The sequence below is a fragment of the Rossellomorea sp. y25 genome (assembly GCF_038049935.1).
Lineage (GTDB): Bacteria > Bacillota > Bacilli > Bacillales > Bacillaceae_B > Rossellomorea.
The window spans coordinates 2,351,808-2,408,478 of sequence record NZ_CP145886.1 but is presented as its reverse complement, the minus strand read 5'-3'; the positions used below and the strand labels follow the sequence as shown (position 1 = coordinate 2,408,478).

Below are 56,671 nucleotides of genomic sequence, written 5' to 3'. Positions count from 1 at the left end.
GTGATGGGCAGCCAGTAAGTACCATGGTACCCCATATTCTTCTTGGGCAGCTTTATAGATGGGAATATATTCGGCTGGGACCTCTTCTTTACCCAATGATGACAGGTTATAAGAGACCTCTCCACTATATACAGTATAATAGATAACTAAGATGATGATGGGGATAAGGACGATCGTAAATGGTGAGGATCGTTTTTTCTTACTGGGACGCTTTTTCTTTGTGATTTTTTTGGTCATTAAGGTTCGATCCTTTACAAGAATATTGATTCCTCTTGTATTTTAATATGAGATTTAATCCATGACAATCCAATATGTATAAATAAAAAAGATGACCCCAAAAGTCAGTTCTTTCTTCACCGGATGTTGGTAGAGAAATCATCGACTATGGTCGGGGTCACCTAACCATTATTTATTGTTAACAAACAAACGCTGCTCCAACGATAATTAATAGGATGAATAATACTACGATTAACGCAAAGCCACCAGCGTAGCCACCACCGCAGCCATATCCATATCCAGGGTATCCATATCCATACATCATCAGTCACCTCCAGTTATCTTACTACGATATTAATGTATGTAGTGGACAAATTGTAGGTTAATTAAAATCTTTATTCATTTTTTGACTATGAAATGCATTTGTAGCAGATTGCCTATGAACAGTGGGTTTTGCTGTTTATGGAGGAGCGGAAAATGAGTAAAATGTCTAGATAAGAAGTCCTCGATATGCAAAAAGAGCGCCTGGGATAGCTCCAGGCGCTCAAGGATTTTACATATGCTCTTTAGGTTCTTTCGTTTTTCTTGGCTTAGGTTTGATGTATAATCCAAGCTCTTTTTTCTCTTGATTCAGTGATTTATACAGAGACAGCATCATCAGGGCCATAATGACCGAGAATGGCAGCGCTGCAACAATTAATGCATTTTGTAAAGCCTGTAATCCTCCACTATAGAGCAGGATTAATGCAACAGTAGACTGAGCAAGTCCCCAAGTTAACTTCACATAGTTTGGCGGAGTTAATGATCCATAGGTAGTTTGCATCCCCAGAACAAAGGTAGCTGAGTCAGCAGACGTAATGAAGAATGTTCCGATCAATGTGATGGCAATGACTGAAAGGATCGTTGACCATTCGAATCCATTAAATACAGCAAACAATACCTCTTCTGTATTTAGTCCTGATAAATCTGTTCCTGCTTGTTGAATTTCAATGGCAGATGTACCAAAAGTAGCGAACCAAATGAAACTGACTAAAGCGGGAAGCAATAGCACACCGATTAAGAATTCACGAATGGTTCTACCTCGTGATACACGTGCGATGAAGATTCCGACGAATGGAGACCAGGAAATCCACCATGCCCAATAGAAAATCGTCCAGCCATTGATCCAGCCGCGATGCTCTTCATTTAATGGGGCGATCCGGAAACTCATGGCAGCGATGTTTTGAATATAAGCACCAATTGTATCAGTGAACATATTCAGGATGAGCAATGTAGGCCCGATAAAGAACATTAACACGAACAGTCCAATTGCCAATACCATATTCGTATTAGATAGATATTTAATTCCCTTACTTAATCCTGACCATGCCGATATCATAAATAAGACGGTTACAACCGCAATGATAATGAATTGAACGGTGAAATTATTTGGAACTCCCAGTAAATATGAAAGTCCTCCGTTAATTTGTGCTGCACCGAACCCAAGCGTTGTGGCAACACCGACAACAGTGGCGAATACAGCCAATACATCGATGACCGTTCCCAGTGGACCGTTCACTTTATCTCCAAAGATCGGTCTCAACGTAGCTGATATTAAACCAGGTTCATCTTTACGGAATTTATAATAAGCTAGTGCTAAAGCGACAATCGCATAGATCGCCCAAGCATGTATTCCCCAGTGGAAGAACGTATAACGCATTGATTCCTTGATCGCCTGATTCGTTCCACCTTCTGCAAGTGGGGGCGTCAAATAGTGTGACAGCGGCTCTGCTGCCCCCCAGAATACTAAACCGATTCCCATCCCTGCACTAAACAACATGGCGAACCATGTTCCTTTCGTGTACTCAGGTTTCTCGTCTGGCTTTCCTAATCTAATCGTTCCAATTGGACTAAAGATCAAGAATACGCAGAAAATAACAATCACTGTTACTAAAATAAGATAATACCAACCGAATGTTGAGGTAATAAAGCTTTGCATATCAGCTGTTACATTTTCGAATGACTTTGGCGCGATGACACCATAGGCAACAGAAGCTGCAACTAATGCAACGGTAATCCAGAAAACATTTGATATCCTCTTCATAAAATTCTCCTTTCCATTTTTAATGTATTTTTGCTCTTTTCTGAATGAAGGTAACGAAAGCCGGATTAAGGGTGTTTGTCATAGTATGTACACCTGCGGCAATAATCTTCATCGTGAAAGAGTCTCAGTTAATGCAGCTGGGAATATGTGCATTCTGAGGAATGTGGAGGAATGATTACTTATTACCTATTCCCTCACGACACTCTCATAAAACCAACATTTGTTACCCTATCAGAAAAAAGTTTAACTTTGCAAGTGATAACCATTATATTTTTTTATAGTGTTTGTCATTTAAACGTTTTCATTCCTATTCTTTTTTTGAAGTTAAAGCCCATTTAGGAATTTTTCGAGCTTGAGAAACTGGAAATGAAAACGCGTTATATTCCGTTAAAATAAATCGGGTTGACAATCATGTTTTAACTGTTTTATAGGAAGAAAAAGTATTTAAGTCGATATAATTAAAGGTTTCTCTATAATACTTGAAGTAATAAATGGGAATTCTGGATGAAGTACCTGTAGTAATTTTCATGTATCGGTGAATATTAATTAAAAAATGTACGGGAGGAGGTCCAATCATGAAAAACAAGCAAAAGAATTCTCAACATGAAGCAGCAGAAAAATTAGCTCAACAACAAATGGGTGAGGAAATTGAGATGAAATCAGTAGCTCCTTCTGCTAGAAAAGGGTCTGACGTTCAAGGGAAATAGTTTTTTTATACAAAAAGGACGCCTGAATCGGCGTCCTGACTATTCGTTACTCTTCAATAATTTTCACTTTAACATCCTGTACACCATATTTAAGGGCATCTTTTTCTTTTTCCATATAGATGTCGATACGTTTTCCTTTAATGGCTCCACCTGTATCTTCTGCACGGGAATAACCGTATCCTTCTACATACACCTTAGACCCCAGTGGAATGACACTTGGATCGACGGCAATGACTCTTGCATCAGGGTTCTCGATTAAGTCAACACCTGTCTTTGTGATACCGATACAGCCTTCACAATATGCTGTGTACGCAGTGGCTGTTACATTAACCTCTTTCACCACATTATCCTGAGAATCCTCAGAAGACTTTGTATCTGCTGATTTAACCTCTTGTTGTTCTTCTGATTCGTTATTCACAGTTATACCTTCTTCTAAAAGTTGTTGGCGTGTCCCAACTTCATCTATCGAAACATGATATCGATTTGCAATCTCCCAAAGAATATCGCCTTTTTCAATATTATGATAATCATTCATTGCAGTATCGTTTGAATCTGCATAGGCAGAAGTAAGTCCGATTGTTAATAAAACTGTGAAGGAAAAAATGGAAAATAATACTTTTTTCATCTTGTGTAATTCCTCCTTTTGTGTTTTGTCTATGAAACCAACATTTGAAATAGTAACATAGACTTACCTCAGACGCATAACAAACTGGTTATAAACCGATAACAATTAGATGACAAGCGTGTAATATTTATTGTTTTCTGGCGATTCAGCTGGAAGTGTTTCTAACTCTTTCAATTGAAGGGAAATATTAGTTGGAAGAATGGAAAGATAACTAGTATCGAAGGGATTTATTTAGAAGTTTATAACATGTTCATCTTGGGTTTTTAGATTAACTCTACAAAAAAAACCACTGAGAATGATTTCTCAGTGGTTTCAATCTATTATTTAGTTTCGAGGATTTTTACGTTAACTGATTTTCTGCCCCAATCAACTGCTTGATCTTTTGACGGAATGAATACGTCGATTCGATTCCCTTTAATCGCTCCGCCAGTGTCTTCTGCAGTTGCATAGCCGTATCCTTCAACATATACTTTTGATCCTAGTGGAATTACATTCGGATCAACTGCAATCACTTTTGCATCAGGATTTTCTAAAAGGTTAACGCCAGTTGCTGTCGTACCTGAGCAACCTTCACAACTTGCTGTGTAAGCAGTTGCTTCTACTGTGATTTCCTTTACAGCTTCCTCTTGAGGAGCTGGTTCTTCTGCTGCAGCTTCTTCTTTAGCAGGTTGTGCTTCAGCTGGTTCTGCTGCAGGCGCTTCAGCTTCTGGAGCTACTTCTGCTGTTTCTTCTTGAGCAGGGGCTGCTGCTTGCTCAGAAGTATTTGCAGTAGCTGAAGGTGCTTTTTTATCTTCTAAATTGATGACTAACTCTTGTCCTGGGACAATCAGGTCACTCTCAAGTGCGTTCCAGCCTATTAAACTGTCGACGGAAACACCATATTGTGAAGAAATTCCCCAGAGTGTGTCACCTTTTTTAACTGTATAGTACTCTTTTGATGATACCTTGAGTTCTTGATCAGGGTAGATTAAGTGTGAATTTAAATTGTTCCATTTCATGAGTTGATCAACGGATGTACCGTACTCCTGCGCAATTCCCCAGAGTGTGTCACCTTTTTTAACTTCGATGTCTTGTGCTGAAGCGCTAGCTCCACCAGACACTGCAAGTGTAGTAAATGCAGCCACAGAAATAATCGATTTTTTTAGTTTCATAGAAAAATTCCTCCTTATGTAGCTAGCGGTTTATTTATTTTTGCTAACAGGGAAAATACTAACATAGTAAAATCTCAAATCAATAACAGGAACTTTAATATCGTGCGTCAAGAATATTTCACGACTGTAATAGAAAGCGATTTCCTGTATAAACTATCATATAGAGGAATACTATGGGAATTATTAATGAAAATAATAGATGTAAAGGATATTTATGGATAAAATAGCGAAAAGGTTCTATTCTGTTTGAAGGGTGAAAAAATAGATCCTGTTATCTTTTTTGTACTTAATAAATTGAAGAAGAGCATTATTTTTGTTTGATGAAGAGGGTTCAGTTTTTTAGAATAAGGCTCTTTTCGTATAGTTTGCTATTGTAGAGGAGAAAGTTCTAGTTGATTTCCGCTCCAGGATGCTCGCTTTCCGCGGGAGTCGAGCACCCTTCCGCTCCAATCAACTTTCTGAGCATATATCCTTAATGGAAATCAATAAAAACAAGAACTTTAGCAAACCATCTCATTTAAGGTAAGTAGAGATTAATCTTCCTTTTAAGTAAAAAAGAAATATTTTTTCTAGTTACTTTGTCATCTTCCACACTTTGAAGCTCTGTCATGAAAATCCTGTTAAAGATGGTGAAGGGAACTGCGCAGTCTCCGGCGGATTTTGGGCGTGCCGAGACCCCGTTCGGCTAAGCCGAGGAAGCTCAGCCGAACGCTAGCTGCAAGCGGAGCAGTTCCCCTCACCATCCAGCATAAACTGGTTGACAGAACCCTGGCAGGTTCTATGGTAAAACAACAATCTTTTCGAAAAGAGCCTAGAATAAAGAAGATTTAATCTTAACAAGGTAGAAGATTGCCTCTATACTATAAGAAGAAATGTTTAAACTAGGGGATGACAATGATGGAAAATATGGAAGAAAATATCGTACTTTATAAAGATGAGCCGGATGAACATAGCGGTCGCTGTGAATGTGGCAACAATATTTTCAAATCCCGAGTATTAGATGGAAAGTTTTATCGAAAGTGTCAAGAATGCGGTAAAACGAAAATCGTTTGATAAAAAAAGGAAACCGACTTGTATTCGGTTTCCTTTTTTATGTGTTCATTTTATGAATGTTCGCGGAACCAAACTGAACCAATCCGTCAGTGGTATGATTTAACTGCCTAAACTAATCGTTTTCCTACATATCACCCATGTTGTTATACAAAACATATACAAAAAGAGGGACGGACCATTGATCCTAGGAGCTACTCCCAGGAATCAATGGTCCGTCCCTCACTGCTTTACTGTGTTAAAATGATTGGCTCGTCTTTGGTGATGATGATGGTGTGTTCGATTTGGGCAACCAGGCTGTTGTCGGGGGTGATGTAGGTCCAGCCGTCGCCTTTTTCGATTACGTTTTGTGCTTTGGTTGAGATAAAGGGTTCAAATGCGATGACCATTCCTTCTTTTAGAAGGGCATTATCCCATGGGTCGAAGTAATTTAAGATGTGATCAGGTTTCTCATGTAGAGAGCGGCCAACGCCATGACCAGTCAAGTTCATAATCACAGTATAACCATTTTTTCTTGCTTCATTATTAACCGCTTTGCCGATTCCGTTTTGTTTAGAGCCGGCTCTTGCTTTTTGAAGTCCCGCATGGAATGCTTTTGATGCCGCTTCACATAAATCCGTAAGCTTAGGGTCCCCCTCTCCTACAACAAATGAAATTCCTGTATCGGCATAATACCCATTCTTAGAGCCAGATACGTCTATATTGATAAGGTCACCTTCGTTAATCACTCGATCCCCGGGAATCCCATGAGCCACTTCCTCATTTACACTAATACATGTGAAACCAGGAAAATCATATTCTCCTTTAGGACCTGAAATCGCTCCGTTTTCTTCAAACAGTCTTCCGGCAATCTCGTCAAGCTCTTTAGTCGTTACTCCAGGCTTTGTCTGAGATCGTAATTCATCACGTATCATAGCCACAATGCGGCCGATTTCTTTTAACGCTTTTAAATCTTCATCAGTTTTGACAATCATAATATCTTCCTTCTCTTTTTTGATATTTCACCTTCCCTTACTATACCGAAACACACTCTGTTTTTAAAGGGAAAGCTGTTGTAAGGATAGACTTCATGCGATTTCTTCAATCTTCTCAAGTCTCTTTTCGTGAACAGGGTTACTATAGATTCAAAGGAATTGCTCTGTTCAATTAATATGATGCGTGATTATAATGATTCACCTCACTATATTAAACAAAAAGGAAAAGAATAGGGATGACGAAGGACATGATCGTGGCGGTTAATGCCATAGCGGCACCACTTACTGCCCCTTCCCTTTCCCCCTCTTTAATGGCCTGTGCCGTTCCCACCCCATGGGAAATCACTCCGAATGGCAGTCCCTTTGCGATAGGATGCTTCACTCCCAACCATTTTAAAGTGGATGGGATAATCATAGCTCCGAACATCCCCGTCACAATGACCACCGTGGGAATGACTTCTATATTTGCCCCAATAACCTTCCCAATATCAACGGCTACGGGCGTTGTGATGGTTTTGATAAGCAATGAGCGATTCCATTCAGAAGGGATCCCCAGCCACATACTGAAATAATAAGAAACAAGGATAGACATTCCACTTCCTGTGATAATACCGAATAGTATAGGCTGTACGTGCTGTACTAATAACTTTCGGTGCTGATATAGGGGAAACGCCAGGGCAACAGTAGCAGGTCCAAGTAAATACGTTATGAAAGAAGTGAAGTCTGCATACTGTTCATACGAAATATCCACGAACAATAATGTGACCACAACAGCAATCGTACTAATAAATATAGGAATCGTTAAGGGGCTTGGCCAAAGACGGTGAATCTTTACACCGATGATAAAATAAAATACCGTTATGCATATTGCCAGTAGGGAACTAATGAGATGGATCATGTTTTCGTTTCTCCTTCCATCTTATTAAACGCTCTGCTGATAATGATGTAGCAATGAAACCAATCATTCCACTAATGACAAGAATGACAACCAGTTTCCAGCCAAATTCAATAAAATATGGCCCCAGAACCATGGCGCTAACCGACAGTGGAAGAAAAAAGAAAGAGAAGTGTCTAAGAAAGAACCCTGAACCGTCCAATAATAATCTTTCTTTCAACACGCCTGTAAATAATAATAGGAACAAAAAAAGCATCCCGATAATGCTGCCGGGAATCGGTAAGTGAAAGAAGTCTGTACACCACTTTCCAACTTCATAAAATAAACATAGAATGGTCATTTGAATGATTACCCTAATAACCTGCATGAGCTTCTCCTCTCGTCTTATGCTTCTCACGATTTTATCACAAATGGTTGGTGAAAAGAGAATATAGTAGAAGAGAAAAAAGAGCATGGGCTCTCATTCACCCATGCTCTTTAGAAAATATTATATGACTTCCTCATAAATAGAGCTCCATTTCAGTTTTCATTCAGCTGATATGATCTTATAATACTTTAACGAAGGCTTCCGCTGTTGATTGACTGGATTGTGGATTCTGACCTGTCACGAACTTACCGTCCGTCATAACATGGTCACTCCAAGCCTCTGATTTTTCAAATTGAGCTCCTTGCTCTCTTAATTTTGTTTCTAATAAGAAAGGCATCAATGAATCAAGGCCCGTTTGTTGTTCTTCTTCATTCGTGAATCCAGTTAAGCTTTTTCCATCGACCAACCATTTGCCATTTGATAATTTCGTTCCAACAAATCCTGCTGGACCGTGGCAGACGGCACCAATGGCTTTGTTGTTTTCAGCAAAATGAGCCAGTGCCTGTTGAAGCTCTGGACTCTCAGGCAGATCAAACATCGTCCCATGTCCTCCTGGTAAGAAGATGCCAGCATATTCGTTTACATTTAATTGTGAAAGAACCATCGTTTGGTCAAGTTCCTTAGTGACACCCTTCCACTTCTCCACTTGTTCATCATCCAGACTGTTAGGATCTAATGGAATGCGCCCGCCTTTTAAACTAGCCACATCTACACCGAATCCTTGATTCTTAAATTCTTCATATGGTTCTGCGAACTCAGATAACCAAAGACCTGTTTCGTGTTCATCATCAATTTTGCTTTCATTTGTTAAGACCATTAATATCTTTTTCAATGTATACCCTCCATTTTTAAATAGCTGATTCCCTACCCTTTTGTTTTATCCACTTCTCATGAAATTAAACTTCTGTCTTATAATTATTGGGTTTAAATAGAAGGCCATTTTGATATACATTGCTGTTAATCTGCTTTAAAACAATAACTTTTAGGAAACAGCCATAGAAATAACGACTCCCTTAAAGAGAGTCGTTTCTCTGATGAAGCGGCAGCTGGATCGTCACTTCCGTTCCAATTCCCTGTTCTGTGTGATAAGAAATACTTCCTCCATGATTCTCAATTATTTTGTGAGAAATAAGCAATCCAAGTCCAGTTCCTTTTTCCTTTGTTGAATAAAAGGGTTCTCCAAGATGAGGTATGATTTCACCTGGAATTCCTTCACCGTTATCCTTAACGATCAACTCAAGAATAGTAGATGTTTTAACGAGGTCAAATGATATATATCCATCTTGTTCAATCGCATCTACAGCATTTTGAAAGATATTAAAAAGTACCTGTTTCAATCCATTCTCACTTCCTCTAACATGAGTATCGTGCAGAGAAGGGGAGATTACTACTGTTCCACCTTTAGACTTCAACTCTGAATCTACTATTGTGACAACTTCATGTATGAGTTTAGGAAGATCAACCCATTCATTCATCCGCTCTTGCGGCTTCGCTAAATGAAGAAAATCAGTAATTATATCTTCTACCCGGCTAATTTCATTAATGACAATATGTAAGTAGTCTTCATTGTATTGTTTCTTATCATTGCATAATTGAAGGAATCCTTTAATAGGGGTGAGTGGATTTCGTATTTCATGGGCCACGGCAGCTGCCATTTGACCGAGTACGGCCAACTTTTCTGACTTTTTAATATGTTCTTCTGTTTGTAGACGTTCCTCGATATTTCGAGAAACCGAAACAACATTGACAATATCATTGGATTTTTCGTCCACGATTGCTTTTAATACACTTTCAAACCAACTGTACTCCCCGGATTTTTTCCTTGCTCTGTATGTCATTATGATGGGGTTGTTATCTTCCACCAACTTTTGAAACAATTCATCAATGATGGGAAGATCTTCAGGATGAATAATCTCATTAGGGTGGGTACCGACCAACTCATCTGGATGGAATCCGAGTGTTGAGTGGATCGAAGGCGATAAATAAATATAGTTTCCTTCATGGTCATGCAGATTGATGATATCAGAAGAATTTTCTGCAAGGAGACGATATAGTTCGTCACTTTTCTGCTTTTTCACTTCTATTTCCTTTTTTTCCGTTATATCGATAACCTGACCTAAAACGTACGGGTTTTCTTGATCTCTTATGAGTGAAACATGTAAATCGCCAGTTTTCACTGAACCATCTTTACAAATAAATCGCTTTTCTAATTGATACTCATTTCTGTCTCCACTGATAACCTGATGAAGATAGTGCATATCTTTTGGGTAATCATGGGGGTGAGAGATTTCACGTAAAGATTTACAGGTCCACTCAGCTTCTATATAGCCAAGGAACTTTTTGAAAGCCGGATTGTACATCATGTGTTTCTCATCTAATGTCATGACTAATTGAGGAATTCTTGATTGATAAAATACTTCTTTAAATAGACTCCCTGCTAACATTCCATGTACCACCTTTTAATAAATGGTTAGATATCAAATTGGAACTGAATTTTCTTTTCGTTGGGATCCCAGCTAAGGTAAGCTGAAAATTCCTTTTCGCCTTTTTTGAAGCCGTCGATGCGATCGGATTTCCCATCGGTCAACACCTTTTTTACAATCGTTTGCGTAATTCGCTTCGAGAGTATGGTTTTAGAAATAGTGAAGCTGCACTTCGTCTTTTGATAATTAGAACAGCCATAGAACTTTCCTTTATCTATGACTTTTCCACCGCATTTTAAACATGTGCCCACGCTGGTTTTTGCTGCACTCTTCCCTTTCCTTCCTTTTGCTCGCTGGATGGAAGCTGTATCGAGGTCCTCGAAATTCCACGTATTAGAATCTTGAAGGGCATTTTGAACAAGCCGTTCGCTTAATTTCTTCACTTGTTCCATGAATTCGGGTGCAGACGCTTGCCCATTGCCTATTGCTTGTAATCTCTGCTCCCATTTGGCCGTCATTTCTGCTGAGGCTAACACATTTTCCCCAATGGCCCGAATTAAAACCTTTGCCTTGTCAGTGGGATATACGATGTTCTTTTGAATATCAATATACTGTCGATCTTTAAGCATGGTGATAATTCCTGCACGAGTGGCTTCTGTTCCGAGACCTTCTGTTTGCTTTAACACCTTTTCAAGTTCATCATTATCCATATATTTTCCCGCTGTTTTCATTAATGTAATCAGCTGTCCTTCAGTGTACCGTTTAGGAGGCTGAGTTTTTCCTTCCTTCGTTTGAACACTATTTACGACACCATTGTCTTTTTCCTTTACAGGTGGCAGGAGCGGTTCATCCTCCTTCTCGTTCTGCATCAGAACCTGTCTCCAGCCCTCTTGGAGAATCTGCTTTCCTTTAGAAACAAATTCAGCCCGTCCATTCACAACGGTGGTGATGGTTGTGTAGTTAATCACAGCTTTATCGTGATGTGCAGCGATAAAGCGTTTAACCACAACATCATAAATCTTCTTCTCATCACCTGATAGAGATTGAGGATCTGTTACCTGTTCAGTCGGGATGATCGCGTAATGATCGGAAACCTTCGCTTCATTCACAAAACGCTTATTGTTTAGTAAGCTTTCTTGAGGTGCAGGGATCCAGTTATTGTAAGGGCTGAATTCCTTAAGCTTAGACAATATTTCGGGAAAGGCTTCAGCTTCGCCTTTCGTTACATATTGTGAATCTGATCTTGGATAAGATACAAGGCCCTTCTGATAAAGCTTTTGCAGAACATCCAGTGTTTTCTTAGGTGAAAGCTTATACATTTTGTTAACCGTCGCTTGAAGTGCGGAAAGATTGAATAGTAATGGCGGCGCGAACTCTTTTCGTTCTGTTTTCATTTCATCTACGCTTGCAGGTTTATTTATACAAAAAGAAGCGATTTTCTCAGCCAGCTCCCGGGATTGAATTCGCGACTCCCCATCCTTTTGCCAGATGCCCTCGTAGGTGTGGTCACCGATTTGAAAGCTTGCCTTCACTTCCCAGAAGGGTTCGCTCTTAAATCGCTCTATCTCCTCATCTCTTCTCACAATCAGAGCGAGTGTCGGGGTTTGAACCCTTCCAGCAGAAAAAACATCAGACATGCCTTGTTGCTTTAGTAGGATGCTATACGCCCTTGATGCGTTCATTCCCACAAGCCAATCGGCACAAGCACGTGAATAGGCTTCATAATAGAGGCTGCGCATTTCCGTTTCTTCTCTTAAACTAGTAAACCCTTGAAGGATCGCTTTCTCTGTTAAGGATGAAATCCATAATCTCTTCATCGGTTTCTGCACCCTGGACATGGAAATGATATTCCGGATGATTAACTCCCCTTCACGTCCCGCGTCACCTGCATGGATGATTTCCGTCACTTCGTTTTTCTTAAGAAGCTCCTTGATGACTGAGAATTGTTTCGCTTTTGCCCGTTGAAGTTCATATTGAAATCGGAGAGGTATGATGGGAAGGTCTTCTAATGTCCACTTCTTCCATTTGCTCTCGTATTTTTCAGGGGCTTGAAGCTGAAAGAGATGTCCTACAGCCCAGGTAATATATGCACCATCAGGGAACACATCGTTTGAATGTATTTCAATGTATCCTTGACGCTTTCGATGAGGAAAAGGCTTGGCAAGGGTTGCTCCTTGGTCGGGTTTCTCGGCTATTACGACTTTCATAACATTCTCCTGTCCATGTTTATGATTCCTTTATTATAGCATGTTTTTAGAACTCTTGTTCTATAGATCCGGAGAAATCACACTTGTATTTTATCGGTCAAATTTTGAATCATTTTAATACAAATGGATCGTTCGTACTTATTTTGGACCACTAAGGAATGTTACAAGAGTGAGCTGCGTCCTTTATGGTATTTTATTGTAAAAAGGTGTTACAAATAAGAAATCTCATTTGTAACACCTTCATGTTATTGTCCTAAATTTTCTAAGTTCCCTTTGATATCTTGAAGTTGATTAAATGTGTTTACGATGTCAAGGTTTTGCAATTCTGAAATCTGAACTTCTCCCTTATCTAATTCGACCAGGGCACGGTCAATTCCTTCTAACGCTTGCCCGTTATATTCTTCCACTTTTTGGTGAATGCTATCTGCCAGTTGAGGCGGAGTGAGTTCATTGATTTCCTGTATTTCTGTTTTCATGTCTTCTAATCTTGTTTCAAGTGTCGGTATGGTGGATGGGTCTGCAGCAGCATTTTCCACTAGTCCAGGGAAGTCATTGGCAAATTGTTCTGCTTCATTGAGATAATCGGTCATTTCCTCCACATAGGTTAAACTGTTATTAGCTTCTTCGAGAATCCCGCAGCCTGCCAGCATTATAAAGCTGAAAATGATTAATGTTTTCTTCAATGTAATTCATCCTCCTGTAACTTACTCCCCTTATACATACGAACGAACTCCGTAAAAGTTTCATTTCATAAAAAGAAGGCTAACACTCTTTCGTCAGCCTTCTCGTTTCGACTTATTCAATAATTTGAAGCCCTTTTGGGAAGTTGGTCAAGGTTTCGTACCCGTCTTTCGTTATAAGTACATCGTCTTCAATTCTTACTCCGCCAATTTCGGGTACGTATATACCAGGCTCTATTGTATATGTCATTCCTTCTTTTAATATCCCATTATTTAAATGACTCATTGATGGGAATTCATGTACGTTGATCCCAAGACCGTGCCCGATTCGGTGTGGGAAATAGTCTCCATACCCTGCTTCTGTAATGATATCCCGTGCGATTTGATCCAGATCCCCAATACGGTTGCCGGGCTTACTTGCATCTAGTGATGCCAGTTCTGCTTTTAAAACCGTGTTGTAGATATCTTTTTGCTTGTCTGTAACCGATTTATATGCGAATGTACGTGTAATATCTGAAGTGTAGCCTTCAAGGACAACGCCGAGATCAAACAATACGAAGTCCCCGGCTTTCAGCTTGCGATTACCCGGATTACCGTGTGGATCTCCAGCCTTTTCACCAAATAGTACCATCGTAGAAAACGACATTTCACGAATGCCTTTTTTCTTTAATTCATATTCAATCTTTGCAAGAACTTCCATTTCTGTAATGCCTTCCTGGAGGGCACTTACACCTACTTCTACCCCGAAGTCTGCCATTTTTGCCGCTCGACGCATGATTTCGATTTCTTTCTCGTCCTTCACTACGCGCATCTCGTTTAATTTGTCTTCGACATTCACTACATTTGGTGAATCAAAGATGTTTAAGAATGATTGACTGCGGCCATAGGTAACTACTTCATTCTCGAAAGCAACCTTGCTTCCATCTATGCTTCTTTTTTGAATGGCTTCCTGAATGAATTCCCATGGGTTTTCATGATCAGAGTAGCCGATCACTTCGTTGTTCCAGCCGGCGTCCTTCACTTGACGTGCTTCCATTCCAGGTACGACGACAAATGGTTCTGCATCCGGAAATACAAAAAGCCCCATTAAGCGCTCATGTGGATCTGTGTGGAAATTCGTTAAGTAAAATACATTTTCAGTTGAATTAATAAAAGCTGCTTCAATTTTCTCTTCCTTTAACCAGTTTTCTAACATTTTTATACGCTGTTTCATCGTGTATTCCTCCTCGGGTATCGTGATGTTATGTAATCGTTTAATATGAGCATATCTATGCTAACATATTTCGAGGAAAGTTTAAATAATCGTATTGTATGGGACGGTTCTCAATAGAGTTATATGTTTTTTTGATAGGGTGAAGCTTTTCCTACCTCTTGCCTATAAAGTACGGGGAGTGTTTGTGTTATAATTTGAAGCATACAGTGAATGTAGGGTGGGAGTGGCCACTTCCTTATAGAAGGAGGTGGTGCTTATAGTGACAACGTATGAGGCGTTAACGCTAATGATTACCTTTGGCTCTTTAATTGTCTCCATCATTGCCGTAGTTATTTCAAATGACAAAAAGAAATAACCCCACCCTCATGAAGCGCCTAAACTTTGAAGGGTAGAGTTATGTTCCTTTCTCTATTGGGCCACTGCTTTCCTTGCAGTTTGCTGTGTAGCAAGAGACATTGGTTGCCGCCAGTGTCTCTTGTTTTATCATTATGCTCTACTCTTAAGATAGTATAAATCCGGGAGGAAAGCAAGATGAGTACAAGCAAAATTTACGGTGAAAAGGAATTTTTCTTCTGACATAAAATACTATAGGATATCTTACTTTATTTTTTTAATATACAGGGTCTGTTTTCTTAGGTTTGCGAACAAACGCCATGATTCCTGCAATGAGAAACAGAAGTCCAGGAACGAAACCAAATCCAATCGTGCCTAGTCCGATGACAAGCGCAGCGATGATAAACATGATTCCAGATAATACTGGTTTTTTATTTTTAACAATGGACATTACAGCAATGATACCAAGAATGGATGCAATAATCCCCAAGATCACCAGATAAGATCCCATTGATTCAGCCGTTTCAATAATGGAAGATATATCACCTGCTGTCATATCTTCATTTTGCAAGTTTGGATCACTCGCCATTCCTTCTTCGATTTGGGACATGACCTCAGGATTGCTCATCCCTAAATTAAGTACGATTCCGATGATGGAAAATAATGCGGATAAGATAATTCCGATTACTCCCATCACTACTTCTCCTGTTCGTTTCACCATTCTACTCTCTCCTTTATAGATACATACTTTATAATATATTGTGCTTAAACAATACTATTCCCTTATATGGGTAGTGTCTAGCTTCTTATTCATGTAGGCTTCCAGGATGGAATGATCTTCTGGAAATCCCAGGGGCAGGTCCTTTAGCTCTTGAAGTGAAAACCATTCGATTTTATGTATTAATTGATCAGGGTCCTGTATGGTTGCCTCTCCTCCGAGGAGCTGGACTTCGTAGTAATGAATTCTTGTAGAAATACTCCCTTCATTCCCCCACTTTGTATACAAATGTTTTCCCACTTCAACATCATAGCCTGTTTCTTCCCAAACTTCACGTTTACAACATTCCTGAAGGGATTCGCCCGCTTCCAGTCCCCCTGAAGGAACCGACCATCTCTTCTCTTCTTCCTCTTTCCCCTGTAACACCATCAATAAACGACCTTCATGGATGCAAAGAGCAGATGAACCAATCCATTCATTCAATCAATCACCTCATTTCGTGTGGAAGGATTCAAACTCATTCAGTAATTCCATGAGTTTATGGAAAAGTCTCCTTAAGCATATTCTCTCTTTTGACAAAATTCTCCTTCATAAGAATAATATTCTTTATATTCAGACATTATTCTGCCTTGCTCATGGAGTTCCGCCCCTCTTTGCTCTTTTTCATACCAAGTTTTTTTAGGATTATGTTTTCCAGTATGCTCCATGGAAGGATGGTTTTGAGTAAGAGTGTTAAACGCACTCCTTTGCCTACGGGGATTCTAAAACCTTTTTTCTTGTTTAAGGCTATTTCACGTACTATAGAAGCAATCTCTCTTGGATCTCCAAGTGTATCTGCACTAGCTTGGATTTCTGAGTTGATGGCCTTCATGTAGGAATAATATGGAGAGCATTTTTGCATCGAGCGTGGAGTGACTTTCTTTCCCGATGTCCAAATGTTCGTTTGATAAGAACCGGGTTCGATAAGATGCACGGCTATGCCAAATGGCTTCAGCTCCAATCTCAGACTTTCGGTGTATCCCTCTAATGCATGCTTGGAAGATACATAAGGACTGAGTCCAGGAAACCCGATCCTGCCGCTAATGCTGCTCATATTGATGATTTTCCCTTCTCCTTGCTTTCTCATATAAGGGAGAACAACCTGAGTGATTCTCATTACACCAAAAACGTTTGTTTCAAATTGATCACGATACTCATCGATTGTCACTTCTTCTGCAAATCCTCCACTTGCAAACCCTGCATTATTAAGAAGAATGTCCACCCTGCTGATTTCTATTAGGCGAGATGAAAACGCTCTGATGGATACTTCAGACGTTACATCCAATGGTTGAATCTCAATGGATTTTTCCACCCCCAGTTTTTTCGCTTGAAGTAACAATTCTTCTCCTTTGTCCGGATCTCTCATTGTCGCAATCACTTTAAACCCAAGTTGTGCAAGTTCCAACGAAGATAGTAAACCAAATCCACTATTGGATCCCGTTACAACAGCTATTTTATGACTCATATAAGCTTCCTCCATTTAGTTTCTTTCTATTAGTATAGCAATAATGGGTCTTAATCAACTTTTTTTATCTGTAAAAAAACAGAAAAAGGCTGGCTTCATCCCATTGAAGCCAGCCTTTTTAACGAGGAAGTCGTGTCAATTTCTACTCTTAATTTACAGCAACCCCATATCTGATTCAACATCTCTAAAAAGGGATGAACAGGTCTCTCAGGAAATGGAGAGCAACGTTTAGACGATTTCGGCATAAATTCATATATTTATATAATTGTAAGCATAATTATTGAATTTTAAATCTCACGGTACGGTAGATGCAAGGATAAAAGCAAAAAACAAAAAAGGCAGAAAATAAATTCCGCCTTTTTCTTACTTATGACTGAAGGTCAACTGGTACTACTGCATTCTTCAGTTCATTGTCCAGGTCAAGAGAATAGTGTTTTTTCTGCTCAGCATTCCACTTAAGAAGCTTCGCCATCACCTCGATGACAGGTTCCTTCCACTTCTCCACCCATTCACGATCGAAGAATAAAGCTCCTGTTCGTCTAATGAAGAAATCAACAGGGGTAGCGGCCATCTCTTCCTGAATTGCATAGATCAGTTGTGCATACAAGTAAGGAGGGACGGACCTATCACCCATTGTTCCACTATAAGCGTGTGCAAGTTTATAGAGCTGATCCACGTTTGAACCGTACATGGCTGCTAGCTTTCTTCCATCTTCCTCTGTTAATCCAAATTGAACTGCCTCGGCTGCTTTCTGATCAATATACGCTTGGAAGTTTTTCGATCCGCCTACATGACCTCCAGAGATCGGCATATACTTTGTGGAAGAAGCGGGGAACTTCTTCTTGTTTTCTTCTTTTAATCGTTTTGATACAAGATCAACCACTGTTTCCCCCATTTTACGGTAACCAGTAAGCTTTCCGCCGGCAATGGTGATCAATCCACTTTCCGCTTCCCAAATTTCATCTTTTCGTGAAATTTCAGAAGGGTCCTTCCCTTTTTCAAAAATTAATGGACGAACACCCGCCCAGCTCGATTCCACGTCCTCTTTACTCACGGAGACATCGGGAAACATAAAATGGATCGCATCCAAGATATAATCCCTGTCCTCCGATGTCATATGAGGAGATGATTTTTCCTGATCAAAAAAAGTATCGGTTGTCCCGACATAAGCTTTGCCATCTCGAGGAATCGCAAATACCATTCTTTTATCAGGAGTATCAAAATAAACCGCCTGCTGGAGTGGGAATTTGCTTTGATCAATGACAAGATGAACGCCCTTTGTTAAGCGAAGCTGTTTATTATTCGTACTGTAATCCTTTCCGCGTACATCATCTACCCAAGGACCTGCGGCGTTGACGAATTTTGAACCGCGGATTTCTAACGAATCCCCCGTCAACAGGTCTTCAGCTTCAATTCCGACTACTTGCTTATTTTCATAGAGGAATCGTTGAGATTTCATATAGTTTATGACAGTGGCACCGTGTGCAACCGCTTCTTTCATGACTTCTATCGTTAAACGGGCATCGTCTGTCCGATATTCAACGTAGTAACCTCCCCCTTTAAGGCCTTCTTTCTTGACCAGAGGTTCTTTCGTCAATGTTTCTGATACAGAAAGCATGGAGCGTCGTTCACTTCTCTTTACTCCAGCAAGATAGTCATACACCTTTAATCCAATCGATGTGCTGAATTTACCGAATGTGCCCCCTTTATGGAGGGGTAGAAGCATCCATTCGGGAGTCGTAACATGAGGTCCATTTTCATAAACGATTTCACGTTCTTTTCCCACTTCCGCGACCATTTTCACTTCGAATTGCTTTAAGTAACGTAATCCGCCATGAACGAGCTTTGTGGAACGACTGGAAGTCCCGGCTGCGAAATCCTGCATTTCGACCAATGCCACCTTCATTCCACGTTTCGAAGCATCGAGGGCGATCCCTGCGCCAGTGATTCCCCCTCCGATCACAATCATATCAAAGTGGTTTGAGGCTAATGTTTCTTTCACTTCTCTTCTTGCAGTACTTGAAAATGTCATAAGTGGATCCTCCTCAGGTATCTATATATTGTCTGTACTCTCACTCTTATTGTTTAACCATAAAAAAAGAGACCAAAACTAACATTATGGTGAATGGTTCCATAATGCAGGTTTGGTCTCTCGTGGTCTCTAACCGAATTTATTAACTTGTAATCAGTATATCATACGTTCCTTTTATTTAAAAGCCATAGTTGCTTTAACAGCTTTTTTCCATCCGTTATATAGTTCTCCTTGTATTTCAACGGGCATTTGAGGTTCAAATTGCTTGTCTTTATTCCACTGCTTCGATATTTCATCCCGGTTATCCCAGAATCCTACGGCTAATCCCGCTAAATATGCGGCACCTAATGCAGTTGTTTCATTTACAACCGGTCGCTCAACAGGAACAGACAAGATATCACTTTGGAATTGCATTAAAAAGTCATTTTTAACAGCACCGCCATCGACTCTCAGTTTCTTGAGGGAGATTCCAGAGTCCGCTTCCATCGCTGTCAGTACATCTTTCGTTTGATAGGCAAGGGATTCCAGGGTGGCTCTTACAAAATGCTCCTTAGATGTTCCTCTTGTTAAACCGAACACGGCTCCGCGAACATCACTGTCCCAATAAGGAGTTCCTAATCCTACAAAGGCAGGAACAACGTAGACGCCGTCTGTAGAGTCTACCTTTTCTGCATACGCCTGACTGTCCTTCGCGTCCTTCAGCATACGAAGGCCATCTCGAAGCCACTGAATCGCAGAACCAGCTACGAAAATACTTCCTTCCAATGCATACTCTACTTTTCCATCAATTCCCCATGCCAAGGTTGTGAGTAAACCATTATCAGACTTTACGGCTTTTTCACCTGTGTTCATAAGCATAAAGCAGCCAGTCCCATACGTATTCTTTGCCATACCTTCCTCATAGCACGCCTGCCCGAACATTGCGGCTTGCTGATCCCCGGCTGCACCTGCAATCGGAATCTCCTTGCCGAAGAAATGATAAGGTACCGTTTTGGCATAAACTTCTGATGAGGGACGGACCTCAGGCAGCATACTCTTTGGAACGCCTAAAATATCGAGTAGTTCCTGATCCCATTTCAGGTCATAAATGTTATACATAAGTGTACGGGAAGCGTTCGAATAATCCGTTACGTGGGCTTTTCCACCAGACATTTTCCAGATCAACCATGTGTCGATCGTCCCAAATAGAAGCTGCCCTTTCTCCGCTTTTTCCCTTGCTCCTTCTACATTATCAAGGATCCATTTAATCTTCGTACCTGAGAAGTAGGCATCAATCAGTAGGCCTGTCTTATTTCGAAATGTATCATTAAGCCCCTGTGCTTTTAACTCATCACAAATACCGGCTGTTTGTCGAGATTGCCACACGATTGCATTGTAAACCGGGTCCCCCGTTTCTTTGTCCCAAACCACCGTTGTTTCACGTTGATTGGTAATCCCGATTCCTTCGATCTGATCTGGTTTAATACTTGATTCAGATAAAACGCTTGCAATGACGGCTAAAATGGATCCCCAAATTTCGTTCGCACTATGTTCAACCCAACCCGGCTTTGGAAAATGCTGAGTAAATTCTTTTTGTGCAGTATGGGCGACTTCGCCTTTTTTATTAAATAGTATCGCTCTTGAGCTTGTCGTTCCCTGATCCAATGATAAAATGTATTTTTCCATTTAGTATCCCTCCAAAAATTAATTATCTGTTGATAGCTGATGTACTTTTTGTGCTAAGCTGATCTTTCTGTCACTGACATAAGCAAGCCCGAGTACTGCCAGTGTAACAACTAGGACTACCCAAAAACTTGGTGTAACTTGTCCAATGAAAATCGCTTTATAAAATACGCCTCCAAACGATCCTCCCAAAACAGGACCTACTACAGGAATCCAGGAATATCCCCAATTAGATGGGCCCTTACCTGGGATCGGCAGCAAGAAATGAGCAATACGAGGCCCCAAATCACGGGCAGGATTAATGGCATAACCTGTTGTTCCACCCAGTGATATCCCGATCGCAATAATTAAGAAACCAACGATAAATGGATTCAGACCATCTGTAAATGTATTCGCTCCTATTGATAATAATCCTACTACTAATACAAAAGTTCCAATGATTTCACTTAATAAATTCGAAAAATAGTGTGGAATCGCCGGTCCTGTAGCAAATACACCTAATTTCACACCTGGATCTTTCGTTGCATGCCAGTGGGGCAAGAAGTGTAAGAATGTGATCGTTGCTCCAATGATCGCTCCAATCATTTGGGCTATGATGTACTGAGGAACATCACTCCAAGGGAAATCTCCATTAAACGCTAGTCCAAGCGTAACAGCTGGATTTAAATGGGCCCCGCTAAACTTTCCAACAGCATATACACTCATGGCGACACCCAATCCCCAACCGAATGTGATCACTATCCAGCCGGCGTTATAAGCAAATGATTTCTTAAGATTCACATTTGCACAAACTCCTGCACCGAAAATGATGAGTAAAGCTGTTCCGACCACTTCTCCTAAAAATGCAGTCATGTTCGTTCCCTCTTTTCATTATGGATTAAGATTCATTATGGATTAAAAACAAAAAGACTCACGGAAGATGCCCCTATATGTAAGGCACTTCGCGTGAGTCTCTTAATCTCTTTCACAATGTATTAACTTGTTCATTATGTTACTCCAGAATGAAAACGTTGTCAACACGTTTTTCGACAATATTATTTAGAATCAAAATGTTTCCATAAAGCGCGATCAGAGGTTGTAATAGCATTGGCTCCAGCCTCGAGGGCAGCTTCCACCTCTTCAACCGTATCAATTAGCCCTCCTGCAAAAATGGGTTTACCCGTTTTGTCCCCAATTTCCTTAATGATCTTTGGAACCACCCCAGGCAGCACTTCAATAAAGTCGGGATCTGTCTTATGTATAAGTTCAATGCTTCGATTCATTGCACTTGAATCAATCACGAACATTCGTTGAGTGGCATAAACACCTTTTTGCCGTGCTTTTTTTATGACATTTCCTTTAGTGGATATAATGCCATAGGGTTTGATTTCCTGACAGACATATTCAGTCGCATATTCATCACTGGATAGTCCGTGGATCAGGTCTAAATGCAGGAACATTTTCCGCTTTTCTTTTCGAGCGTAATCGAATACACTTTTCAGCATTCCAACATGGAGATCGAGGAACACACCGTACTGGAAAGAGGTTTCAAGCATTTTATCAAAATCCTTCATGGACCGGATGGCAGGTAATATCTTTTGACCTTCAAAACTCACCTTCTTATTCCCTCCCTTACTATTTTAATTGGGGTTTTTCACAAGGAGAAATTATATCACAAATACCTTATGTTTTCGTGAGAGTCTCAATGATTTTACCACAATATTACATTGTTTGGTACTGGCACATTCATCAGGCGTAAAATTCGATTTCTCGCTGATGGATGATTATAATCATTTGTAAGTTTTCAATAAAAGGAGTGTTTAAAATGAGTTCATTATATAATCGACTATTTTCAAAAGGAAACCTCGGTGCCAGCTTGACAAAGAATCGGTTCATCGTTGCACCCATGACAAGGGTGAGTGCGGATGAAAATGGCGTGGCAAATGAAACGATGGAAAAGTATTATGAACGCTTCGCAAAAGGCGGTTTCGGAGTCATCATTACAGAAGGCATTTACACAGACAAACAATACAGCCAGGGATATTTAAACCAGCCTGGCATTGTAGATAAAGAGCAAACCGAAGCATGGAGAAAAATTGTAAAAACGGTTCATAATCATGGATCTTTGATGATTGCACAGCTTATGCATGCCGGGGGGCAAAGTCAAGGTAATGCTTATCAAGATACAACGAAGGCACCTTCTGACGTTGCCCCAAAGGGTGATCAGCTTGGATTTTATGGGGGATCCGGATCCTTCCCAGTGCCCGGGGAGATGACGATTGAAGATATAGAGGCTGTCAAGAAGTCTTTTGTAGAAAGTGCTCTGAATGCCAAGGAAGCAGGGTTTGAGGGTGTAGAAATTCACGGTGCTAATGGCTATTTACTGGATCAATTCTTGACTGATTATCTGAACCATAGAGAAGATGAATACGGAGGAAGCCTCGAGTATCGATTGCGTCTTTTGACCGAGGTGATCCATGAAGTTCGAAGTGCTGTGGGAGATAATTTTGTAGTAGGCATTCGAATCTCACAAGGTAAAGTGGCTGATCAAAGCTACAAGTGGCCAGAAGGTCAAGCCGCTGCAGAGACCATCTTTACATCTTTAGGAAAAACGGAACTAGATTACATTCATACGACAGATGGAGATGGTTCTGAACCTTCTTTCGGGGAAGATAGCATGACACTTGCCGAGGCTGCCACTTCTTTTAGTCAATTACCGGTAATAGCCAATGGTCAACTCCGTGATCCCTCTAAAGCAGAAGTACTTCTACAAAAAGAACAGGCAGAGTTTATCAGCTTAGGTACAAGTGCCCTTGCGAATCCGGATCTTCCGAATAAGGTTGAAAAAGGCTTGGATTTTGAGGAGTTCGAATTTGAAAAAATCTTGCTTCCTCAAGCATATGTGAAAAAACATGAGCTTGAGATGAACATTTTAGAATAAGTATTATAAAAGAAGAACCCTTTACCGACACGAAGGGTTCTTCTTTTCGTGGTTTAAGTCAGAAGTAAGTTAATAATTTTACATCGATAGGATCTGCAAGCCGATGTCTTCTTTTTTATCAAATAGGGTGATGAATTGTTCCGCAAAATCTTGATAGCGGGAACTTATTACTTCTTTCCTAAAAGGGACTGGATACGGGCTTGCATTTCAGTTTTACTGTGATACTCGAACATACCGATTCCATTACCCCATGGATCATTAAAGGTTGTCCACTTCACTGGGACTTCTTCTCGATCATGGATGTCAAAGGAATCAATTCCGAGGAGAGATATCAGCCTTTCCCGTTCCCTATCGATCGATTGGACGCCTAACCGAATCGGACCAGAATTAAGGGAAGGAGTACCTTCTGCTACTTGGAGCCAACAGCCGGGAATGAGTTCCCATTCTGCGAATCCGTCGTGGGGGATGAAATCAGGAGTCCGATTTAATAAAGTTTCATATCATTTCTGTCCTTCTTGCATATCGGTTACTCGGACTTGTACGGTCATTTCATAAATCATGGTTTGTCTCCTTTACTATTGAATTAGACTTAAATGTAAAGTGGGATTAATGGCTTAAAGAATAATATTTTAAGAGTGGAATGGCCAGCACAATCAAATCGACTCAAGCTGGCTATTTTCTTTAGATAGCCCAGTTCCCATTACGGAAAATAGCAATCTTCCTTCCATCACGACACACTCCATCTATATTCATTTGGGCTGATCCAATCATGAAATCTTCATGAACTACACTTTCATTAAGTCCCTTAGCTTCCCGTTCTTCATCAGATAATATCTCTCCATCCTTTATGCACGTTGGATAAGAGGAACCGATCGCTAGATGATTGGATGCATTTTCATCGAATAAGGTGTTAAAGAAGAGAACGCCAGAATCAGAGATAGGTGACTGATGTGGAACAAGTGCCACCTCTCCAAGGTAGGCTGCTCCTTCATCTGTTAGAATCAATTTTTTCAGGATTTCCTCTCCTTTTCTTGCTGTTACAGTCGTAATTTTTCCATTCTCAAAAGTAAGGGTAAAGTCTTCAATGACGTTGCCATTGTACGCCAGTGGCTTGGTGCTTGTAACTGTGCCATTGACTCCGGTTTTCACAGGAACAGTATAGACTTCTTCTGTCGGCATATTGGCAATGAAATGTGTTCCTTGTGGTGTATTGCTCGCCCCCGTCAGCCACAGGTGGTCTTCATGGAGTTCTATGATTAGGTCCGTTCCTTCCGATTGGTAGTGCAGGCTTTCAAGCTTTAAGTCATTGAGTTCTCTTGCTTTGTTGGTCAGAGTTTGGATATGTGTTTGCCAAGCGAGGACGGGATCTTCATGATCGATGCGGACGGATGTGAAGATACGGTCCCAAAGGCTTGTGATTCTCTCTTTCTCGGACAAGTCAGGAAAGACTTTATCGGCCCATTTCTGTGAAGGGATGGCGACGATCGACCAGCTGATTTGATCTTTTTCGATTGCTTCATAGAAACGGTCAAGGGCGTCTCCACTTGCTTTTTCAAAATTAAGGATCCGTTCGGGATCTATTCCTTTCAGCAGATCCGGGTCATTGGCTTCTATTTGCAGGAATGCTCCTTTATGGTCCACAACCCACTCATGAGCAGCAGACAGCCAGCTCGGATATTCATAAAATGTATCATCCGGCGCCAATTCATAATGTGTTCTCATGATCTCCTCGTCATACCATTGAACATGTACATTTCTTGCTCCGGCAAGATATGCTTCTTTTACAACAATGCGTACGAATTTTTCAGTTCCGAGTGGTGCAGAAATCCATAAGAGCTGATCAGGCTGAACATTTACTCCCACTTTAATGGCGAGCTCAGCGTATTGTTTTAATTTTTCATCGAAATCTTTATTGAACGTCATATTATTTACTCCTATTCTAGTAATCTACTTATGAAGGTTTTCATTTTCTTCTGGGTTTCTTCCAGGGATTCACTGTATGATACAACGTCGGCCTCACCATAGAATAAGTCTCCGAATCTTTCCGCTTCCTCATTACGAGGGATAACATGCATATGATAATGAGTTAATTCGTTGTATATGCCTCCATTTTGGCAGATGGTAATGCCATTTGGTTCATATAGAGCCTGAATGGCTTGTGCAACTAGTTGTGTAGCCTTCATTACGGAGAGGCTTTCTTCTTCACTGATTTCCGTTACTTCCACTTTGTGTCGTTTAGGGAGGATCAGGGTATGTCCGGGGTGATGCGGGACATGGTCCAAAAAGCAGGCCACATGATCATTTTCGTATATGATAAATACTCTCTCTTTTTCATTTGCAAGGCGGCAGCCGAGACAATCTTCCATACATATACCTCCAATTTAAAGGGATTCCATCAATCATGTCGAATTCTGTTTGAATAGCTAAAATAAAATCTCCTTCCATCATATCATGGAACAGAAAGAAGGTCAGAAAATAATGGAAATTCAATTACTCAATGAAAAACATGCCGAAGCTTATTGGCAGCTTCGTTTGGAAATGTTGCAGCAGAGTCCTTCAAGCTTCGGAAGCAGCTATGAAGAGGCCATTGCCCGTACCAATCCAATTGAAGTGACAGCCGAGAGACTTGTGCAAAATGGCAACTACACGTTTGGATGCTTTGATGACGGGAAACTAGTCGGAGCGGTGACCCTCGTACGGGAAGGTGCTTTAAAAATGAAGCATAAAGCTTCTATCTTTGCCATGTATGTCTCCCCTGCCCTTCGAGGGAAAGGGTTCGCAAGAGGGCTGCTTCAAGCTGCCATCACTCAAGCAAAAACGGAAGATGGCATTGAACAAGTTATGATTACTGTTGTAACAACCAATGAAACAGCGAAGGGGCTCTATCACTCTTGTGGATTCAAGCCATACGGGACAGAAAAGCGGGCGTTGAAATATAACGATGAATATTTTGATGAAGAATTGATGGTTTTGTTCTTATAATTTTCTTATCATATTATAAAACGGTGAATCCAGAAGTGTGGATTCACCGTTTTTTTATAGTACATCGTAATCAAAGCTAATAAGTAGAAACGCAATGACAAAGACTGAAAGTACCAATGCCCGAGCAGGATTTTTGAAGTGAAGGCGCAGCATGGGAAACATTATGAAATAAAACAGAATGGTCCACCAAAGATTCCAGCCTTCGAAATATTCAATGAAATCCATTTTTCCAGCTGCCCATTCAATCAAGGTGGAGGTAGCAATATATTTCAAATAATAGAGGATTTTCATCTTGGTTTCTTCTGGATAGTGGCTTAAAAATAGAACCACAAGGCAAGGATAAGTGACCATGGTGTAAAGAGAATCTGTCACGAACATATTGATGAAAAATCCATCTAATTCCCAAACTGCCTTCATGGTGTAGCTGATATACTGATAAAACATATTGAAAAAACTGAAATAATAGATCGTGGGCAGAAATTCTTTCCATCTATTCCAGGATCCCCACTTCAAGGAACTGAGAATAATCACTACAATGACTACAATATGAAACATGGGATCCCCCCCATTACCCGACTCATAATATAGACATTAGTATTACCAAATATTTGGAAATGCATTCCTGACTATTGATTGTACTATTCTTCAGGAAAATAAATCAGCCACTTTATTACTAAACTCCCTTAAATAATAAAGGTATTGGTCTCCTCCATAGTTGTATCGCTTGTTATACATTTTTGCATCTGCCACTACAATGCTCCAACACGACCTGATCTTCTTGTATGATATAAACGGCCGCGGCAGAGCTCCCGTTTTTATGTTTAATGTTTTCAACCCAGGGGATCTTTTAGTGGTTCTTGTACGGTCTGTTTCAAGACTTCTTCCACTCGTCTGCGAGCATCCCATATACAATGTGATCTACAAAATGATCGTAAATCCATTCTCTTTGCCTCAGCTTTCCTTCTTCCTTGAAACCAAGACGCTCTGGTATTGCTCGACTGCGATGGTTGAATTCTGCAGCGGTTATTTCGACTTTATTCATTTTTAAGTATTCAAATGCGTATTTCGTCAGTCCCCTTGCAACTGTCGTCATAATCCCTTTTCCTTGGTAGCCTTCACCTAGCCAATAGCCGATATAAGCCACTTTGTTTGACCAATCAAGAATGTTGAATCCTGCTACTCCTACAATTTCATTTTGATAAATGATGCCAGTAGCTAAGCTCTTATTATTCGCGAAGCCTATACGTGTACCTTTAATAAATTCCTTTGAATCATCAACCGATTTTGAGTAATCCACCCATGGAAGCCACTCGCGCAGATAGGATCTGGACTGATCAGTCAGTTCATGGATTCGTTCAGCATCCTGTATATCGAGAAGTCTTAATTCTAATTCGTCGTTTAGTTTATAGGTAAACATGTTGATTGCTCCTTTATCCTTTTTGAATGGTAACTTTATCTTGACCACCATTAGTCTTCTAGAAGCTGTAGGGAATTTCCTTTAATATATTGGAATTTGTTGGTCGATATACAAAGGTGTTTGATATAATACATAAGATTGGGGGCGCTGAAATGGATAAAATAAAACAAAATAAACTTATATATATCATGTTCTCCTTCACTTCTATGATTAATTTCCTAGTGTTTTGGTTAGACCCGAAATCCTACATGTATTTGGCCATCAGCCTTATCTTTTTTATGAATGCCTGCGTTTTCTTTATTAATAGCAGGGAACCGGGTAGCGACTACTGGAGACGTTGGGAAACCATTAGAGAAAAGGGTAAATGGTTCTTTTCAGTTGTACATGGGTCGTTGATTACTGGATTAATATTCTCAGTGATTCTGTATGTAGTGATTAGAGACTACCTTCCCCTTTTGCTTGCATGCTGTGTTGCAGGTGGATGGCTGTGGGGATACATCATGTGGATGATGAATGAAAAGCGGTATAATGTTATGAAGAAGTAGGCAGAAAAAACGTCCTGGAGTGGGACGTTTTTTTATTGGTTATTTGAATGTTTGAATGACTTTTCCTTTTCCACCTGAGACTTCTACCCCTCCATATGCTCCATTGATAAAAGTAATTTGAGGAGGCTGATGGCCACAGTCAATATCATACACGATCGGAATCTGCAGCTCGTCTGATAGCTCTTGGTAGACATCTTCAATCGTATAATCACCAACAGGCGTATTGCTATCACTTCTTCCAAACAGAATTCCAGAAGAATGGTCGAACCAGCCAGCTAATTTCATCTGCACAAGTGAACGGCGCAGATCAGCGGTGTTTAATTCACAGTTTTCAAAATACCAGAGGATGGGTTCATTCTTTATATGCTTCTCTCTAAAATCTGCTATATTACCATAAGGGGTTCCGATCAAGTGCCTGATGACATCTATGCAGCCTCCGAGTAGACGGCCATTTACCTTAACATCTTGTTTCCCTGCAGCTTTCCAAACTGTTGGCTCTGTTAAGTGAAAAATTGTTGGAGAAGGCTTGTCGTGATTCCATTCTTTTTGGTAGTGCTGGGATGAATGCTGAATAACAGACGATCCTTCTTTCGTTGAGAGAACGGATTCCCATTGTGCCGTCGTTGGATCTGAGTATTCCCCCCTTAAATCAACAAGATTGGTTCCATGTGCAGTGGCGATTCCGGTTTTTAATGTTAGTGCCAGTAATAGCACACTCGTGTCGGAATAACCCAGCAGCCATTTCGGTTTGATATTTTCATATTCAATGAGGTCAAGGATCTCTATGAGTAGTTGACCGCCCCATGGTGGGATGATTAGGGAGATTTTTTCGTCCTGCATCATCTGGTTCAATTCTGTGGCTCTATCTTGGGCAGGGGAAGATTTCGCTTTATGCTGCGTCCATACAGTCTCTCCGCATTTTACGGAGTAGCCTTTACTCTCCATTTTAGTGATGGATTGCTTGAACATATCATGCAGTTCTTGAGGAACTCCTGATGAAGGAGCGGTCACGCCTATGGTTGCGTCTTTTTTTAGTAGTGGGTATGTGATCATAGTCTTTCCCTCCAAACGGTTTAGATGATTTTACCAGATTGGAAGATTTGGAGCAAGAATTATTTTCCAGTTACGAAAAGAGGGACGGACCTCTCCCTGCCACATCCTCCTATAAAATAAGGATTCTCCAAAAAGAAAGGTCCGTCCCTCATTTTTACAATAATATGAACGATTTGAAAAGGTTTTGGGGTTTGGGGGCGTTTATGTGGTTTGTGTGGTAAAATAATTTGGTTGTGTAAACTAGGTTGTGGAGGTATTGGTTTGAAGAAGAATGCGATGAAGCGAAGCCTATCGGTTTTGATGATATCCTTTATGGCTATGACGCCTTTTCAGCAAACGGCGCATGGTAAGACAAATTTAGATATAAATGCAGATGCTGCGATTTTAGTGGAAGCAGATACAGGTAAGATTGTGTATAAGGAACACGAAGATCAGCTCCTCGGGATTGCCAGCATGACGAAGATGATGACAGAATACCTTGTGTTAGAAGCCATTCAAGAAGGAAAAATAAAATGGGATCAAACGTATAAAGTAAGCGACAAAGTCTATCAATTAGCGAATGCACCTGGACTGAGTAATGTCCCCTTAAGAGCGGACGAAAAGTATACGGTAAGGGAATTGTATGATGCCATGGTGATCAAATCTGGAAATGGTGCAGCGATTGCTCTTTCCGAAGTTGTAGCAGGTTCCGAAGGTGAATTTGTAAAGAGGATGAATGCAAAGGCGAAGGAACTCGGCTTTGAAAATTATCAATTTGTTAATTCTTCCGGTCTAAGTAACTATGATATGCTCGGCATGTTTCCAAAAGGAACCGATGTGAATGATGAAAACATGGTATCGGCTGAAGATATGGCCACTTTGGCGTATTACCTCATTCATGATTTTCCGGAAGTATTGGAGACATCAGGTCTCTCTTCCAAAGTATTTAGACCGGGTACAGATGAAGAGCTGGTCATGAAAAACACAAATGGCCTTTTAAAAGAGAAAGCATATTATTACAAAGGTGCAGATGGTTTAAAGACAGGAACCACTCCCTTTGCCGGTTCCACTTTTACAGGGACAGCAGAGCGTGATGGAGTCCGATATATTTCCGTTATTTTAGATGCTAAGGATGAATATGGACAGCCTAGCAGTGCAGAGCGTTTTACTCAAACGACAGAACTGCTGGATTACGGATTTAATGAATTTGAAACGGTGAAGTACAGCTTAAATGATATTGAAAAGAAAAAGGAACATACCTTAAACGTTCCGGATGGTAAAGAACAAGAAGTTGTGATTAAAATAGACAAGCCCCTCTCCATTCGAGTAAACAAAGAGGATTTAGACAAAATTGAAACTTCATTGAATTTAGACGAAAATAAGCTAAACAAAGATGGTTCACTCCAAGCTCCGATTGAAAAAGGAGAAAAAATTGGAGAGTTGAGAATTGAGAATCCAAATAAAGAAGAATATATTTTAGATGAAAAACGTCAATCCTATAAAGTGGATGTTATTGCAGCTGAATCAGTTGATAAGGCAAGCTGGCTTGTACGTAGTGCACGTAGCATTCAAGAGTTCATTGGTAATTTATTTTAAGGAAGTAGTCGACTTCTTATAGAGCTGTTAAAGATTTAGTGTTGCTTTTCTATCCAGTTCGTGTCAAGCTTACTAAGTTAAAGGATTAAGAAAGAAGGTGGCCTAATGATCGAAGTGAAAATATCATCTCTTAGTGACGGTGATCTTAATCGCGGCGTTTTTGCAAAAAGAGATATAGCCAAAGGAGAGCTGGTTCATGAAGCACCAGTCATCCCCTATCCCAATGAGGAACATGAACATATTGAAAAAACCTTCCTGGCGGATTATGTATTTGAATACGGAATCAATCACACAGCACTTCTCTTAGGATACGGAATGTTGTTTAACCATTCATATACACCAAATACAACTTACGAGATAAATTTCGATAACCATACCTTCGACTTTTATGCCTACAAAGACATTCAAGCTGGCGAAGAATTGCTCATTAATTATAATGGCGAAGTGGATAATGATGAACCGCTTTGGTTTAATAAAGATAAGAACGAAGAGGAATAAGATGAAAGGGACTTCCAATTGGAGGTCCCTTTTGCCTTACTGACTAATGATTTTCAAGAATTCAGGTTCTGGTTTCATTAGTTTTGTACCTTTATCTGATTTCAAATAGATTTCTTTATCTCCTTCGTAAAGGACTTCAACTTTTATATCATCAAACTGATAAGTTTTCTTATTGGAACGCGGTTCGGTTGATTGATCATCCCAATCAATGCCATCATTAATATAATCCATTAAAGACTGAATGATCTCCTTATCGTTAATTGCCCGGCAGGATTCATTACCAGAATCAATATAAACGCATGCGCTTTTTGGAGGCCCATCTATCCAAACAGATGACTGATAAATAGGGTGTTTGTCAAATATGACTTCTGTATAGTCTTCCTCTTGATTAAAATGGGATGAGATAGATAATTCTCCATCAAATCCTTCTTTTCTCCAGGTAGAATAAAAGCCGCCCCAATCATTTTCAGCATCCTGATCATCAAGAGCTGAACCTAATTCACTTACCTCCCAACCCAATTTTGGAAGTGCATCGAGATAAAAATCATAAATACCAACCCAATGATCGCCATTCATTTTATAATCGCTCATTGTCGGTTCCAAGCCTTCATATAAAGGTATATCTTCATGTTCTTCAGGAATGATCGTCATACCCTCATAGGTGCGGTCAGGCACCTTCTGGTAGAAATACCAACTAGGGATCACAAGGGAAAGCAAGATAAGATAAAAAAACCACTTTTTATTTTTCATTGGAACCTCCTTGAAGAACTATCATTTTAGATTTGCTGGATATATGAAGTACAGGAGAAACATCTCTTTGCTCTTTCACAAACATATAAGCCAAATAAAACCACTCCACTCCAGGAATTAGTCTCCTCCCCCAATTTCTCAAAATATCTTCAACTATCGTATAACCATTTATATTCATAACCAAATAAGCATCCCCAAGTATTTCTCTTATCTTAGTATAAATTTCCAGTAAAATGACATCCAAAAAAAATCAGAGGGACGGACCTCTGATCTGCATTCATCATGTAAAAAGATATTGATATTTAGCCTTTTCTCCAGAAAGATTAAATTTCAGAGGTCCGTCCCTCTTCAATCTTCTCCAGGATCCGTCTTTTACGGTAGAGCATACGGCCGGCTTCTCCTATGTCTGCGATCATGGATTTGTTGATGAAGGAGCCAAAGAGGATTCCTGCGATGGGAATCATTTGGAATAGTTTTTTCCAGCCGAAGTTGTCACGGAAGCTGGTCATAACTTCCCTCCAGCCTTGAAGCTGGGATAGGGTTTGTTCTCTCTTCTGCATATCCTTTTTGTTAAAGTCCGATAGTTCCTGAAGGATTGCTTGCTTCCCGACAATATCCGAAGAAACGAATTGTAAGCATTTAATTATGAAAATACGCTCCTGCTGATCATTCGGATCGTACCCGTAACATATGGCAATCTCCTGAAGAGTCTTAAGGGATATGCCGAGGATGAAAGGAATATCAATACTTAGCGTCAGGAAACCACCGATGCCGGTAGTCGCCCCCTGGGTCATTGCAACCTTCTTTCTCATGTCCACTATCCCTCCGCTTACTTCATCCATTTCTGTAAGGGGCAGCTTGGAAATATCACTTACAATTAAATGAGGGTTGGCTGTTTTCTTAGTAAATCGCTTAACGACTTCTTTCTCACTTGTAAGGTAGCTTCCGCCTTTTTGTATGTAGCTTCCTATTTCATCCAGTGCTTGTCCGATCTTGTTATGTACCATTTGAGGAGTGATCCGGTCCAGGATCATAAAGGGAATACGGCCGAGCTTCTCCCAAAACCATAACCCTTTTTGATCATCAGCCCATTTATTTACCACTTCCAGTTCCCGTAAAAGAGCTTCCCTTGTTTCTGTTTCATGCATATAACAGCCTCCTCCTTCTATCAATAATGAACCAAAAAAATAACAGGCAATGAAGAGCCTGTTATTTCCTGCTTACTGAACAATATCTTCGGTTTTTTCTTCTAGTATTTCAACTTTAATCGTACGTACCCGGCGGTTATCCACTTCTTCTACGCTCACTTTTAAGTTTTCATAGTCGAAGCTGTCACCTTCTGATGGAAGATCTTCAAAGCTTTCAACGACCCATCCACCAAGGGTATGATAAGAACTTTCGGGCTCTGGTACATCAAGTAACTCTGTAAATTCATCCAATTGATATTGCGAATCGAATGTATATTCTTTATCGCTGATTTTTCTCATGGAATGTGTTTTTTCATCTTGCTCATCCCAGATTTCCCCTACAATTTCTTCCAAAATATCTTCAAGGGTGATGATTCCGGTTGTTCCACCAAACTCATCTACTACAATGGCCATATGCACATTGTTCTTTTGAAGCTTAGTAAGAAGGGAAGAAATTTTGACAGATTCAAAAATAAACATTGGTTCACGAATCAGTTCCCGGATGTTTACTTCACCGAATTTGATCAAGTGTGTAAAAAACTCTTTCTCTGAAAGAATTCCGATCACATTATCAATATGATCCTCGTAAACGGGAATTCGTGAAAATCGCTCTTCAAAGAACATTTCCTTAATTTCTTCAATCGGTTGATTCACTTCAACAGCCTTGACATCGATCCGTGGTGTCAGGACTTCGGTTGCAAGGATATCATCAAAGTCCATCGAGCGGTGAATCAATTCTCTTTCCTCTTTATCGATGACTCCTTCTTCTTCACTAATATCAAGCATCACTTTTAATTCTTCCTCTGTGACAGAAGGCATCTCGTGATTTTTCGAGAAGAACTTCGATACCAACTCTTTTAATTTGATAAAAAAGAAGTTGATCGGTGTTAGGACTTTTATTAAGAAGAACAGCACGCCGGATATGGTCAGGGAATAGGTTTCAGCATTTTCTTTTGCCAATGATTTAGGCAGTATTTCTCCGAAAATCAGAATTAACAATGTCATGACAAACGTACTGATGACAAGGCCCGTGTTACCTCCAAAAATATCTGTCGCAAGCTTTGCTGAGATACTGGCTGCAGCGATGTTCACGATGTTATTTCCGACTAATATCGTGGACAGTGCTTTATCAAAATTCTCTGCAATATAATGCGCTTTGATGCTTCCTCTTCTTCCTTCACTTACGAAATTCTTAAGTCTGATCTTGTTCACGCTGGAGTATGCCGTTTCCGCCGATGAGAAAAAGGCAGATAAAAGAATTAATGCTCCTAATAATACTAATGAATTCAGTGGTATATCGTCCAAAAAAAAGTCACTCTCCTGTAGTTGTTTATCTATTATGCTGGTTTAACCAGAAAAAACCATTAATGTTTGGAATAAGGCCAAAGCCTGTGGGGAAACTTGTTTTAACATGCGCTTACGGTCCTCATCCCCCAATGTATCCATTGCCTGCAGGACCTCATGCAATTCATTATGCAAATGCTTCATTTCATTTCGTATATGCTTCACTTGATTTTCAAGTAAAGATTGATCTACCTGCTCGGATTTCAACAAAATCAAACGATCTTTGATTTCATGCAATGTCATATTCATCTGCTGACACTGTTCAATCAGCTTCAAGTCGGCTAATGTCTCTTCATTATAATACCGGTAATTATTGTTTGACCGGTCGCATTTTAATAAACCCATTTTCGTGTAATAATCAATGGTCCGCTTGGACACTTCACTTATCTTCGATAGCTCGCCTATTCGATATGATTTCCCAAGTTATCACCTCTAGAGTAGTATACTGCATTTTGATAAAACCGTACAGTTAAACGTTACGGTTTAGGGACGGACCTCAAAATATGACCTGCTTTTAGAGTGAAGTTGCTAAATTTCAAGGGATTTAACATGAAATATGGTCAAATTGAGGTCCGTCCCTCTATTTGATATGGATCCCTCTTAATTTTGATTGAAATGGCTTTTCATTTGTATATATGGCAATAAGTGAAGGACGCTCGCGACCACTATCATAAATAGTCCAACTGAAAGAAATAACCAAAATAAAATATTCCCTCCTGCAGTAGGGGAAGAGGAGATGATGAAACTTACCGAAAGGTCGATCACACCAAGGAGTGCTAGGAAAATCCGGAAACCTGATTGTTTAAATAACCGAAATCCGATCAGAATTGAAAGATAACTGGCACTGATTATCATCATGCCAGGGTAGAGTGGCGAAAACTTGGCAGCATAAACAAAGAAATCAAGGGCTACAATATCATACGAACTTTGAACACTGTGATGAATCATTTCACTGAACGGAGCCGAATACCTCCATTCCCAAGAGTTATCCAACAAAGCACTCCCTTCATACCAGGAGACCAAAGACGCAAATCCCAGTACAACCAACCCAATCCCTACTTGTGACCAATACCTAATCGACATAACTTTCTCCTTTTCTAGGCGGGACGGACCTCAAAAAACGCTCTGTTTTCAAGATGAAAAACGTTTAATATCGAGGATTTCCCCCTGTAATTGAATTCTTATAAGCGATATGTAACAGAATGACCAATGTGACCGCTTGAAAGATATCAAGCTATGAACAGTACTATGAAGGTCACTCCAACTGATAAACTTTAAATAGCAAAAAAGAAAGTGAATAGTAACTCATATGTAATAACCTACTACATCAAATCTCCTTTTAAGGAAGAAAATTCACTCTTGCTTCACTTCCCACAAAAATCCATTGGTACCATGGATTTTCACTTTCGGCCACTTCGTATTCCAATCCTTTTCCAGCAACCTTTTTTTATATATAGAGGCCAATGCCTCTTTTTCTGTAAAAGGTGGAGTCGGCTTTATTTGTAGGGAAAGTAAATCTTGTATCCCCCAGGGTGCTGCTAAAATAAGGTCATTATTCTTGTTCAATGTCAATGCAATGGAGGTAGCAGTTTCTGAGAAACGAGATACAGCATCAATCGCTGAGCTATAGGGTGCTTCTTCATTTATAATATGCATCCTGGCCTGGTTTTTCACGGACCACGGTTCGACAGGTGTTTTCTCCTTCAATTTGGATTCCAGGTACTTTTCGAAATGTTCATCTGTATTTGAAGCATCAAAATACACGACATCAATATCCGGCAAGTCCGTTTTATACGAATACCCGTGCAGTGTATCCCACACCTTCGTCCTTACAAACCCAGCACAGATCCACCAGTCGGGCAGATGAAGGGATTGTGCGGTTTCAAGGATACTCATCATCTATGAATCATTTCTCACTAAATCAAAAATGTCCTGTTCAGATTTGATCACGTTCTTCTCCCCTTTGTTCTTTTGGTATACCATTGAAGACATTCCCCTGAATGAATTCACGGGTCTGACTTGAACGGTTTTAACTTATTTTACCATGAAAAACGGGATCAAAAGGATTTTTTCTGATTTGCTATTCAGCTCATTCAACCAGTGGGTATTGGTTGTCAAAATAAAAATGCCAGGAAGCTATTCCTGACATTTTCTTATCATTGCCCCCCGGTAAACCAACTGCTTGCTTTCACACGTTCTTCTTCCTGCAGTTGTCTTTCGTTATGATCTCCTGCTTCAAATGTATTTTGAGAGAATTTACGTCTGAGAATCCCACTTACTATACCGAATCCAACGGCAATGAAAATTATCCACCATAGCATCCGCTTCACTCCTATCCTTGAAAGATCTTTTTCTATATATACGGATGAACATAGGAAAAAGTTTCATGTTTTTTAAAAATCAACCTTGTCCAGGTGCTCTTCCAAGTAATGAAATTCAGGATGGGGATGCGATAAGAAATCATGATGAGAGATGGTCCATCCATACGCTCCTGCCATCGAAAATACGATTAAGTCTCCGGCTTTCAATCTTTCTACGTAACCCTTTCGGATTAGGACATCATTGGGGGTACATAACTCACCGGAAACGGTAACGTGTTCTTCCCTTATCTCTGGTCTGGGCAGTGGTTCATCAAACCATATGTCCACTGGATAAATCGTATGGGGATGACTCATTTTCCACGCTGCAGGCAATCGTAAATGATGAGTCCCTCCTCTTATCAGTGCAAAATGCTCACCATGATTTCGCTTAACATCCATTACTTCTGCCACATAGTATCCGCAATCACCTACCATATATCTGCCAAGTTCCAATATCAGCTGGATTCCCTCATGAGTAAATAAAGCTTCCATTTGCTGCAAACCATTCGCGAAGGCTTCCCAATCAAATGGCTCTTCTGGGTTTTGGTAGTTTATTCCAATTCCTCCACCTGCGTTCAATGTAGTGGCAGAAGGTAATGAAAACACAGCCTTCCACTCCACTATCTTCTTCAGGCAGGATTGTATGAATTCCAGGTGATCCCGGGCATCGAGATTATTACTCATCGCATGAAAGTGAAAGCCTTTTATTTCAAGGTAAGGATAGTCTGACAGTTCATTTAATAGAGTAGGAATCCTTTCTTCTTCTATTCCGAATTGAGTCGGAACCCCAGTCATTTTATGAGAGCTCCTGGCCACCTGATAGGTACTGTTTACACGAATGAGGACAGGAAGCTTTTCTCCTGTAACGGATCCTAAGCGGTTCAACCGATGCATGTCCCGTTCGCTTTCTATATTCATACAGTGAAGATTTCCCTTGGATAGATACTCTAGTTCACTATCTTTTTTTGCAGGTGCCCCAAAGATAATGGGCTTATCAGTGTGATCCAGGATCTTGACGAGTTCCCCTTCTGAAGCTGTGTCGAATCCATCAATGTACCCTTCCAAAGCCTGTATGATTTTCATGTCGGGATTTGCTTTGACCGCATAAAATAAGGAACAGTAAGAAGGCAATGACTCTCTCAGATGTTGAACATGTTTCTTTAATTTGTAAATGTCATAGATATAGGCACATATGGGATCTTCTTTTCTATTGCTAAGAAGTAATGGTAGATATGCGCTGACGGTTTTAGAAATCATAGATTACTCCTTCCATAAACTTCGATTACTGCGGACAACGACGATGGTGAATAGGATGGTTCCGATTCCCATTGAAAGTCCGGCCGTGTAAGCATCAAATGAACTGGCGATAAACCCGATCAGGATGGCCCCGAGGGGAATGTAGCCCCTGTCCATCAGGGCAATGCCCAATACCCTGCCCCTAAACTCATCTGCCACCTTCACCTGGATAAGAATTCTGCTTAACGTTCTGTAATATTGACTTGCGAATCCCACTAAGAACATAAAGCCCAGAGCTATAAAATAATAACGACTCATCACTGTAAATAAGAGTAAGGTTGCTCCGAAGGCAAGTGAGGACAAAATCAGCCAACGCCCTCCCATCCTCGGTTGTCGGAATGTCAAGATCCCAGTAGCTGCGATCGCACCTGCAGAAGAAATGGAAAGTAACAATCCAAAACCCGCTGGACCGAGACCCATCAACTCTTTCGATAGAATGGGAAGCATTGTCGTATAGGGAAAACCGAAAATCATTGGAGCTACAGCCACTAACATGATACCCAGTATTCCGGGTTTCCCTTTTATGTAATGGAAGGTTTCACTTAATGATTTCTTCCCTTGCGTTTCTCTCTTCCCTTTAACCCGTTGAGGAGCGGGAATGGTCATTAATGATAAAATGACCAGGAGTGTCCCAAACGAGACTCCGATCATCACATCTCCAGCCGTGAAATACCCTAGGAGAACACCTGCAAACGCTGGACCAATCATTCTTGCAACGTTGATACACGTCGTTTGTATGGTAATGGCACTACCCAGCATTTCAATAGGAACGATATCAGACAACAGGGCATTACGAATCGGCACTTCGTAACTCATGAAAATGGACCGTATTGTTACGGCGAAGAGTAATAAGTAGAACGATGCTTGTAGCCCAATTATTACAGCAATTGAAATGGTAGATAGAAAGATTCCACTATATAGGATGAGAAGTAAGTTTCGTCGATTATATTTGTCGGCTGCCACTCCTGCTGATACGGAAAAAAGGAAAACGGGCAGCAGCCTGCATGCATTCACAATTCCTAGCGCTACTGCTGAATGGGTCCATTCGTACACAATCCAGTTGAGGATGGTCAGATCCATCCAATCTGTCGTTCGTACAAAGAAGCTCCCGTACAAGAAGCGTCGGAAAGGTCGTGATTTTAACGCGAAATGTTGTTGAACAGGAAAAGAATTCACTTTCAGCTCTCTTCTTTTCCTAATGGATTGACAACTTGACTGTATAGGTATCCTTCTGAAGGGCTCATTCTCATCCTGGTTAATGCTTTATGCTTTACTTCTTTCTGATATAAAAATGCTCTGTCTTCTTCTACATTGCCGGAAACTGTCTGGGAAAGTGATGTAAATGTATTTTCACAAGCCGTTTTTACCAACGCCCAGAACTCACCTTCATAGACACCTGAAGCTTCTACAAGAAGACGGATGATCTCCCCAAAGTGGCTTTGGAAAATCGTGTAGTGGGCTTTTGAGTACATTTTTTCTATATGGTCTGTCATCGTGATACTGCCTGGATGAAAGGCCGGAAATAGATGTTGAGCATCTAATCTCTTTTTGAAGATTCTTGCACCTCCCCAATCCCGGAAGTAAAAGCGCACAGGTTTACCGTTTTTGAACACAGGGAGACTATTCTGCAAATGACCTTCCAACGCAACTCCATATTTTGTCAAGAAGGTGAGGAAACCTGGTATAGTAACAGATAAATAGTCTTTAAAAAATGACTTGGCTCCTCTTTCTTTAGATAATTTCTGATGCTCGCAATATTCATCCAACAGTTCAGCCAGAATGGTGCGATTGGAAAAAGGTGAGATGGCGTATAAACTGCTCCCGGTGATCATCACTTCCTGTTCATCCAGATCCTCTTCCCGATTTTCTCTTATGACGACGGTCAGATTTCTCCTTTGATCATTCCTTTCTGATTTAAATGTGTACCCTGCTATTTCATTTAGTGGAAGAAAAGAAGAAGTCAACTCTCTTTCTTCATTTAATATTTCACTCATCATATTCGTGAAAACCGTACTGTTTAAGGCAGTCTGACTTGAGATCGATCTTACAGTGGAAGTCATCTGACTATTGACAGCCAGTTTAACAAACCGAGTGGTGTTATTCTGAGGCAGGACAGTGCGAAATGATGAAGTCGCCTCACATACGACTGATAAAGTTTCAATCGGGATGATAATCCCCTTCTTAATTTCTGTTTGATAAAGTGGATATAAAGCATGTTTGTACTGCCATTCGTGAATAGGCAAAAGCTGATAGTTATTGAGATTGAGTTTATTATTTATCATAAATGCATGGTAGGATGGCATAATCTCTGAAAACGTTTCTTCTATTATATTGGGCTCGGCTTCCGTCATTTCAACCCATTCTTTCTTAACAGCGACAAAGCAAATCTTAAACGTTTGATGAAATTCCGGCGAATACGTGGCTACATGCTCAGGTGACATGCCCGTTTTGGTTTTTGAACCAGGATGTAAGTGATGTCCTTCTAAACTCAGCTGCTCATAGAATGAAAGCGGGCTCCAGAGGGGGTCATCCTGTTTCTTCCTTCTAACATATTCCAGGGAAGACGTGCAAGGGGATTCACCCATTTCTTTCTTCAGGCTCTCTATCCATTGGGCATTCATGGCATATCCGAGGGATTGATTAGCCGTTCCATTATCAAGTTCTTGCCTAAGTTTAAATCCCTCATCAGAAAGCTCTAAAAGAGAAATCAGTTCACTTGCCGTCTTTACTTTCCCATGGGAATCTCTCGAGATCCATAAAACATCCCCTTCAAGAGTGACTCTTCGAAAGGCGAGTTCATCCCTGATTGGGAACAGAATCATGTACTCCTCAAAAGACTTCATTCTATATGAAAGATCCTCCCTTAATTCTACAGTTTGAAGCTGATGCAAAAAGGGCTCCCACTTTTTATACACTTTCAAAAGGCTTGTGACATAAACTGAACCTATCTTCTTCAGTTGAACAGAATCAGAGTATAGTGAGTTCACGTCTTCTCTTAATAAAGAGGCGGCAAGCTTGTTCAGGATCGTCTGTCTCCCTTTATCCAGATGCTCTTTATAGTAGGCAACCAAATGGGGTTGTTTCTCTTTCAGGTAGTTCAGGCATTGAGTTTCTTCGCCTAGAAACTGACTTTCTGCTAATGGATGATTTTTATACAGTTTCAATGGTATTCTCCTTTCCTCCTTGAATTAATGGATTAGGAGCCGAAACATACATATTTTCTGTGATCGTATCGGATAATCTCATTTTTATCAGTGACTTTAAATACGTTCTTGTACTGTATAATTCTTGTTCAAAATGAGCTGCATTTTCTTTGTGAAGCTCTTGGCTTTTTAAGTCATCCATGGTGAATTGAATGACATCAGAAACCTGTTGCCATAGAAGAGTTTCAGAAATCTTTAGCTCTTTGGTTATTCTCACGATGATTTCTCCTAAGTGATTATGAATGACGGCATGTGAGAACATTTTATATAGATCTAATGGTTCTGTCGTGAGTAAGTTGGTTTCGTTGCTGATTCTCCCTTTTTCGATAAACGTCCGAGTCCGATCTTCTAAAATACGAATGCCTCCATTGTCACGAATCGATAGTTTCGTCGGAGTCCCATTTTCGAAAATAATGAGTGCATTTTGGAGATGTGCTTCCAGACTGATTCCATACTTTACGATCAAGCTTATGAGACCAGGGGTCAAAGTACTTGCGTATTTTTGAATGAAGCGAGCAGCTGCATTCTCTGTAGAAATCCTTTGTCTCTTTGACCATTCTTCAATAAGTTCCACAACCAACACCTTCCCGGTTACTGGCGAGGTGTTTATGAGTGAGGCTCCTGGAACAGCAATTTCCTCGTTCGTTAGATTCTTTTCTGGATTTTCTCTTATTAGAGCAGATAGGTTTTTTTCTAAATTTAGCGACGCTCCCTTTTGAAGGGATTGGTAATGCCCTCCACTGCTTTCAGATAGAAAGTTAATTTTATTCCTTATCTCCAAGTCGTGTTTGGAGATGGTATCCAACATTTCTGATATAACAGGTCCGTTCCTGACGGATGTCGGTGAAACGATTCTTTTGGCACTCGTCATTTGAACATTGAGTGCTGTTTTAATGTGATGATGTGTCCGATTATTTGGCGCTAATGATCGGAACGAAATCAGTGGCTGATAGGGAATCGCTGTGTCGATCGGGATCAGCAATTTCTGTTTCAATTCTGTTCTGTAATGTTTTTTTACAGTGTGTTCGAATTGCCATGGGTGAACGGGAATGAGCTCGTATTCATCGGGTACCAGGTGAAGTCGGGTTATATTCCCCTTGAATGCTTCTTCCAGGTATGGATAATCTTTCAATAATACGTCTGTCATGGAAGGTCCATCGGTTATTTTGGAGAATGACGATATGCTTTTATGGATAGCAAGGGGAATGATATCCACCTTATTTCCCCATTCTGGAGCGTACATCATCACTTCATTTTTCGATAAACCAAGTCTTGTCTTTGAACAAGGGTGGAGGGTATGTCCCTCAATGACCATTTGTTCTAAAAACGTCAATGGACTGAATGATGCGTTTGAAGATTGTCCTTGCTGTAAATACCTAAGGGTACTCACTGCTATGCTCCCTCCCCGTCTCAACTTCTCAGCAGTTAAAGCTAAAGCATCATTCGTGACACTGTTTTCCAGTTCGATTTTAAGTTGCTTCAGATTACCAGATTCAGAGGTCCGTCCCTCGATCAATTCCTCTATTAACTGAGAAGGAGTATTGATTGAATGGACAGTGTTTTCTTTTTCTATAGTAATGGGATCTTCAATATCCATGTGTCCAAGTGCATAGGTATGCTTTATGGGAACCTTGATTATTATGTTGTGTGAGGGTTTTATGTATAGTAATTTTACGTCATTGGTTGACGTTTCCTCCGTGTAGTCGATTACCTTTTCTCGAACGATCGCTTGAACCAGTTTGTGAAGAATGCGTTTTTGAGAAATTGGTAACTTTTCTTTGAGTATTTTTTGCACATCGGTCTCTTTTATAAAAATTCGCTGATGTGAGGACAGAGTGGTCATCTGTGCTCCTCCTTTTTTTAGTGAGAATCGTTTTCAATTACAAAGTTTAAATGAAAATGATTCTCATTGTCAATCTAATATACGGAAATAAGGAAATAGTCCCTTAGCGTGAAATGACCTTTTGAGTGATTGCTTCATAATCGCCCTTCAAGTTATGCAGATTGGAGGAGTTTTAGAACGTAGGTTAGAGAGGACTATCATTTGATATAAATTAAAAACGCAACCCTTTTCTGCAAAGGATTGCGTTTTTATTTATTCCGCTTGTGTTTCTTGTTCTTCCGTTTCTTCAAGCTGATCAGCATTACGGACTTCTTCTTCTGTTGATGAGTCGAAGTATCCGTCTTTTTCGTATTGCTTTTTCAGCTCGAAGTATTTGTCCATTGCCCGTTTGGCGATGGTTTTATTTACGTATGGATCTTTGTTCTGGTGTGAATATGGTAATACGACTGAAAAGGCTACTTCCGGATTGTTGTATGGGGCATAGCCGATTAATGTGGTATTGAATGTTTCGTATTGCCTTTTTTCTTCCGGGCTATAATAGAATGCTTCTGCCGTTCCTGATTTTGCTGCAGCGTCATAAGCTGCATTTCTAAAGTTAGTCGCGGTACCATTACTTCCGTGAGCGACTTGATAAAACCCTCTTTGGACCTGCTGTATCTCTCTTTCCGTAGCATCTATCCTGTTTAAAACTTTAGATTGGTTTTCATAGAGAAGAGGCCCTACTTTCCCTCTTTCCTGACTGGGTTCGCGGATTTGCTTCATGATATGAGGCTGCATCCGGTAGCCGCCATTTGCAATGGTGGAAGCGTATTGAACCAGCTGCATGGGCGTGTACAAATCGTACTGACCAATGGCAAAGTCCATGAGTTTACCTGGAATTCTCTCTGTCCCTCTTAATCCTTCAACTTCTCCTGGAAGGTCAATTCCTGTTTTAACACCCAAACCAAACTGGCTGTAGTAATTTCTCATAATATCAAATGCTTCTGGATTTATATTCATTGGTTGATCACGACGATAAGTGGCATCAGCTATTTTAAATGCCGTCTTAAACATATAAACGTTGGATGAAATTTCTAGAGCACCGATATCACTCAAGTATCTTGAACCACTAAACCACGATTTCTTGACTTTCGTTCCCTTTATTTTAATCGGCTCATCATAAAGTACTTCCCCAACATTCAACGCTCCAGTCATATACCCCGTCAACACGGTAGCACCCTTAACAGCAGAGCCCACCCCATATTCCGAAGTGAAAGTCCCTAGAGCATAATCCTGCATCTCCGTCTTGCCATCAGCATTTTTGCCATATTTCTTTCCAACCATGGAAAGAATTTCCCCCGTGTGTGGATCCATCATGACAACAAAAGCACGATCCAGGAATGGAGACTCCCAGTATTGGGAGGCCTGTTTGCTTAGCTCTTCTTCAACAATTTTTTCAATCTCTTTCTGCAACTGAAGATCGATGGTTAATACTACGTCTTTTCCACTATGCCCTTCGCTGACGAGTTGTGTATCAAGGACGCTTCCATTTTTCGTGATATATTCGATTTCTTCCTTCTGACCTTTTAGGACGTTTTCATACTGTGATTCGAAATAACTGGTTCCAACACGGTCGTTAAGTGCATATCCCTGAGCTTTGTATTCATTGACAAGCTCACTTGGCAACCCCTGTTGCGATGTCGAGACTCTTCCTAGAATCGTTCTCAACGTGCTATCATTCACATATTTTCTTTCCCAGTCCGTGGTAACATTCACGCCAGGCAATTCTGACAGGCGTTCACTGACTCTCGCCATTTCTTCCATGGAGACATCTTTATTTTTGATGATTTGAGGCGTGAGGGCATAGCCGGTATTGAACTCGCGGAATATGGCCAGGACTTCCTCTTCTTGTTTGGTGAAAGATTTGATATCCTTTTCGGTGATCCGTTCCAGCTGCATTTCGTATACCTTTTTATTCACATCATCTTTTGTAAGATCTTCATCGTCTTCCAGTTTCTTCAATTCATCTTCTGAAACAAGTTTTTCTGCTTTATCTGGATGACTCAGAAGCCAGAAATCCTGCCGATCCCGATCAGTGATTTTGTCTGTTTTCATTTCGATTAACTCTGCCAGATTTCTTGCTACTTTCAGCATATCCTCGGGCTTCGTCGTTTGTGTTCTGGTATAGGTGATTGCGTTTAAAGGTACATTGTCCACGATTACATTCCGATACCGATCATAGACTTTCCCCCTAGGTGGTGTACCATTATGGGATTTCACATTTTCCGTTCTCGCCACTTCTGCTTCATAATGGTTCCCCTGCACGATTTGCACAATCCCAAGACGAAGAATCAGAAGTGAAAATAGAAAAAAGACCGAAATAAACAGTAGATTCATTCTCAATGGCACATGGGTTTTTTTCTTTTTCTTCTTTTCCTTCAATTGAATGACCCCTTCTTAAGCTAGTATTTTACCAAAATATGATAATGTTCTAGTCCTATTTTATAGAAATTCAGACTATATTTCTACCTCTTTATGGAACAAATTCCAATTTATATACTCATTAGGGGTATGATTCATTTTCTGGAGAAAAGTGTGGGGAATGGATGCTGGGAAATACTATAATACTTATAAAAATTCGCGAAATATGTCGAAGAAGGATTATAGACAAGAGGGCTTCTTTTCTTTTAGAATATAGTCGTAGAAAAGGTGAAGAAAAGTGAAACCAAAGCTCTCCTAATTGCGTAGAATTGGTAACTAGATGAATGAGAGGTTGAATGACAGTTATGTTCAGTAAATTGATGTGCAGGTTCGGTATAGGTGCAACAAAGATTGATTTGGTATTAAATAAGAAAGAGTTTCGCCCGGGGGACGTGATCAAAGGAGAATATGAACTAACTGGCGGACGTGTTGAGCAGAAATTGAAAAGAATTGAAACAGACCTTTTGCAGTATGATCAGAATCGTGATCACTCATCTGTCCTTCATCACAATACCATATTAAGCTCATCAACGATGAAAGCAAACGAACAACGCACCATTCACTTTTCGTGCAGACTTTCAGATTCATTTCCTCCAAGTAGTGACACAGTCTCTTATAAGTTCGTCACCCGACTTGTCTTTGACGATGGTGTAAACAGTGTCGATCACGATGAGTTTCAGATTTTAGTATAACGATAGTTTAATCATGAGCCCTTCTTAGCAGAAGGGCTTTTTAGTTGAATCCTTATCCCTCATTCTTGCCTAATGTAAACCCATCAAATAATCTCCCGCCGTGTGGTTCTAATACCGAATTTACTAATCTAACAATTTCTTGTTTATTCCCATTACGGTAAAACTGTTCGAACGCCTCTACATATTCATCAGCAAAGTCTTGATCATATTCCTTTAGGGATCGAACAACCCATTTCGATGCACCTATCCAGCGACCATTTGTCCTGAGTACAAATTCATGCAGGGATTCCCCTAATGCTCCCGCAATAAAAATACCTTCCCCTCTATTTGTTGAGCCAATAAAATCATCCAATGCATCTGTAATGAAATATCTCTTCATATGGATCGTCTGAATAGTCCATTTTGGAGGTCCGTCCCTCAAAAGTTTATTTGCTTCTTCTTTGAGGGTATGGATGATGCGATGATCGACGATGGGAATTCCTTCTGAGACCATTCTCGGCAGGGATGGGCGGGCTCGTTGACAGTCTGATTGGAAATAGTCTCGGATGGTTTTTAAGTTATGGACAAAGGCTTCGATTGGCCAGCCCTGTGCGATAAGTGATTCCCGGAATTCTGAGGAAGTAGTATCGTCAATGATGACAATATCTAAATCGGATGTGCTTGTCTCCTCTCCCCTTACAACGCTGCCTCCAAGAAGTGCTGCCTGACAGGTTGGAAAGTTTTCTAGAACAAAATTCAAAGCTGCTTCATTCGCAGGCAGTCTTTCCTCTGGCTTTCTTACATTCATTACTTACAACTCCCTCCGATTAAGTGGTAATGAGTATAGTATACTTTATTTTTCTCAGGTTTATAGGAAATCTAATCCAAATTACCTCGTTTTCTCCACTCCTTATTTGGGAATAATGAGTTCAAAAGGAGGAATATCTTGTGAAGAAAATAAATGTATTATCTGTCATCTTAGTAAGTAGCTTTCTGTTTGCGGGTTGTGGAGCCTCTGACGACAATCAAGAGACAGATAAAATGAAAGATGCAAATGAACCTAAATCCGAGACAACATCCGGGGATGGTGCTTCAGAACAAACTGCAGCTGAAGACCTAAAGTCAGGTGTGAGTGATACTCTTCAAGCCGTTGAGGAGTTAAATATGAGTCTTACGAATGCTTCAAGTGATGCAAAAAAGGTGAATGAACAAGGAATGATGGTTGAAGAAAAATGGGATGAAATCGAGAAGTTGGTCGAGGAACAGTATCCTGAGGATTATAAGAATATAGAAGAAAGCCTGTATCCTTTAATTGCAGAAGCAAAAAAAGATGAACCTGATACTGAATCCTTAAAAGGATTGGTACAGGAAACAAAGAGTAAGATGATGAAATTTCAAGAGAAGCTCGAAACGTCATAAAAATATCGAGGAGTCGAATGAGCAAGCTTATTCGACTCCTTATTGTTTTATTGAATTTTTTAAATCGATCAAATGTCTTAACATATAGTCAGGCTGTTCTTTTTGTGGACACTCATACTCATACTTGTTTATCCATAAAGTATCTAAGCCTAGCGATTTCGCCCCTAAGATATCCGTGAAATAATTATCTCCTATAAAGAGGGTTCTATCAGCAGTACTCCCGAAAACATTCAGGGCATATTGGAAAATTTCTATATTTGGCTTCGAGAACCCTAATTTTTCCGAGACAATAACGGAAGAGCCTGGAAATATACCGCACAGCCCAAGACGGTCTACCTTTTCAAAGGCATTAAACACGGTTCCATTTGTGACAATTCCCAACCCCACACTGTAACTCAATTCAAACAAGAATTCGTTCAACTCCTGATAAGGTTTGATACGATCAAGGTAAGAGGATTGAAATATTTTCACGAATTTTAGAGAGATTTCCTTCTCCGCTGAGACGTTCAATTCCTTAAGAGTGTTCTTAATTCTAATTAATGAAAATTCATGAAAATTTAACTCGTTGGATGAAAACCTCGGCCATAAAAGATGATTATGCTTTGTAAAGGTTTGGATGAATTCAGAGTGGCCGATTTCCTGTAAGTAATGAAATTGCTGGATCGTATCTACTAATCCATTTTCAAAAGCCTCTGAGTGATCAAACAAAGTATCATCGAGGTCAAACAATAATAAATCATATTGTCCAAGATCTAGATGTTCCATACAGTTACACTTCCCTTACATTGATTCACTAATTTCTTCTTTTTCTTTTTTTCGACCTATGCTGTACCCAATAACCAAGCCAATAATTAGGATAAAAAGATAATCCGTTTCAAATCCGTTAGTGAAAAAACCTGTGATCCCCCATCCTAAAAGTGCACCGACAATTACGAAAAAAAGTGATTTCATATGTATTGACCACCCTTTTTAATAGAATCCAACCATTGTAAGCAAACCTACCCCAAGAACGGTTGTTAAACCACCTGTTACGATTGCAATGAACACTATTCGTTTTTGTTTTGTTTCATACCAAATACTAAATGCAACCACGAGGGTGAGCATTATTCCAAAGAACACTGCAGCATACGGGTTGGAAGGTGCTAATAAATCATTCCAATTTAACCAGGTCATCTTGTCATCTCCTTAGGAACTAATTTTGTTTTACCTTTACTACTAATGTTCACTCTATTTGTGTCTTCGATCAGAGGAAGCAACCCTAGTCCTGTGATGAGTCCCGGTGCCAGTAGTATGTATATGATTCTATTCGCAGAGAGTGCCGCCATTAGGCTATTCGTAGATTACAATCCACAATTTCTCTCCTACAGTGGCCAAGTTGATCACAAATGAAAATCGAGACGTTTTGGTTGCTGAAGAAAATGGAAGGAACCCGAGGAAATGTCTTGGAAAATGTCAGTATTCTTTCTGTTTATGAGTAACGTTATACATTCTTAGATACTGGAGTGTGGGATGCTTCTCTTATGCTCTCCACTCCATGCTTTTCTAATAATGTTAGAATGCGATCCAATTGTACCTGATCTCTAACCACTACAAATTGAGGCTGGAACCATTTCTTTTTCAACTTCACCTCTAATTTATAGCCATGATTGATTTTGTCATCGAGGCCGTAAAGCTCGTGCCACTTAATGATCTTATCTACTTTATACCCTTTCACCCTGGCCCATTGAACATAGTATCCATTGAGTATAAGTCCCTCATGTAACAAATAAAAATTCCCGCGGTGTTTAATGGAGCTGATCAAAATGAAAAAGAGATGGACGATACTAAAAATAGATTGATGAAACATATCGGTCCAGTATACAACCGTTAATAAAACAGTTAACAGGCTAATGACACCTACCGTTCCCCATTTCACCCACTGATAAGATTTTGTTTCCTTTGTTAAAGGCTGCATCACCTTGAACTCGCTCGGTATAACAATACTGTTCATATCTTCCTGGCTTGTTGGAAATTGGGCATTGCCTGCTTTTTCTGCAGCATATTTTAGGTTTAATCGAAACCGAATAAGATACACGATTCCGAGGATGAAGATAACGATGAAGAATAAATTGATCCACATAATGAAGTCCCCCTTTGAAATGAACGTGGGAAGAGTTACTATCTTTCCATTCTTGTTTTACGATCATATAAAGGAAAAGGTTTCAATTTTTTCCAGTATATCAAAAAACTAATTAAATAGTCACCGTCTTTAAATTCTAGTAAAATTTACTATTTGCTTATTTATTAGGTTTTATAGAAGGGTGGTAACAACTACCTGTTTCAAAATTAACAGAATTATATTTCAATAGAACTATGAAAACTTTAAAACTTTTATCTATCTTATTGTTGTCTGTCACTTTTGTCATTGGTTTTGGTCAAGCTTCTCAGGTTTCCGCAGCAGGTACGTATACTGTGAGCTATGGAGACACAATGTGGAAGATTGCCGTAAAGCATCAGGTGGGTGTATCTGAGTTAATCTCGGCAAACCCGAATGTAAGCAACCCAAACATGATTTATCCAGGACAAAGCCTTATCATTCCAGGAGCAAATCGTACCGCTGAAAGCTATACATACGAGGTGGTGAAACTAGTAAACCAGGAACGATCAAAAGTCGGTTTACCACCACTGAAGGAAAATTGGGAATTATCACGTGTGGCACGTTATAAGTCAGAAGACATGATTGCGAAGAACTATTTCAGCCACACATCCCCAACATACGGATCTCCTTTCCAAATGATGAAGGATTTCGGAATTTCCTATCAAGCAGCAGGTGAAAACATTGCCGCTGGGCAAAGAACACCTGCCGAAGTAGTTGAAGCATGGATGAACAGCGAAGGACACAGAAAAAATATCCTTTCTCCAACTTATACAGAAATCGGAGTGGGTTATGTGAAGGGTGGATCGTACGGTCATTATTGGACGCAAATGTTTATAAAGAGATAAAGCTAAGAGACCCTCTATCATTATGGAGGGTCTCTCTTTTTTCAGCTTTTGAGAAGAACCTCTATTCTCCCTTATGTATGCTCTCATACGAATTTAAAGTGAAAATAGTATCATTTTTACGTAATTAAAAAAGAGCCAACCGTAGTTGACCCTTTCTTACAATTAGAAAGTTTGTGCTAAATCCTTTGCTCTTGCAATCGCATTTGCTTTGATTTCTTCAGCTTTGTCAGGCATTGCTGCGTGACCTTCGACGAATAAGCCTTCGAATGAAGGAACTCCGTAGAATTGCATCATCACGTCAAGGTAGCGGTGCCCCATTTCCATTGCTGCAGCTGGGCCTTCAGAGTAGATACCTCCACGAGCTTGAATATGAAGAGCTTTTTTGTCCGTCAGTAGCCCAACAGGTCCCTGTTCTGTATATTTAAATGCCTTCCCTGCAACAGATACAGAGTCAATATATGCCTTCATTACTGGAGGAAAAGAGAAATTCCAGAATGGAGTTACAAAGATATATTTGTCTGCGTCAACAAATTGATCGGATAGTTCTCCAAGACGCCCTACTTTGGCTTGTTCTTCTTGAGAAAGCTCTTCAAATCCTTGACCGGATTGCAGTTTCCCCCAACCACTGAACACGTCAGCATCAATTTGAGGAATGTTTTCTTTGTACAAGTCCACGTTCACAATTTCATGCGTCGGATTTGCTTGTTTATATGTGTCAATAAATGCTTTTCCTACTGCCATGCTGTAGGATTGTGTATCATCATGCGGATGTGCTGTAATGTATAAAACCTTTGTCATGTTGAATCGTCCCTTTCTGATTGTGAATTCATCATCCAGTTCAATGACATTACCGTTATTGCCTCGAACTGAAATAGTTTTAATTCGAGATTAATATTATAGGATATTTTCTTTAATATCAAATATAAAGCTTCAACCTATAAAAAATAAGGAATTAGTCATGGTATTTAGACTAATTCCTCCTGATTATCCTGTTTATGGATTTGGGTACGTTTTTTGTAGAAAGCTTACCGATTGGTTAATCAATTGTTTCAATACTGCTTGGTCGATGTCTGCTACTTTGTTTATGTACACGCAAGATTTACCTGTTGTATGTTTACCGAATGAATTCAATACCTTTTCCCTCTCTGGATCCCCAGGGGCGAAATATAGACTTATTTTCGCTTTCCTCGGTGAAAATCCGACTAACGGAGCATCCCCTTCGTGTCCTGTTTTATATTTGTAATGATAAGAACCGAACCCGATAATGCTTGGTCCCCACATTTTTGCTTCAAACCCCGTCGTCTCTGTGAAAATATCCAGCAAATTATAGGCATCCTCGCGTTTTTTAGGGTTCTCTACTGCTTCGATAAATTCGATCACACTGCTGTCATTTTGTCTTGTTTTCAATTCATACATTCGACTGCCCCTTTCTGATGCTCTCATTTTATTCTAACCACATAGTTCTCTATTTTCCATCTCGATTCCTGCATCCAGCGTTAAGTTAAGCATTTAATATGCACGGGATTGGTTAATCGAAAATGAGTTTATTCTTCAATACTTGATTTATCGTCCGAATAACACCGAATAATTGAAACCATATCAATATAAAATCGTAAATATACTAACGATAAACTGAGTGGAGGAACGTGAATGGGAATCCTGATTGGGATTCAACTAATGGTTATTATTCTTTTTTCATTATTAGGTTGGGCGATCCGAGCCCAAAAAAATTATTGGTTGATTTCGGGTTTTGTGACGCGGAGTAGGACAGAACAAGAAGAGTTGATTAAAAATGGCTATCCCAAAAAGACCGGGTCTTTATTGATTTATACTGCGGTCGGAATGCTTATCCTTCTTCCCCTTGCTTTCACCTCTTTTCCATTTGTAATAGAAGTTCAATTTGGTTTTATGCTTGTCTTCTTAATGGGGGGGTTAGTATATCTATCCAAATTTGAGGTTTCAGGCAAAAGGAAGAGAAGTTTCTGGATTAGTTCTACTTTGTTTGTGGTTGTTTTAGGATTTGTGAGTGTTCTCACTTATCTCGGGTATGAAAAATATGATTTGATCGTTAAGGATGAGGAATTTGAGGTCACTGGTTTGTATGGAGAAGCGTGGCAGCTTGAAGAGGTTGAAACGGTTGAGTTTATACAAGATATGCCTGAAGTTACCTGGAAAGTCAACGGATTCGGTCTTTCCACCATGGCTAAAGGACAATTTAAAGTGAAAGGTTATGGGAGAAGCTTGTTATTTATACACAAGGAAGCCCCTTATATTTATATAAGGGTGAATGATCAACATATCTTTTTGAATGGTGAAAACCCTGGAGAAACCAAGAAGTGGTATGATGAATTGAATGAAAACATTGACTAGGTAACGGGATATAAAATCCCTCCACTTCACCCCGATATCCAAATTCATTGACAACCCTCCATCCATCGATTATGATAGTCTCATAATTTAATATTCTCCTAAAGGGGAGTAGCTGTAACAATAAAGTCGTCATTACAGAGTGTATCACTCTCGGCTTTATTGACAACCATGTTGTTAGCGAGACCTTTACCAGTTGGTGAAGGTTTATATATGTCCAAAAAAGACCTTTACCAATTTCGGTAACGGTCTTTTTCTATATCACTTCACTTTGAAAGGAAGTAATGGACAATGAAAAAATTGAAAAATAACCTTTCCCTATTAATTGAACAAAATAAAACTGAAATTCTGAATGATAAAAATGAGATGAAAAAAATCGAAGAAAAAATAGATCAAAGATATACCTCTACAGAAAAGGAGAATGCATAATGATACTACGTAAATATATGTCGTTACTGGGTATAGGCTCTGCAAAAATCGATCTCGTTTTACCGAAAACCTCTTTTAAGCAAGGAGAACTCCTGCATGGGTACTTCTTTCTGGAAGGTGGAGTCATCGAACAAAAGCTGAGGCGGGTCGAATGTGATTTGGTGATGCTTGATAATAACGGTAAAGAAGAGAAAATCATTGATTCTACCACTGTACTAAAATCAGACATTATTCAAGCAGAGGAGTGTAACAAACTCTCCTTTACGTATCGAATTCCAGAAACTCTCCCTTACTCTGTAGAAAACGGCGTTCGCTACCTCTTCAAGACCAAGCTGACATTCGATCAGGGTGTGGAAAGCTTGGATGAGGACTATATTACAATTGACCAAAGCTGAAGAAGAAGGCTCATAATGGTGAGCCTTCTTCGAATAAGTATCATTTCTCTTTAATTTCCTCGAGAAGTTCAATAATTCTTTCATTCTGCTCAATCATGGTTTGATTTTGCTTTCTGAATTTCGTGAAATCAAATGAATAGATTAATAGAAAAATGGCTAAAATGATAACCACTCCATGACCTCCTATTTCCTTTGTTTATAATAAACAATCTCCGGGTCCCCAGGGTCCAGGTTTTCAATCATCCCACTTTGTGAATAGCCGTTAACTTCAAATATTCTCTGCATCTGCCGGTTTGATTGATTAGTAGACGAGAAAATTTTATCTGTCCGCGCAATTTTTTCAACATGCTTCAATAGTAAAGAGGCATTCCCCTTTCTTCTTTCCTCCGGTGAAACAATGATGAGAGAGACGAAAGTGTTATCGAAAAAGTGGGTGTTAAATATAAGAAACCCGGCAGCAGTCTTTCCATTTCTAACAACTAAACATCTCTTTTCCAGTATTGCTTCCTGGATTTGCTCCTGTCTGCTTTCGCTTCCGATCACTTGACAATCAATTTGTATAAGAGATGCTAAATCGTCTATATGCGCATATGCTACGTTTCTCATGACGCTCCTACTTTCTTTTCATTAAGAATAAGGAAATGAATACGATTACCAGGATTAGTACAACCATTCCAATGATTAGTATTCCGGTATTTCCAATAAAAAAATAACTGTCTTCATAACTGAATGTTTCACTTGATGCAGTCAAGTTGCATGGCCTCCTTTACATAGAAAAAGACACCGGATTGGAGTGGTGCCCTTTGTTCAAACTTAAAGAGACTTTGACATCAAGACATTGGTCACTTTGAACCCTGAATTCTGGTACAAGGAAAGAGCTACTTTATTATGACCAAATACATGGAGCGCTATTTTCAAAATACCTTTTTCCCTTGCAAGTGAGTCCAGGGACTTTAAGGCTTCTTTACCATATCCCCTTCCTCTTTTGCTTTCATGAATCTTAATATCATAAATGAATGCTTCTTTACCGTCCTCCTGTACGTTAATCCATAAAGTCCCTACGTCTTCCTGATTGTCACCATCAATTAAAGTAAACAAATAATGATCCTTAGACTCCAGTCCATCCGGCAGTAATTGATTAAATTCGTTTTCAGCCTGTTCCAATGAAGTTTCCTTCTGGAAGTTACCGGCTTTCGTCTTTTCTTCTGCGTATTCTTTAATAGAATCTTGAATCCAAAGAGTATATTCATGGTCTTTCATTGGTTGTAATAGAATCATTGAATGAGTGCCTCCCCTTTTTAAACTATTTCCAGCGGTTCCTGATTTCCCTTACTACAGTCTCAGGACGGTCCCAATGCAGTAGAGGAGTGGTTTCGGGGATCGACTTTACCTCACCCCTGGTTTGCTTCTTGAAAATGGCCCCAGCGCTATTACGATTTTCCTCCATGCTTTGGGGAAGGGTTTAATAATCGAATGGAATCGTCTAGTTTGTAATAGATATCCTCTGCTTCATCATTGGTGGTCATCTCCTAAGTATTGCATTTGTCGTTAGGAGCAAAAAACAGAAGGAAGCAATTTAATCGCCTCCTCCACCACCGCCTCCACAATCCCCACCGCCAAATCCGGTGTCGCAGCTGCCTGCTGAATCATGGCCTCCATCATAAGGACCATAATAGCCCCCATCCCCACTTCTGTCACCTCTTCTTGATGAACGGGTAAGATTTAAAGCAATCAATATGGAGACGATCGGGATTAGAACAATGAATAATATTCCTGCCATGTTCATCACCTCTTGCTATTGTATACGATTTTCAGCCGGATTAAGTTTCGGATTATTTAGAATTATTTCAGGTGAACTTTGAATGATCATATGGAAACAGCGTTTTTCCAACTCAGATAAAAAAGGTCCTTGTCCAGAGGTGAAATCTTAACACTCCCCCAAAACCCCATTTGTTAAAAGATTTCAAGGGCATCTCTGAATGCAATGTGAATAAACATTGAATATACTATTCTTCTAGTTTACCATTATCATCCATTACATTCACGTGACAGGAAAGTATTTTATCATATAAAAACATCCCTCCCCATAGGAATTCTTTGTGGAGGGATGTTTCTTTTATTAAGATGGAACCGTT

General features: G+C 40.0%; 63 protein-coding genes and 2 pseudogenes (2 of these 65 only partly in view). 14 read left to right on the top strand and 51 right to left on the bottom strand.

Annotation, left to right across the window (positions count from 1 at the left end):
• The 3 genes and pseudogenes from AAEM60_RS12000 to AAEM60_RS11990 form a co-directional block, all read right to left on the bottom strand.
• Positions 1–237, bottom strand: the 5' end (the start) of a protein-coding gene (locus AAEM60_RS12000; protein WP_299737089.1) for a lytic transglycosylase domain-containing protein. Its footprint begins 405 nt before the window's first position; the window shows 237 of its 642 coding nt (coding positions 1–237); the start codon lies at positions 235–237; its stop codon lies off the left edge, out of view.
• A gap of 178 nt (positions 238–415) precedes the next feature.
• Positions 416–496, bottom strand: a pseudogene (locus tag AAEM60_RS11995) (YjcZ family sporulation protein); the annotation flags it as partial.
• Positions 497–769: 273 nt separating this feature from the next.
• Complete coding sequence (locus AAEM60_RS11990; protein WP_299737087.1) at positions 770–2,299, bottom strand: BCCT family transporter; 1,530 nt, start codon at positions 2,297–2,299, stop codon at positions 770–772.
• Between the two features lie 575 nt (positions 2,300–2,874).
• Here AAEM60_RS11990 and AAEM60_RS11985 point away from each other — a divergent pair.
• The gene (locus AAEM60_RS11985; protein WP_299737084.1) at positions 2,875–3,006 is read left to right on the top strand and encodes a hypothetical protein; all 132 of its coding nucleotides are present in this window, start codon (positions 2,875–2,877) and stop codon (positions 3,004–3,006) included.
• Positions 3,007–3,052: 46 nt separating this feature from the next.
• On the opposite strand, the gene AAEM60_RS11980 is transcribed toward AAEM60_RS11985, so the two are convergent.
• On the bottom strand, positions 3,053–3,631 hold the full coding sequence (locus tag AAEM60_RS11980; RefSeq protein WP_341356408.1) for a 3D domain-containing protein: 579 nt from the start codon (positions 3,629–3,631) through the stop codon (positions 3,053–3,055).
• A 320-nt stretch (positions 3,632–3,951) separates the two neighbouring features.
• Complete coding sequence (locus AAEM60_RS11975) at positions 3,952–4,782, bottom strand: LysM peptidoglycan-binding and 3D domain-containing protein (RefSeq protein WP_299737078.1); 831 nt, start codon at positions 4,780–4,782, stop codon at positions 3,952–3,954.
• Between the two features lie 894 nt (positions 4,783–5,676).
• Between AAEM60_RS11975 and AAEM60_RS11970 the strand changes: the two genes are divergently transcribed.
• Positions 5,677–5,835: a hypothetical protein gene (locus AAEM60_RS11970; protein ID WP_299737076.1), complete on the top strand. Its 159-nt coding sequence runs from the start codon at positions 5,677–5,679 to the stop codon at positions 5,833–5,835.
• 227 nt (positions 5,836–6,062) lie between these two features.
• Here AAEM60_RS11970 and map read toward each other — a convergent pair whose 3' ends face one another.
• The 8 genes from map to AAEM60_RS11930 all read right to left on the bottom strand — a co-directional run bounded on the left by map (position 6,063) and on the right by AAEM60_RS11930 (position 14,591).
• Positions 6,063–6,806 carry a type I methionyl aminopeptidase gene (map, locus tag AAEM60_RS11965; protein WP_299737075.1) on the bottom strand — a complete coding sequence of 248 codons (744 nt, stop codon included), beginning with the start codon at positions 6,804–6,806 and terminating at the stop codon, positions 6,063–6,065.
• A 211-nt stretch (positions 6,807–7,017) separates the two neighbouring features.
• Positions 7,018–7,704: an LrgB family protein gene (locus AAEM60_RS11960; protein ID WP_299737073.1), complete on the bottom strand. Its 687-nt coding sequence runs from the start codon at positions 7,702–7,704 to the stop codon at positions 7,018–7,020.
• A complete protein-coding gene (locus tag AAEM60_RS11955; protein ID WP_299737072.1) occupies positions 7,688–8,068 on the bottom strand; it encodes a CidA/LrgA family protein in 381 nt (126 codons plus the stop codon). The genes AAEM60_RS11960 and AAEM60_RS11955 overlap by 17 nt, the downstream gene beginning before the upstream one ends.
• 178 nt (positions 8,069–8,246) lie before the next feature.
• Complete coding sequence (locus AAEM60_RS11950) at positions 8,247–8,900, bottom strand: type 1 glutamine amidotransferase domain-containing protein (RefSeq protein WP_341356407.1); 654 nt, start codon at positions 8,898–8,900, stop codon at positions 8,247–8,249.
• Positions 8,901–9,081: 181 nt separating this feature from the next.
• On the bottom strand, positions 9,082–10,512 hold the full coding sequence (locus AAEM60_RS11945; protein ID WP_299737070.1) for a PAS domain S-box protein: 1,431 nt from the start codon (positions 10,510–10,512) through the stop codon (positions 9,082–9,084).
• Between the two features lie 26 nt (positions 10,513–10,538).
• The gene (locus AAEM60_RS11940) at positions 10,539–12,698 is read right to left on the bottom strand and encodes a DNA topoisomerase III (protein WP_299737068.1); all 2,160 of its coding nucleotides are present in this window, start codon (positions 12,696–12,698) and stop codon (positions 10,539–10,541) included.
• 245 nt (positions 12,699–12,943) lie between these two features.
• A complete protein-coding gene (locus AAEM60_RS11935; protein ID WP_299737066.1) occupies positions 12,944–13,381 on the bottom strand; it encodes a DUF6376 family protein in 438 nt (145 codons plus the stop codon).
• A gap of 112 nt (positions 13,382–13,493) precedes the next feature.
• On the bottom strand, positions 13,494–14,591 hold the full coding sequence (locus AAEM60_RS11930; RefSeq protein ID WP_299737065.1) for a Xaa-Pro peptidase family protein: 1,098 nt from the start codon (positions 14,589–14,591) through the stop codon (positions 13,494–13,496).
• Positions 14,592–14,850: 259 nt separating this feature from the next.
• Between AAEM60_RS11930 and AAEM60_RS11925 the strand changes: the two genes are divergently transcribed.
• Entirely contained in the window at positions 14,851–14,946 is a 96-nt protein-coding gene (locus tag AAEM60_RS11925; protein ID WP_253275457.1) for a putative holin-like toxin, read from the top strand.
• A gap of 255 nt (positions 14,947–15,201) precedes the next feature.
• Here the strand turns inward: AAEM60_RS11925 and AAEM60_RS11920 are convergent, their stop codons facing one another.
• From AAEM60_RS11920 to AAEM60_RS11890, 7 genes are all read right to left on the bottom strand, one after another.
• Positions 15,202–15,645 (bottom strand): DUF4064 domain-containing protein, encoded by a 444-nt coding sequence (locus AAEM60_RS11920; RefSeq protein WP_299737061.1) that lies wholly within the window; start codon positions 15,643–15,645, stop codon positions 15,202–15,204.
• Positions 15,646–15,699: 54 nt separating this feature from the next.
• Positions 15,700–16,125: an NUDIX hydrolase gene (locus AAEM60_RS11915; RefSeq protein ID WP_299737059.1), complete on the bottom strand. Its 426-nt coding sequence runs from the start codon at positions 16,123–16,125 to the stop codon at positions 15,700–15,702.
• A 136-nt stretch (positions 16,126–16,261) separates the two neighbouring features.
• The gene (locus AAEM60_RS11910; protein ID WP_341356406.1) at positions 16,262–17,146 is read right to left on the bottom strand and encodes an SDR family oxidoreductase; all 885 of its coding nucleotides are present in this window, start codon (positions 17,144–17,146) and stop codon (positions 16,262–16,264) included.
• Between the two features lie 367 nt (positions 17,147–17,513).
• Complete coding sequence (locus AAEM60_RS11905; protein WP_299737055.1) at positions 17,514–19,178, bottom strand: glycerol-3-phosphate dehydrogenase/oxidase; 1,665 nt, start codon at positions 19,176–19,178, stop codon at positions 17,514–17,516.
• 174 nt (positions 19,179–19,352) lie between these two features.
• Positions 19,353–20,843 carry a glycerol kinase GlpK gene (glpK, locus tag AAEM60_RS11900; RefSeq protein ID WP_299737053.1) on the bottom strand — a complete coding sequence of 497 codons (1,491 nt, stop codon included), beginning with the start codon at positions 20,841–20,843 and terminating at the stop codon, positions 19,353–19,355.
• Between the two features lie 18 nt (positions 20,844–20,861).
• Positions 20,862–21,692, bottom strand: a complete 831-nt coding sequence (locus AAEM60_RS11895) for an MIP/aquaporin family protein (protein WP_299737050.1) — start codon at positions 21,690–21,692, stop codon at positions 20,862–20,864.
• A gap of 182 nt (positions 21,693–21,874) precedes the next feature.
• The gene (locus AAEM60_RS11890) at positions 21,875–22,435 is read right to left on the bottom strand and encodes a glycerol-3-phosphate responsive antiterminator (protein ID WP_341356405.1); all 561 of its coding nucleotides are present in this window, start codon (positions 22,433–22,435) and stop codon (positions 21,875–21,877) included.
• Between the two features lie 209 nt (positions 22,436–22,644).
• Between AAEM60_RS11890 and AAEM60_RS11885 the strand changes: the two genes are divergently transcribed.
• The gene (locus tag AAEM60_RS11885; RefSeq protein WP_341356404.1) at positions 22,645–23,760 is read left to right on the top strand and encodes an NADH:flavin oxidoreductase; all 1,116 of its coding nucleotides are present in this window, start codon (positions 22,645–22,647) and stop codon (positions 23,758–23,760) included.
• Positions 23,761–23,927: 167 nt separating this feature from the next.
• Here the strand turns inward: AAEM60_RS11885 and AAEM60_RS11880 are convergent.
• The 3 genes and pseudogenes from AAEM60_RS11880 to AAEM60_RS11870 form a co-directional block, all read right to left on the bottom strand.
• A pseudogene (locus AAEM60_RS11880) lies at positions 23,928–24,320 on the bottom strand (VOC family protein).
• A gap of 121 nt (positions 24,321–24,441) precedes the next feature.
• The gene (locus tag AAEM60_RS11875; RefSeq protein WP_299737044.1) at positions 24,442–25,683 is read right to left on the bottom strand and encodes an aminopeptidase; all 1,242 of its coding nucleotides are present in this window, start codon (positions 25,681–25,683) and stop codon (positions 24,442–24,444) included.
• An 11-nt stretch (positions 25,684–25,694) separates the two neighbouring features.
• Positions 25,695–26,126 carry an HIT family protein gene (locus AAEM60_RS11870; protein WP_299737041.1) on the bottom strand — a complete coding sequence of 144 codons (432 nt, stop codon included), beginning with the start codon at positions 26,124–26,126 and terminating at the stop codon, positions 25,695–25,697.
• Positions 26,127–26,238: 112 nt separating this feature from the next.
• Between AAEM60_RS11870 and AAEM60_RS11865 the strand changes: the two genes are divergently transcribed.
• Positions 26,239–26,742, top strand: coding sequence for a GNAT family N-acetyltransferase (locus AAEM60_RS11865; RefSeq protein ID WP_341356403.1), 504 nt, complete (start codon positions 26,239–26,241; stop codon positions 26,740–26,742).
• 54 nt (positions 26,743–26,796) lie between these two features.
• On the opposite strand, the gene AAEM60_RS11860 is transcribed toward AAEM60_RS11865, so the two are convergent.
• Positions 26,797–27,297 (bottom strand): CBO0543 family protein, encoded by a 501-nt coding sequence (locus tag AAEM60_RS11860; RefSeq protein ID WP_341356402.1) that lies wholly within the window; start codon positions 27,295–27,297, stop codon positions 26,797–26,799.
• Between the two features lie 316 nt (positions 27,298–27,613).
• A complete protein-coding gene (locus AAEM60_RS11855) occupies positions 27,614–28,159 on the bottom strand; it encodes a GNAT family protein (RefSeq protein ID WP_299737035.1) in 546 nt (181 codons plus the stop codon).
• A gap of 152 nt (positions 28,160–28,311) precedes the next feature.
• On the opposite strand from AAEM60_RS11855, the gene AAEM60_RS11850 reads away from it, so the two are divergent.
• Positions 28,312–28,704, top strand: a complete 393-nt coding sequence (locus tag AAEM60_RS11850; RefSeq protein ID WP_299737033.1) for a hypothetical protein — start codon at positions 28,312–28,314, stop codon at positions 28,702–28,704.
• 39 nt (positions 28,705–28,743) lie between these two features.
• On the opposite strand, the gene AAEM60_RS11845 is transcribed toward AAEM60_RS11850, so the two are convergent.
• Positions 28,744–29,757, bottom strand: a complete 1,014-nt coding sequence (locus AAEM60_RS11845) for a S66 peptidase family protein (protein ID WP_341356401.1) — start codon at positions 29,755–29,757, stop codon at positions 28,744–28,746.
• A gap of 261 nt (positions 29,758–30,018) precedes the next feature.
• Here AAEM60_RS11845 and AAEM60_RS11840 point away from each other — a divergent pair, with 261 nt between their 5' ends.
• Together AAEM60_RS11840 and AAEM60_RS11835 are read left to right on the top strand one after the other, a co-directional pair.
• Positions 30,019–31,332 carry a D-alanyl-D-alanine carboxypeptidase family protein gene (locus tag AAEM60_RS11840; RefSeq protein WP_341356400.1) on the top strand — a complete coding sequence of 438 codons (1,314 nt, stop codon included), beginning with the start codon at positions 30,019–30,021 and terminating at the stop codon, positions 31,330–31,332.
• A 105-nt stretch (positions 31,333–31,437) separates the two neighbouring features.
• Complete coding sequence (locus tag AAEM60_RS11835) at positions 31,438–31,830, top strand: SET domain-containing protein (RefSeq protein WP_299737027.1); 393 nt, start codon at positions 31,438–31,440, stop codon at positions 31,828–31,830.
• 36 nt (positions 31,831–31,866) lie between these two features.
• On the opposite strand, the gene AAEM60_RS11830 is transcribed toward AAEM60_RS11835, so the two are convergent.
• The 12 genes from AAEM60_RS11830 to AAEM60_RS11775 form a co-directional block, all read right to left on the bottom strand.
• Positions 31,867–32,580 carry a hypothetical protein gene (locus AAEM60_RS11830; protein ID WP_341356399.1) on the bottom strand — a complete coding sequence of 238 codons (714 nt, stop codon included), beginning with the start codon at positions 32,578–32,580 and terminating at the stop codon, positions 31,867–31,869.
• A gap of 323 nt (positions 32,581–32,903) precedes the next feature.
• Positions 32,904–33,728, bottom strand: coding sequence for an EcsC family protein (locus tag AAEM60_RS11825; protein ID WP_299737022.1), 825 nt, complete (start codon positions 33,726–33,728; stop codon positions 32,904–32,906).
• A 72-nt stretch (positions 33,729–33,800) separates the two neighbouring features.
• Positions 33,801–35,072 carry a hemolysin family protein gene (locus tag AAEM60_RS11820; RefSeq protein WP_299737020.1) on the bottom strand — a complete coding sequence of 424 codons (1,272 nt, stop codon included), beginning with the start codon at positions 35,070–35,072 and terminating at the stop codon, positions 33,801–33,803.
• A gap of 42 nt (positions 35,073–35,114) precedes the next feature.
• Positions 35,115–35,516: a MerR family transcriptional regulator gene (locus AAEM60_RS11815; RefSeq protein WP_299739542.1), complete on the bottom strand. Its 402-nt coding sequence runs from the start codon at positions 35,514–35,516 to the stop codon at positions 35,115–35,117.
• 195 nt (positions 35,517–35,711) lie between these two features.
• Positions 35,712–36,194: a YjdJ family protein gene (locus tag AAEM60_RS11810; protein ID WP_299737018.1), complete on the bottom strand. Its 483-nt coding sequence runs from the start codon at positions 36,192–36,194 to the stop codon at positions 35,712–35,714.
• A gap of 270 nt (positions 36,195–36,464) precedes the next feature.
• Positions 36,465–37,010 carry a nucleotidyltransferase family protein gene (locus AAEM60_RS11805; protein WP_341356398.1) on the bottom strand — a complete coding sequence of 182 codons (546 nt, stop codon included), beginning with the start codon at positions 37,008–37,010 and terminating at the stop codon, positions 36,465–36,467.
• A 257-nt stretch (positions 37,011–37,267) separates the two neighbouring features.
• The gene (locus tag AAEM60_RS11800) at positions 37,268–37,432 is read right to left on the bottom strand and encodes a hypothetical protein (RefSeq protein WP_299737016.1); all 165 of its coding nucleotides are present in this window, start codon (positions 37,430–37,432) and stop codon (positions 37,268–37,270) included.
• Positions 37,433–37,504: 72 nt separating this feature from the next.
• Positions 37,505–38,728 carry a type III PLP-dependent enzyme gene (locus AAEM60_RS11795; protein ID WP_299737014.1) on the bottom strand — a complete coding sequence of 408 codons (1,224 nt, stop codon included), beginning with the start codon at positions 38,726–38,728 and terminating at the stop codon, positions 37,505–37,507.
• A 3-nt stretch (positions 38,729–38,731) separates the two neighbouring features.
• The gene (locus AAEM60_RS11790; protein ID WP_299737012.1) at positions 38,732–39,943 is read right to left on the bottom strand and encodes an MFS transporter; all 1,212 of its coding nucleotides are present in this window, start codon (positions 39,941–39,943) and stop codon (positions 38,732–38,734) included.
• A 2-nt stretch (positions 39,944–39,945) separates the two neighbouring features.
• Positions 39,946–41,931 (bottom strand): IucA/IucC family protein, encoded by a 1,986-nt coding sequence (locus AAEM60_RS11785; protein WP_341356397.1) that lies wholly within the window; start codon positions 41,929–41,931, stop codon positions 39,946–39,948.
• Positions 41,918–43,813 (bottom strand): IucA/IucC family protein, encoded by a 1,896-nt coding sequence (locus AAEM60_RS11780; RefSeq protein WP_299737008.1) that lies wholly within the window; start codon positions 43,811–43,813, stop codon positions 41,918–41,920. The genes AAEM60_RS11785 and AAEM60_RS11780 overlap by 14 nt, the downstream gene beginning before the upstream one ends.
• A gap of 252 nt (positions 43,814–44,065) precedes the next feature.
• Complete coding sequence (locus tag AAEM60_RS11775; RefSeq protein ID WP_341357993.1) at positions 44,066–46,189, bottom strand: penicillin-binding protein 2; 2,124 nt, start codon at positions 46,187–46,189, stop codon at positions 44,066–44,068.
• Between the two features lie 380 nt (positions 46,190–46,569).
• Between AAEM60_RS11775 and AAEM60_RS11770 the strand changes: the two genes are divergently transcribed.
• Complete coding sequence (locus tag AAEM60_RS11770) at positions 46,570–46,965, top strand: sporulation protein (RefSeq protein ID WP_299737006.1); 396 nt, start codon at positions 46,570–46,572, stop codon at positions 46,963–46,965.
• Positions 46,966–47,017: 52 nt separating this feature from the next.
• Here the strand turns inward: AAEM60_RS11770 and AAEM60_RS11765 are convergent, their stop codons facing one another.
• Positions 47,018–47,752, bottom strand: coding sequence for a nucleotidyltransferase domain-containing protein (locus tag AAEM60_RS11765; protein ID WP_299737004.1), 735 nt, complete (start codon positions 47,750–47,752; stop codon positions 47,018–47,020).
• A 140-nt stretch (positions 47,753–47,892) separates the two neighbouring features.
• Here AAEM60_RS11765 and AAEM60_RS11760 point away from each other — a divergent pair, with 140 nt between their 5' ends.
• Positions 47,893–48,363 (top strand): hypothetical protein, encoded by a 471-nt coding sequence (locus AAEM60_RS11760; protein ID WP_341356396.1) that lies wholly within the window; start codon positions 47,893–47,895, stop codon positions 48,361–48,363.
• Positions 48,364–48,402: 39 nt separating this feature from the next.
• Here the strand turns inward: AAEM60_RS11760 and AAEM60_RS11755 are convergent, their stop codons facing one another.
• The 4 genes from AAEM60_RS11755 to AAEM60_RS11740 form a co-directional block, all read right to left on the bottom strand.
• Positions 48,403–49,128 (bottom strand): HAD family hydrolase, encoded by a 726-nt coding sequence (locus tag AAEM60_RS11755; protein WP_341356395.1) that lies wholly within the window; start codon positions 49,126–49,128, stop codon positions 48,403–48,405.
• 15 nt (positions 49,129–49,143) lie between these two features.
• Positions 49,144–49,314, bottom strand: a complete 171-nt coding sequence (locus AAEM60_RS11750) for a tRNA U-34 5-methylaminomethyl-2-thiouridine biosynthesis protein (RefSeq protein ID WP_299736998.1) — start codon at positions 49,312–49,314, stop codon at positions 49,144–49,146.
• Positions 49,315–49,332: 18 nt separating this feature from the next.
• Positions 49,333–49,536: a hypothetical protein gene (locus AAEM60_RS11745; RefSeq protein ID WP_299736995.1), complete on the bottom strand. Its 204-nt coding sequence runs from the start codon at positions 49,534–49,536 to the stop codon at positions 49,333–49,335.
• A gap of 307 nt (positions 49,537–49,843) precedes the next feature.
• Positions 49,844–50,482: a hypothetical protein gene (locus tag AAEM60_RS11740; protein ID WP_299736993.1), complete on the bottom strand. Its 639-nt coding sequence runs from the start codon at positions 50,480–50,482 to the stop codon at positions 49,844–49,846.
• A gap of 233 nt (positions 50,483–50,715) precedes the next feature.
• Here AAEM60_RS11740 and safA point away from each other — a divergent pair, with 233 nt between their 5' ends.
• A complete protein-coding gene (gene safA / locus AAEM60_RS11735; RefSeq protein ID WP_299736991.1) occupies positions 50,716–51,345 on the top strand; it encodes a SafA/ExsA family spore coat assembly protein in 630 nt (209 codons plus the stop codon).
• A gap of 162 nt (positions 51,346–51,507) precedes the next feature.
• On the opposite strand, the gene AAEM60_RS11730 is transcribed toward safA, so the two are convergent.
• Both AAEM60_RS11730 and AAEM60_RS11725 read right to left on the bottom strand, forming a co-directional pair.
• Positions 51,508–52,143 carry an FMN-dependent NADH-azoreductase gene (locus AAEM60_RS11730; protein WP_299736990.1) on the bottom strand — a complete coding sequence of 212 codons (636 nt, stop codon included), beginning with the start codon at positions 52,141–52,143 and terminating at the stop codon, positions 51,508–51,510.
• 195 nt (positions 52,144–52,338) lie between these two features.
• Entirely contained in the window at positions 52,339–52,761 is a 423-nt protein-coding gene (locus tag AAEM60_RS11725; RefSeq protein ID WP_341356394.1) for a DUF1801 domain-containing protein, read from the bottom strand.
• A gap of 234 nt (positions 52,762–52,995) precedes the next feature.
• On the opposite strand from AAEM60_RS11725, the gene AAEM60_RS11720 reads away from it, so the two are divergent.
• The 3 genes from AAEM60_RS11720 (at position 52,996) to AAEM60_RS11710 (ending at position 54,536) form a co-directional block, all read left to right on the top strand.
• Positions 52,996–53,715, top strand: a complete 720-nt coding sequence (locus AAEM60_RS11720; RefSeq protein WP_341356393.1) for a DUF3784 domain-containing protein — start codon at positions 52,996–52,998, stop codon at positions 53,713–53,715.
• 288 nt (positions 53,716–54,003) lie between these two features.
• On the top strand, positions 54,004–54,141 hold the full coding sequence (locus AAEM60_RS11715; RefSeq protein ID WP_299736984.1) for an FbpB family small basic protein: 138 nt from the start codon (positions 54,004–54,006) through the stop codon (positions 54,139–54,141).
• A complete protein-coding gene (locus AAEM60_RS11710; protein WP_341356392.1) occupies positions 54,141–54,536 on the top strand; it encodes a sporulation protein in 396 nt (131 codons plus the stop codon). Before AAEM60_RS11715 ends, AAEM60_RS11710 begins: the two co-directional genes overlap by 1 nt.
• 40 nt (positions 54,537–54,576) lie before the next feature.
• Here the strand turns inward: AAEM60_RS11710 and AAEM60_RS11705 are convergent, their stop codons facing one another.
• The 6 genes from AAEM60_RS11705 to AAEM60_RS11680 form a co-directional block, all read right to left on the bottom strand.
• The gene (locus AAEM60_RS11705) at positions 54,577–54,708 is read right to left on the bottom strand and encodes a hypothetical protein (protein WP_299736980.1); all 132 of its coding nucleotides are present in this window, start codon (positions 54,706–54,708) and stop codon (positions 54,577–54,579) included.
• Between the two features lie 11 nt (positions 54,709–54,719).
• A complete protein-coding gene (locus AAEM60_RS11700) occupies positions 54,720–55,142 on the bottom strand; it encodes a GNAT family N-acetyltransferase (protein ID WP_341356391.1) in 423 nt (140 codons plus the stop codon).
• 7 nt (positions 55,143–55,149) lie between these two features.
• On the bottom strand, positions 55,150–55,287 hold the full coding sequence (locus tag AAEM60_RS11695; RefSeq protein WP_299736976.1) for a hypothetical protein: 138 nt from the start codon (positions 55,285–55,287) through the stop codon (positions 55,150–55,152).
• 62 nt (positions 55,288–55,349) lie between these two features.
• Complete coding sequence (locus AAEM60_RS11690; protein WP_299736974.1) at positions 55,350–55,814, bottom strand: GNAT family N-acetyltransferase; 465 nt, start codon at positions 55,812–55,814, stop codon at positions 55,350–55,352.
• A 298-nt stretch (positions 55,815–56,112) separates the two neighbouring features.
• Positions 56,113–56,316 (bottom strand): hypothetical protein, encoded by a 204-nt coding sequence (locus tag AAEM60_RS11685; RefSeq protein WP_299736972.1) that lies wholly within the window; start codon positions 56,314–56,316, stop codon positions 56,113–56,115.
• 339 nt (positions 56,317–56,655) lie between these two features.
• Positions 56,656–56,671: the 3' end of an MFS transporter gene (locus AAEM60_RS11680; RefSeq protein WP_341356390.1), read on the bottom strand. The gene runs 1,253 nt beyond the window's last position; the window shows 16 of its 1,269 coding nt (coding positions 1,254–1,269); the start codon falls outside the window, past its right edge; it ends in the stop codon at positions 56,656–56,658.

Bases quoted from the DNA above. Each gene is read 5' to 3' on its own strand.
- AAEM60_RS11990 (WP_299737087.1), bottom strand. From the start codon at position 2,299: ATGAAGAGGATATCAAATGTTTTCTGGATTACCGTTGCATTAGTTGCA.
- AAEM60_RS11985 (WP_299737084.1), top strand. From the start codon at position 2,875: ATGAAAAACAAGCAAAAGAATTCTCAACATGAAGCAGCAGAAAAATTA.
- AAEM60_RS11980 (WP_341356408.1), bottom strand. From the start codon at position 3,631: ATGAAAAAAGTATTATTTTCCATTTTTTCCTTCACAGTTTTATTAACA.
- AAEM60_RS11975 (WP_299737078.1), bottom strand. From the start codon at position 4,782: ATGAAACTAAAAAAATCGATTATTTCTGTGGCTGCATTTACTACACTT.
- AAEM60_RS11970 (WP_299737076.1), top strand. From the start codon at position 5,677: ATGATGGAAAATATGGAAGAAAATATCGTACTTTATAAAGATGAGCCG.
- map (WP_299737075.1), bottom strand. From the start codon at position 6,806: ATGATTGTCAAAACTGATGAAGATTTAAAAGCGTTAAAAGAAATCGGC.
- AAEM60_RS11960 (WP_299737073.1), bottom strand. From the start codon at position 7,704: ATGATCCATCTCATTAGTTCCCTACTGGCAATATGCATAACGGTATTT.
- AAEM60_RS11955 (WP_299737072.1), bottom strand. From the start codon at position 8,068: ATGCAGGTTATTAGGGTAATCATTCAAATGACCATTCTATGTTTATTT.
- AAEM60_RS11945 (WP_299737070.1), bottom strand. From the start codon at position 10,512: ATGTTAGCAGGGAGTCTATTTAAAGAAGTATTTTATCAATCAAGAATT.
- AAEM60_RS11940 (WP_299737068.1), bottom strand. From the start codon at position 12,698: ATGAAAGTCGTAATAGCCGAGAAACCCGACCAAGGAGCAACCCTTGCC.
- AAEM60_RS11930 (WP_299737065.1), bottom strand. From the start codon at position 14,591: ATGAAACAGCGTATAAAAATGTTAGAAAACTGGTTAAAGGAAGAGAAA.
- AAEM60_RS11920 (WP_299737061.1), bottom strand. From the start codon at position 15,645: ATGGTGAAACGAACAGGAGAAGTAGTGATGGGAGTAATCGGAATTATC.
- AAEM60_RS11910 (WP_341356406.1), bottom strand. From the start codon at position 17,146: ATGAGTCATAAAATAGCTGTTGTAACGGGATCCAATAGTGGATTTGGT.
- AAEM60_RS11905 (WP_299737055.1), bottom strand. From the start codon at position 19,178: ATGACATTTTCAAGTACTGCAAGAAGAGAAGTGAAAGAAACATTAGCC.
- glpK (WP_299737053.1), bottom strand. From the start codon at position 20,843: ATGGAAAAATACATTTTATCATTGGATCAGGGAACGACAAGCTCAAGA.
- AAEM60_RS11895 (WP_299737050.1), bottom strand. From the start codon at position 21,692: ATGACTGCATTTTTAGGAGAAGTGGTCGGAACAGCTTTACTCATCATT.
- AAEM60_RS11885 (WP_341356404.1), top strand. From the start codon at position 22,645: ATGAGTTCATTATATAATCGACTATTTTCAAAAGGAAACCTCGGTGCC.
- AAEM60_RS11875 (WP_299737044.1), bottom strand. From the start codon at position 25,683: ATGACGTTCAATAAAGATTTCGATGAAAAATTAAAACAATACGCTGAG.
- AAEM60_RS11870 (WP_299737041.1), bottom strand. From the start codon at position 26,126: ATGGAAGATTGTCTCGGCTGCCGCCTTGCAAATGAAAAAGAGAGAGTA.
- AAEM60_RS11865 (WP_341356403.1), top strand. From the start codon at position 26,239: ATGGAAATTCAATTACTCAATGAAAAACATGCCGAAGCTTATTGGCAG.
- AAEM60_RS11860 (WP_341356402.1), bottom strand. From the start codon at position 27,297: ATGTTTCATATTGTAGTCATTGTAGTGATTATTCTCAGTTCCTTGAAG.
- AAEM60_RS11855 (WP_299737035.1), bottom strand. From the start codon at position 28,159: ATGTTTACCTATAAACTAAACGACGAATTAGAATTAAGACTTCTCGAT.
- AAEM60_RS11850 (WP_299737033.1), top strand. From the start codon at position 28,312: ATGGATAAAATAAAACAAAATAAACTTATATATATCATGTTCTCCTTC.
- AAEM60_RS11845 (WP_341356401.1), bottom strand. From the start codon at position 29,757: ATGATCACATACCCACTACTAAAAAAAGACGCAACCATAGGCGTGACC.
- AAEM60_RS11835 (WP_299737027.1), top strand. From the start codon at position 31,438: ATGATCGAAGTGAAAATATCATCTCTTAGTGACGGTGATCTTAATCGC.
- AAEM60_RS11830 (WP_341356399.1), bottom strand. From the start codon at position 32,580: ATGAAAAATAAAAAGTGGTTTTTTTATCTTATCTTGCTTTCCCTTGTG.
- AAEM60_RS11825 (WP_299737022.1), bottom strand. From the start codon at position 33,728: ATGCATGAAACAGAAACAAGGGAAGCTCTTTTACGGGAACTGGAAGTG.
- AAEM60_RS11810 (WP_299737018.1), bottom strand. From the start codon at position 36,194: ATGTCGATTAGGTATTGGTCACAAGTAGGGATTGGGTTGGTTGTACTG.
- AAEM60_RS11805 (WP_341356398.1), bottom strand. From the start codon at position 37,010: ATGATGAGTATCCTTGAAACCGCACAATCCCTTCATCTGCCCGACTGG.
- AAEM60_RS11800 (WP_299737016.1), bottom strand. From the start codon at position 37,432: ATGCTATGGTGGATAATTTTCATTGCCGTTGGATTCGGTATAGTAAGT.
- AAEM60_RS11795 (WP_299737014.1), bottom strand. From the start codon at position 38,728: ATGATTTCTAAAACCGTCAGCGCATATCTACCATTACTTCTTAGCAAT.
- AAEM60_RS11780 (WP_299737008.1), bottom strand. From the start codon at position 43,813: ATGACCACTCTGTCCTCACATCAGCGAATTTTTATAAAAGAGACCGAT.
- AAEM60_RS11775 (WP_341357993.1), bottom strand. From the start codon at position 46,189: ATGAATCTACTGTTTATTTCGGTCTTTTTTCTATTTTCACTTCTGATT.
- AAEM60_RS11770 (WP_299737006.1), top strand. From the start codon at position 46,570: ATGACAGTTATGTTCAGTAAATTGATGTGCAGGTTCGGTATAGGTGCA.
- AAEM60_RS11765 (WP_299737004.1), bottom strand. From the start codon at position 47,752: ATGAATGTAAGAAAGCCAGAGGAAAGACTGCCTGCGAATGAAGCAGCT.
- AAEM60_RS11755 (WP_341356395.1), bottom strand. From the start codon at position 49,128: ATGGAACATCTAGATCTTGGACAATATGATTTATTATTGTTTGACCTC.
- AAEM60_RS11750 (WP_299736998.1), bottom strand. From the start codon at position 49,314: ATGAAATCACTTTTTTTCGTAATTGTCGGTGCACTTTTAGGATGGGGG.
- AAEM60_RS11745 (WP_299736995.1), bottom strand. From the start codon at position 49,536: ATGACCTGGTTAAATTGGAATGATTTATTAGCACCTTCCAACCCGTAT.
- AAEM60_RS11740 (WP_299736993.1), bottom strand. From the start codon at position 50,482: ATGTGGATCAATTTATTCTTCATCGTTATCTTCATCCTCGGAATCGTG.
- safA (WP_299736991.1), top strand. From the start codon at position 50,716: ATGAAAACTTTAAAACTTTTATCTATCTTATTGTTGTCTGTCACTTTT.
- AAEM60_RS11730 (WP_299736990.1), bottom strand. From the start codon at position 52,143: ATGACAAAGGTTTTATACATTACAGCACATCCGCATGATGATACACAA.
- AAEM60_RS11725 (WP_341356394.1), bottom strand. From the start codon at position 52,761: ATGTATGAATTGAAAACAAGACAAAATGACAGCAGTGTGATCGAATTT.
- AAEM60_RS11720 (WP_341356393.1), top strand. From the start codon at position 52,996: ATGGGAATCCTGATTGGGATTCAACTAATGGTTATTATTCTTTTTTCA.
- AAEM60_RS11715 (WP_299736984.1), top strand. From the start codon at position 54,004: ATGAAAAAATTGAAAAATAACCTTTCCCTATTAATTGAACAAAATAAA.
- AAEM60_RS11710 (WP_341356392.1), top strand. From the start codon at position 54,141: ATGATACTACGTAAATATATGTCGTTACTGGGTATAGGCTCTGCAAAA.
- AAEM60_RS11700 (WP_341356391.1), bottom strand. From the start codon at position 55,142: ATGAGAAACGTAGCATATGCGCATATAGACGATTTAGCATCTCTTATA.
- AAEM60_RS11690 (WP_299736974.1), bottom strand. From the start codon at position 55,814: ATGATTCTATTACAACCAATGAAAGACCATGAATATACTCTTTGGATT.
- AAEM60_RS11685 (WP_299736972.1), bottom strand. From the start codon at position 56,316: ATGGCAGGAATATTATTCATTGTTCTAATCCCGATCGTCTCCATATTG.